This is a genomic window from Pseudomonas sp. G5(2012) (assembly GCF_000408945.1).
In the GTDB taxonomy this organism is placed as follows: Bacteria; Pseudomonadota; Gammaproteobacteria; order Pseudomonadales; family Pseudomonadaceae; genus Aquipseudomonas; species Aquipseudomonas umsongensis.
The window spans coordinates 1-41,432 of sequence record NZ_APIO01000011.1; the positions used below are offsets into that span (position 1 = coordinate 1).

A 41,432-nucleotide genomic window follows, 5' to 3' on the forward strand; every position below is an offset into this window, starting at 1 on the left:
CGGCAGCTCCTACAGTGGATTTATGTGAAGTGATCGATCTCTATGAATCCTTTCAATATCGATCTATCTGCCAGGCTCCTGCTGAATCTGAAACCCTGGCGCAATGCCCCAGCTTGGCACATCGCATTCTCTGGTGGCCTCGACTCCACCGTCCTGCTGCACCTGCTCGCACAGCTCGCCAAAACCGAATCCCTGCCGGCGCTCAGTGCCATCCATGTCCATCACGGCCTTCAGGCTGTGGCCGACGCATGGCCGGATCACTGTCAGTCGGTCTGTGGTGCGTTGGGCGTGCCGCTGCACGTCGTCCGCGTGCAAGTGCAACCCGGCGCCAGCCTCGAGCGAGCCGCCCGCGATGCACGATATGCGGCGTTCAGTGAGGTCACTCAAGCCGATGAAGTGCTGCTGACGGCCCAGCACCGTGACGATCAGGCGGAAACCTTGCTGTTTCGCTTGTTGCGCGGCGCCGGGGTAAGGGGTCTGTCGGGGATGCCGCGCCAGCGTCCTCTGGGAAAAGGGCATCTGTTGCGACCCATGCTCGATGTTACGCGCGCTGAGCTGGAAGCCTATGCATCGGAACACAAGCTGAGCTGGATCGAGGATCCTTCCAATCAAGACCGGCAGTTCTCGCGCAATTACCTGCGTCATCAGGTGTTCCCGGCATTGACTGCGCGGTGGCCACAGGCACTCATGACCATGGCTCGCAGTGCTGCGCATCTCAGTGAGGCGCAGGGATTGCTCGATGATCTTGCGCAAATCGACTTGAGCCAGGCGAACACGCCAAGTGATTTCGATTGGCTGGGTCTGCCGTCGCTCGACCTCGCTCCCTTGGAAAAACTCTCCGCCGCTCGCCAGCGCAATGCGCTCAGCCATTGGCTCGAACCCCTGACCCGACTGCCGGACAGTGACCATTGGTCGGGTTGGGTCGATTTACGCGATGCCACCGGCGATGCCCGGCCGATCTGGCGCCTCGCCGATGGCCAGCTGCACCGGGCGGGTGGGCGTATCTGGTGGTTATCCGGTGCCTGGTTGCGCGCGGTGCCCGCGCCTGGAGCATGGCTTGAACCCGCGCAGCCGCTGGTGTTGCCCGATAACGGCGTACTCACGCTCAGTGGACAAATCCCCGCAGGCATACTGCAGATCCGCTATCGTGAGGGGGGTGAGGTGATGGATCTGCCGGGTCGTGGGCATCGCGATCTCAAGCGCTTGCTCAATGAAACCGCGGTGCCGCAGTTCGTGCGCGGCAGATTGCCGCTGCTGTACAAGGGCGAGCAATTGCTGGCGGTGGCGAACCTGCCGGGGTTGGACGGCAAGGCCCAGGGTGACTGGCATTTACATTGGCAACCACCAGGCGAAGATCAAGGTTTGAGCTGAAAGGGGCTTTCCGGTAGACTACGCTCCCTTCTTGATACAACTTCTGTGGATTCGCCTGAATTGCAGGAGTTGCCGATTACCAAGCAGTCTTTGCTGGGCGATTCCAAAAAATGTGTAGCGAGCAACGAACCGGTGTTTCATTTCCCGGTCTGTCCCAACGCGGCGGTTTTTTTGAAAGGTGCACTGTGATTAATGCAGGTGATCGGGGGCTTCGGCCTTCCTTCGCTTTCCCCGGCGGCTCGGACCGCTTTAACGCAGACTTCTAGGGTTTTTCATGACGCGCTACATATTCGTCACGGGCGGTGTTGTTTCTTCATTGGGGAAAGGCATTGCATCGGCATCATTGGCGGCCATCCTGGAGGCGCGGGGACTTAAGGTCACCATGCTGAAGCTGGACCCGTACATCAACGTCGACCCGGGCACCATGAGCCCGTTCCAGCACGGTGAAGTGTTCGTCACCCACGACGGCGCCGAGACCGACCTGGACCTGGGCCACTACGAGCGGTTCATCCGCACGACCATGACCCAGAACAACAACTTCACCACCGGCCGTGTCTACGAACACGTGCTGCGCAAGGAGCGTCGTGGTGACTACCTGGGTGCAACCATCCAGGTGATCCCGCACATCACCGACGAAATCAAGCGCCGCATCATCAAGGGCGCCGGCGATGCCGACGTGGCGATGGTCGAGATCGGTGGCACCGTGGGTGACATCGAGTCGCAACCGTTCCTCGAAGCCATCCGCCAGTTGCGTTTCGAAGTCGGCGCCAAGCGCGCGATGCTGATGCACCTGACGCTGGTGCCGTACATCGCCACTGCCGGCGAAACCAAAACCAAGCCAACCCAGCACTCGGTCAAGGAGCTGCGCTCCATCGGCCTGCAACCAGACGTGCTGGTGTGCCGCTCCGATCACCCGATCGATGTTTCTTCGCGTCGCAAGATCGCGCAGTTCACCAACGTTGAAGAACGTGCGGTGATCGCGCTGGAAGACGCCGACACCATCTACAAGATCCCGGGCATCCTGCACTCCCAGGGCCTGGACGATTTCGTCGTCGAACGTTTCGGCCTGCAATGCGGCGGTGCCGACCTGTCCGAATGGGAAGCCGTGGTCGACGCCAAGCTCAACCCTGAGCACGAAGTCACCATCGCCATGGTCGGCAAGTACATGGAGCTGCTGGATGCGTACAAATCGCTGATCGAAGCGATGAGCCACGCCGGTATCAGCAACCGCACCAAGGTCAACCTGCGCTACATCGATTCCGAAGACATCGAGAACCAGGGCACCGCTCTGCTCGAAGGCGTCGACGCGATCCTGGTGCCTGGCGGCTTCGGCCTGCGTGGCGTGGAAGGCAAGATCACTGCCGTCCAGTACGCTCGCGAAAACAAGGTTCCATACCTGGGCATCTGCCTGGGCATGCAGGTGGCCGTGATCGAGTTCGCTCGTAACGTGTTGGGCTGGAAAGACGCCAACTCCACCGAGTTCGATCGTGCCAGCGGTCACCCGGTCGTGGGCCTGATCACCGAGTGGGAAGATGCCACCGGCGCCGTCGAAACCCGTACCGAAGCCTCGGACCTGGGCGGCACCATGCGCCTCGGCGCGCAGGATTGCCTGCTGGAGCCGGGTTCCCTGGTCCATGACTGCTACGGCAAGGACGTGATCGTCGAGCGTCACCGTCATCGCTACGAAGTGAACAACAACCTGCTGCCGCAGATCATCGAAGCCGGCCTGAAAATCTCCGGCCGTTCCGGCGATGGCGCTCTGGTTGAAGTGGTTGAAGCCCCGGATCATCCATGGTTCGTCGCCTGCCAGTTCCACCCTGAGTTCACCTCGACGCCTCGCGACGGCCACCCGTTGTTCAGCGGTTTCGTTAAAGCAGCTTTGGCTCAACACCAGAAGAAGGCTTGAACCCCATGGCGCAGAAGATCATCCGCGTAGGCGATATCGAGATTGCCAACGACAAGCCAATGGTTTTGTTCGGTGGCATGAACGTGCTGGAAAGCCGCGACATGGCGATGCAGGTCTGTGAAGAGTACGTGAAGGTTACCCAGAAACTGGGTATCCCTTACGTGTTCAAGGCCAGCTTCGACAAGGCTAACCGTTCCTCCGTGACCTCTTACCGTGGTCCCGGCCTGGAAGAGGGCATGCGGATTTTCCAGGACATCAAGCAAGCCTTCGGCGTGCCGATCATCACCGACGTCCACGAGCCGGAGCAGGCCGCGGTCGTCGCTGAAGTCTGTGAGATCATCCAGCTGCCGGCCTTCCTGTCTCGCCAGACCGACCTCGTGGTCGCGATGGCCAAGACCGGCGCGGTGATCAACATCAAGAAAGCCCAGTTCCTCGCACCTCATGAAATGAAACACATCCTGAGTAAGTGCGTGGAAGCGGGTAACGATCAGTTGATCCTCTGCGAGCGTGGTTCGAGCTTCGGCTACAACAACCTGGTCGTCGACATGCTCGGCTTCGGCATCATGAAGCAGTTCGAATACCCGGTGTTCTTCGACGTGACCCACGCGCTGCAAATGCCTGGCGGTCGTTCCGACTCCGCCGGTGGGCGTCGCGCCCAGGTCACCGACCTGGCCAAGGCCGGCATGAGCCAGTCCCTGGCGGGCCTGTTCCTCGAAGCCCACCCGGATCCGGACAACGCCAAGTGCGACGGTCCTTGCGCCTTGCGCCTGGACAAACTGGAGCCATTCCTGGCCCAGCTCAAAGCCCTGGACGAACTGGTGAAGAGTTTTCCGACGGTAGAAACCGCGTAATCCTCAATTCTCCGGTAAAGTACCGCACGATTTAATGCTCAGGCCCTCGGGCCTGATCCTTATCGTCCGCAAGCCTGCCCGCTGCAACTCACTTGCCGACGGTAAAAGATTTCCTCTAGCTGCGTCGTTTTCGTCAACTTTGGAGTGTTTACAACAATGGCTAAAATCGTCGACATCAAAGGTCGTGAAGTTCTCGACTCCCGTGGCAATCCCACCGTGGAAGCGGATGTGCTTCTCGATAACGGCATCATCGGCAGCGCTTGCGCGCCGTCCGGTGCTTCCACTGGCTCGCGTGAAGCGCTCGAGCTGCGTGATGGCGACAAGAGCCGTTACCTGGGCAAGGGTGTACTCAAGGCCGTGGCCAACATCAACGGTCCGATCAAAGACCTGTTGAAAGGCATGGACCCAAGCGACCAGAAAGCCCTCGACCTGGCGATGATCAAGCTCGACGGTACTGAAAACAAAGGTTCCCTGGGCGCCAACGCGATCCTCGCCGTTTCCCTGGCCGCGGCCAAGGCAGCAGCACAGGACCAGGACCTGCCGCTGTACGCGCACATCGCCAACCTGAACGGCACCCCGGGTGTTTACTCGATGCCGGTTCCGATGATGAACATCATCAACGGTGGCGAGCACGCCGATAACAACGTCGACATCCAGGAATTCATGGTGCAGCCGGTTGGCGCCAAGTCTTTCTCGGAAGGCCTGCGCATGGGCACCGAGATTTTCCATCACCTCAAGGCTGTTCTGAAGGCCCGTGGCCTGAGCACTGCAGTGGGCGACGAAGGTGGTTTCGCACCTAACCTGGCTTCCAACGAAGACGCTTTGAAAGTGATCTCCGAAGCTGTGGCCAACGCCGGTTACACCTTGGGCACCGACGTGACCCTGGCCCTGGACTGTGCAGCCAGCGAATTCTACGAAGACGGCAAGTACAACCTGTCCGGCGAAGGCCAGGTGTTCACCGCTGAAGGTTTCGCCGACTACCTGAAAGGCCTGACCGAGCGTTACCCGATCATCTCCATCGAAGATGGCCTGGACGAGTCCGACTGGGCTGGCTGGAAAATCCTCACCGACAAGATCGGCGAGAAGACCCAGCTGGTAGGCGATGACCTGTTCGTAACCAACACCAAGATCCTGAAAGAAGGCATCGACAAGAAGATCGCCAACTCGATCCTGATCAAGTTCAACCAGATCGGCACCCTGACCGAAACCCTGGAAGCCATCCAGATGGCCAAGGCCGCCGGTTACACCGCCGTGATCTCGCACCGTTCGGGCGAAACCGAAGATTCGACCATTGCCGACCTGGCCGTGGGCACTTCGGCTGGCCAGATCAAGACCGGCTCCCTGTGCCGTTCCGACCGCGTTTCCAAGTACAACCAACTGCTGCGTATCGAAGAGCAGTTGAACGGTAAAGCCAAGTACAACGGCCGCAGCGAATTCCGCGGTTGATAGAGTGCCGTGCCTCGCCAATACTGCTCATTTTTGACGGTGCCTGTTGTCGTCATACTGCGTTGCCGCTCCTCGCCATAGCCAGCTATGACTCGTCGCGGCGCCTTGTCTGACAACAACAGTCACTCGTCAAAAAGGAGCGTATTGGTGAGGCACGGCACTGGCTGGTAAAAAAGACACCGGATTGTGTCGGAAAAATCGCAACAGCGACGCTTTTGCCACTAATCTGATGCCTTGAAAGCACAAGCCTGGTTCTTCCAGGCTTCGTGCTATCAGTAGCTTCACGTTTTGGTATGGCTGTCTTTTTTCACTGGATACCTGATATTCGATGCGCAGTCCCAATTGGTTGTTTCTCGTCTTGCTCCTGTTGCTGGCTGGCCTGCAATACCGCCTGTGGGTGGGTAATGGCAGTCTGGCGCAAGTGGCTGAGCTGACGCAGCAGATTGCGGATCAGCAGGCCGAGAACCAGACATTGCTGGAACGTAATCGCGTGATGGACGCGGAAGTCAGTGAGTTGAAAAAGGGCATGGAGACCGTTGAAGAGCGGGCTCGCCATGAGTTGGGCATGGTCAAGGACGGTGAAACCCTTTACCAGTTGGCGCAATGAACCTGTCTCTGCCGGCCTTCTGGGCCGTGATTCCTGCCGCGGGCGTCGGTGCCCGTATGGCCGCGGACCGTCCCAAGCAATACTTGCAACTGGGCGGGCGCACTATTCTCGAACACAGCCTTGGCTGTTTTCTCGATCATCCTTGCCTGAAAGGCCTGGTGGTCAGTCTTGCTGTTGATGATCCTTATTGGTCGAGCCTGACGCTTGCCGGCGATCCGCGTATAACACGGGTCGAGGGTGGCGCCGAGCGTTCCGGATCGGTGCTCAACGCATTGCTGCATTTGCATGCCCAAGGTGCCGATGATGAGGATTGGGTGTTGGTTCACGATGCCGCACGGCCAAACCTGAGTCGGAACGATCTGGACAAGCTGCTGGCAGAGTTGGCGGATGATCCTGTCGGTGGACTGCTGGCGGTTCCGGCGCGGGATACGCTCAAACGGGTCGACAAGCACGGTCGTGTGGTCGAAACCGTGGATCGCAGTGTGATCTGGCAGGCCTACACGCCGCAGATGTTTCGCCTCGGTGCGTTGCATCGGGCATTGGCGGACAGCCTGGTGGCTGATGCCGTGATTACCGATGAGGCTTCCGCCATGGAGTGGGCCGGGCTGGCTCCTCGCTTGATTGAAGGACGGTCGGACAACCTCAAGGTTACTCGCCCTGAAGACCTCGAGTGGTTGAGACAACGTTGGGCCAACCGCCGCTAAAAGATCGCAGCCTGCGGCAGCTCCTACAGTAGACCGCATTCAATGTAGGAGCTGCCGCAGGCTGCGATCTTTTGATCTTAGGTTCGATACTCCGGCCTCTCGGCCAACCCCTCCTTCAAATAATCCACCAGCTTGCGCACCTTCGGCGACAAATGCCGCTGCTGCGGATACAGCGCCCAAACAGCTGTATTCGGCGGTTGATGGGCTTCGAGCAACGAAATCAACGCGCCGCTTTTCAGGTGCTCCAGCACGTAATAGTCCGGCAGCTGACACAACCCCACACCCTGTAGCGCCGCGTCCAACACCGCTTGTCCACTGTTGCACCGCCAGTTTCCCTGGACCCGCTGGGAAAATTCCCGCCCGTTCTGTTCCAGTTGCCAGAGGTCCGAACTGCCAACAAGACAATTGTGCCGGCTCAGTTCCGACAAGCTGTGAGGTCGACCATAGCGTTCCAGGTAGGACGGAGAGGCACAGAGGAACATGCGCCGAGGAGCGAGGCGCGTGGCGACCAGTCGTGAGTCCTGCAAGCGCCCCAGGCGGATCGCCAGGTCCAGGCCTTCATGCACCAGGTCGAGTTGTCGATTGCTCAGTTCGATGTCGATTCGAAGTTGTGGATAAAGCCCCATGAAGCGAGTCACCAGGGGTACTATGAAACGTTCGCCGTACGCCACGGCACAGGTCATGCGCAGCATGCCCTTGGGTTCGCTGGTCAAGTCGCCGACCGCCCGCAGGGCCTCTTCGCGGCCATCCTGCAAGCGCTGGCAATGTTGCAGGAAGGTTTGCCCGGCCTCGGTCAGCGTGACCCGGCGAGTACTGCGATAGAGCAGGCGGGTTTGCAGGCGCTCTTCCAGGCGTACGATTTGTCTACTGATATGCGAGGACGAAACTCCAAGGCGTTCAGCGGCAGCGGTGAACTGGCTGCACTCGGCGACGGCAACGAATTCGTCGATCCCTTCCCAGCGATTTTCAGACATGGAGGATTATCCCTGTACAGCAATAATATTTTGCATTTGCCTCGATTATTCATCGTTGAGGCATGTATTACACTCCCTGTCTCGTTTTTATTCACTGGAGAATCACCATGATCAAGTCGCGCGCCGCCGTTGCCTTCGAGGCCAAGAAACCTCTGGAGATCGTTGAAGTCGATGTCGCCATGCCCAAGGCCGGTGAAGTATTGCTGCGCGTGGTGGCTTCCGGTGTCTGCCATACCGATGCCTACACCCTCTCGGGCGCTGACCCGGAAGGCATTTTCCCGTCCATCCTCGGTCACGAAGGCGGGGCTATCGTCGAAGCGATCGGCGAAGGCGTGACCTCGGTGGCGGTTGGCGATCATGTGATCCCGCTGTACACCCCGGAATGCCGTCAGTGCAAATTCTGCCTGTCGGGCAAAACCAACCTCTGCCAGGCGATTCGCGCAACCCAGGGCAAAGGCCTGATGCCGGACGGCACAACTCGTTTTTCCTACAAGGGCCAGCCGATTTTCCACTACATGGGGACTTCGACTTTCTCCGAGTACACCGTGCTGCCGGAAATTTCCGTGGCCAAGATCGCCAAGGAAGCGCCGCTGGAAAAAGTCTGCCTGTTGGGTTGTGGTGTCACCACCGGCATCGGCGCCGTGTTGAACACGGCCAAGGTGAAACCGGGTGATACCGTGGCCATTTTCGGCCTCGGCGGTATTGGTCTGTCGGCCATCATCGGCGCAGTTAAAGCCAAGGCGGCACGGATCATCGCCATCGACATCAACCCGGCCAAATTCGAGATCGCCAAGCAGCTGGGTGCAACCGATTGTGTAAACCCGAAAGACTTCGACCGTCCGATCCAGGAAGTCATAGTCGACATGACCGACGGCGGCGTCGACTTTTCCTTTGAGTGCATCGGCAATGTGCAACTGATGCGTGCTGCCCTCGAGTGCTGCCACAAGGGTTGGGGCGAGTCGGTAATCATCGGTGTAGCCGGTGCTGGCCAGGAAATTTCCACCCGTCCGTTCCAACTGGTCACCGGTCGCGTCTGGCGCGGTTCGGCGTTCGGCGGCGTGCGCGGCCGTACTGAATTGCCGAGCTACGTGGAAATGGCCGAGACCGGTGAGATCCCGCTGGATACCTTCATCACCCACACCATGGGCCTGGAAGATATCAACAAGGCGTTTGACCTGATGCATGAAGGCAAGAGCATCCGTTCCGTCATTCATTTCTGAGGTCAGTCATGAGCCTGGAAAATATCTCCTGCCAGAAAAGCTTCGGTGGTTGGCACAAGCGTTATCGCCATCGCTCGGAAACGCTCGGTTGCGACATGGTGTTTGCCGTGTACCTGCCGCCGCAAGCCGAGCAGGGCGGCAAGTTGCCAGTGCTGTACTGGTTGTCCGGCCTGACCTGCACCGACGAGAACTTCATGCAAAAGGCCGGCGCCATGCGCATGGCCGCCGAATTGGGACTGATCATCGTCGCACCGGACACCAGCCCTCGCGGTCCCGACGTGCCGGGCGATCCGGACGGTGCCTGGGACTTTGGCCTCGGCGCCGGGTTTTATCTGAACGCCACCCAGGAACCCTGGTCGCGCCACTATCGCATGCATGACTATGTCGTGCAGGAACTGCCGGCATTGGTCGAAGCGCATTTCCCGGCGTCAGACAAGCGCGGCATCAGCGGTCACTCCATGGGTGGCCACGGTGCGCTGGTTTGTGCCTTGCGCAATCCGGGGCGTTATCTGTCGGTATCGGCATTCTCGCCGATCAACAATCCGATGGATTGCCCGTGGGGGCAGAAAGCCTTTTCCCGCTATCTGGGAGAAGACCGTTCAAAATGGCGTGAATGGGATGCCTGTGCATTAATCGCCGAGGCCGATGAAAAGCTGCCGCTGTTGGTTGACCAAGGCGATCGCGACGATTTCCTCGCCAATCAGTTGAAGCCTGAAGCCTTGCAACAGGCGGCCAAACTGGCCGGTCACCCGCTGACGTTGCGCCTGCAACCGGGCTATGACCACAGCTATTTCTTCATCGCCAGTTTCATCGATGAACACTTGCGGCATCACGCGCATGCTCTAGGTGCCTAATGCAGGTAGAATCACGCCCTGACAAAATTCGGGGCGTTTTTTTATGCGTATTGGCCACGGCTATGATGTGCACCGTTTCGCTGAAGGCGATTTCATCACTCTGGGCGGCGTGCGCATTGCACACGGCTTCGGGCTGCTCGCTCACTCCGACGGTGACGTCCTGCTGCACGCCTTGAGCGATGCCTTGCTCGGCGCGGCTGCGCTGGGTGACATCGGCAAGCATTTCCCGGACACCGACCCGCAATTCAAGGGCGCCGACAGCCGAGCGCTGTTGCGTCATGTCGTCGCATTGATCCACGCCAAAGGCTGGAAGGTCGGTAACGTCGATAACACCATCGTTGCCCAGGCGCCAAAAATGGCCCCACATATCGAATCGATGCGCGCGCTGATTGCCGCGGATCTCCAAGTTGAGTTGGATCAAGTGAACGTGAAAGCTACCACCACCGAGAAGCTCGGCTTCGTCGGTCGCGAAGAGGGCATTGCCGTGCATTCCGTTGCCTTGTTGCTGCGCGCATGAACGAACTGCAATTGCTCGGCCCGCGGGCCTATGGGGAACCGCTCGGCAGCGCCGTACTGAAAGCCATCGCGGAAGATTTCCAGGTCGATGAAGTCCTTGATATTCCCTTGAGCGGTGATGGCGAACACCTGTGGATCTGGGTGGAAAAACGCGGCCTGAATACTGAAGAGGCGGCACGTCGAATCGCCAAGGCCGCCGGGGTGTCATTGCGCACCGTCAGCTACGCCGGACTCAAGGATCGCCAGGCGCTGACACGCCAGTGGTTCAGCGTACAACTGCCGGGCAAAGCCGATCCGGATCTGTCCGCGGCAGAAAACGACACGCTTAGAATCCTCAAGACCAGCCGGCATAAACGCAAGCTGCAACGCGGTGCCCACTCGGCCAACGGCTTCACCTTGCGCCTGACACAGTTCGCTGGTGACAAGGCTGCCATCGAAGCGCGGCTGCAGCTGATTGCCAAGCAAGGCATCCCCAATTATTTCGGTGCCCAGCGCTTTGGGCATGACGGCGGCAACGTGGTCGACGCCCGCGCCTGGGCTGCGCGCAAGGCCTTGCCGGAGCAGCGCAACGTGCGTTCGCGCCTGCTTTCCACAGCTCGCAGTTTTCTGTTCAACCAGGTGTTGGCGGCGCGTGTCGCCGACGGTACCTGGCAGCAAGCGCAGGTCGGCGATCTGTTGGCATTCACCGACAGCCGCAGCTTCTTTGCGGCCGGCGAAGCTGAATGCAGTGACCCGCGACTGGCGATTCTCGATCTGCACCCGACCGGTCCACAGTGGGGCGAAGGTGACTCGCCGGCCATGGGCGCTGTCCATGAACTGGAGCAGGCGATAGCCGCGCGCGAAGTGGAACTTCGCGATTGGTTGGTCAACGCCGGAATGAGCCATGAACGTCGCATCCTGCGGCTGCCCATTGCCGGGTTGACGTGGCATTATCCCTCGCCTGACATTCTGCAACTGGAATTCGTCCTGCCGGCCGGATGCTTCGCCACCGTATTGGTGCGCGAGCTTGTCGATCTGGTGCCGGTGGGGCAGACGGACAGCCCATGCGTATTCTGATTTCTAACGACGACGGGGTAACCGCACCCGGACTCGCCGCGCTTTATGCTGCGCTGGCGGATTACACCGAGTGCGTGGTGGTTGCCCCGGACCAGGACAAAAGCGGCGCGAGCAGTTCGCTCACGCTGGACCGTCCGTTACATCCACACACGCTTGCCAACGGCTTTATCAGCGTCAATGGCACGCCGACCGATTGTGTGCACCTGGGCCTCAACGGCTTGTTGGAGCGTGAAGCGGACATGGTGGTGTCCGGCATCAACCTGGGCGCCAACCTGGGGGACGACGTGCTCTACTCGGGTACGGTTGCGGCGGCGCTCGAAGGTCGATTCCTGACGCGGCCTGCGTTTGCCTTTTCGCTGGTCTCGCGACAGGTCGACAACCTGGCCACGGCGGCCCACTTTGCGCGCAAACTGGTCGAGGCCCATGCGGATCTCGAGCTGCCACCGCGTACGGTACTGAACGTGAACATTCCCAATTTGCCGCTGGAGCACATCCGCGGTATCCAGTTGACCCGCCTCGGGCATCGTGCCCGCGCGGCAGCGCCGATGAAGGTGGTCGACCCGCGAGGCAAGTCCGGGTACTGGATTGCTGCGGCGGGGGACGCTGAGGATGGCGGCCCCGGCACCGATTTCCATGCCGTGATGCAAGGCTATGTTTCCATCACCCCTTTGCAGCTTGATCGCACCTTCAATGATGCCTTCAGGAGCCTCGACGGATGGTTGGAGGGCCTGCGACCATGACGCGTGGACAAGACGACATGATGCGTCGCGGCATCGGCATGACCTCGCAACGGACCCGTGAGCGCCTGATCCAGCGCCTGTATGAGGAGGGGATTTGCAACGCCAAGGTGTTGGAAGTCATTCGGCGTACTCCGCGTCATCTGTTCGTCGACGAGGCATTGGCGCACCGAGCCTACGAAGACACGGCGCTACCCATCGGCCATAACCAGACCATCTCCCAGCCCTACATGGTGGCTCGCATGAGCGAGTTACTGCTCGAAGCCGGGCCATTGGACAAGGTCATGGAAATTGGTACGGGGTCGGGGTATCAGACGGCGGTGCTGTCGCAACTGGTCGAACGGGTCTTTTCCGTGGAACGTATCAAGGTGCTGCAAGACCGGGCCAAGGAACGCCTGGTCGAGCTGAACTTGCGTAACGTGGTATTTCGCTGGGGCGATGGCTGGGAGGGCTGGCCAGCACTGGCGCCCTACAACGGCATTATCGTTACGGCGGTGGCAACAGACGTTCCTCAGGCGCTGCTCGATCAACTGGCCCCGGGTGGGCGCCTGGTGATCCCGGTGGGCTCCGGTGAGGTGCAACAATTGATGCTGATCATCCGGGAAGAACATGGCTTTTCCAGGCGTGTCCTGGGGTCGGTGCGCTTCGTCCCGTTACTCAATGGTCCACTGGCCTGAGCATTTATTTAAACGCGCTGAATTCTCTTCGATTGCCTCTGTCTTACAGCGGGGTCGATTGGTTAAACGGGTTGTTTCGGCGGACAGCAAACGTGTGCGCCAAGCGAGTTCGCTTCATTAAGGGTAAAGCCGGCACGGCCCGTTATACTTGCGACACTTCGTGCCGGAACACGGCAAATTACATTTTCAGCCACCACAAAGGGAGCGGCGGGTGAGTCTCACAGTCATAGCGCAGCGTATGGGTACAACGAGCTTTCAGCGCCTGGTGACTGGCCTTGTCATGAGCACCCTGCTGGTCGGTTGCTCCAGTAACAAATCCAGCGACGTACGCGTTGTCGACCGCAACAATGCCGCCGCCCAGCGTCCGGCCGTGACCACCGGGCAATACGTCGTTCGCCCCAAGGACACGCTGTTTTCCATCGCCTTTCGCTACGGCTGGGATTACAAGGCACTGGCGGCGCGCAATAACATAGCGCCGCCGTACACCATCCATCCGGGTCAGACGATTCGCTTCGATGGACGCAGCGGTTCAACGCCGACAACGGTGGTCAGCTCCTCCAGTTCTTCGCCTTCATCGTCAAGTAAGACCACGGTCATCCGTCGCTCTGCAGACGGTACGACCACGACGACACCGGTGGTTGTACCGTCCGTCGCGAACAAGCCGGCACCCACTCCACTGCCTCCACCGGGTCCAGCCCCGACCGGCTGGGGGTGGCCATCTAATGGCATTTTAATCGGCAAATTCTCCTCAAACGGTAGTTTGAATAAAGGAATTGATATCGCAGGGGATTTGGGACAGCCTGTTTTAGCTGCGTCTGATGGGACGGTGGTATACGCCGGGAGTGGCTTAAGGGGCTACGGCGAATTAGTCATCATCAAGCACAGTGAAACCTACGTCAGTGCCTACGGACATAACCGCAGGCTGTTGGTTCGGGAGGGGCAGCAGGTCAAGGTCGGACAGACAATTGCCGAAATGGGGTCAACGGGTACAGACCGGGTGAAACTGCATTTTGAGATTCGCCGCCAAGGTAAACCTGTAGATCCGCTGCAATTCCTGCCGCGTCGTTGATCGCTTTCCAGCCTGTTCCGTCACGTAGAGGGGACAGGCTCCAGCGTTGCCAGGGATAAAGGCGCCGCTTGAGCTTGAGGTCGAACTCACCAAAGGACTATAACAATGGCTCTCAGTAAAGAAGTGCCGGAGTTTGACATCGACGATGAGGTTCTCCTGATGGAGGCCGACGTCGGCACGGATTCGATGTCGAATGATGAAGGGGCGGCTCCACCTTCCGTTCGTGCCAAATCCAAACACTCCGCGACATTGAAGCAACACAAGTACATCGATTACACGCGGGCACTCGATGCCACGCAGCTGTACCTCAATGAAATCGGCTTTTCCCCTCTACTGTCCCCCGAAGAAGAAGTGCATTTTGCGCGCCTGTCGCAAAGTGGTGATCCGGCCGGGCGCAAACGCATGATCGAAAGTAACCTGCGCCTGGTGGTGAAAATCGCCCGACGTTACGTCAATCGGGGCCTTTCGCTGCTCGATCTGATCGAAGAGGGCAACCTCGGATTGATCAGGGCGGTGGAGAAATTCGACCCTGAGCGCGGCTTCCGCTTCTCAACCTACGCAACCTGGTGGATTCGTCAGACCATCGAGCGCGCAATCATGAATCAGACCCGGACCATCCGGTTGCCGATCCATGTGGTCAAGGAGCTCAACGTGTACCTGCGGGCCGCACGGGAGTTGACGCAAAAACTCGATCATGAACCCTCACCCGAGGAGATCGCCAACCTGCTGGAAAAACCGGTAGCGGAGGTCAAGCGCATGCTGGGCCTCAACGAGCGGGTTTCTTCGGTCGACGTCTCGCTGGGTCCGGATTCGGATAAGACCCTGCTGGACACCCTTACCGACGATCGCCCAACCGATCCATGCGAGCTACTGCAGGATGACGACCTGTCTCAAAGCATCGACCAATGGCTCTCGGAGTTGACCGACAAGCAGCGCGAGGTGGTTGTACGCCGCTTCGGCCTGCGCGGTCACGAGAGCAGCACCCTTGAAGATGTGGGCCTGGAAATTGGCCTGACCAGGGAGCGGGTTAGACAGATTCAGGTAGAAGGCCTGAAGCGTCTGCGGGAGATCCTGGAGAAAAACGGGCTATCGAGCGAGTCGCTATTTCAATAAGCCATTCGTTTGCTGGATAACAAGAAGCCCCGACTGGTTCGGGGCTTTTTGTTATCTGCAATTCTGGTTTTGATCTCGGGGACGCCAGCGCGGCTTTGTAGCTTCAGGGTGTAAGTCTTCGCTTACTCTTTGCGTAAGTGTTCACTATTTTTACAGGTTGGCAGTAGACCATATTTTTCGCAGGTCTTTTTTATCCGACTGATAAACAAGCAGATTTTCTAACATGAACGGGATGTGACAAGCCATCAGGGCCTGATCGGACGATTGCTCTTGGCGGTAAAAACTCTAGTATCGGTGTTGTGTCAACGGATAGACACGCCCTTCAAGGATGAGGGGAAAGGACATCGCAGGAAGCGATTCATCAGGATGATGAAAAGGAACACAGGGAATAGGGAAAAAATGTGGGCGGGTCATACCGCCCCTTTTTTTGCCTGCACCTGTAGGAGCTGCCGAAGGCTGCGATCTTTTGATCTTAAAAAAAGGCCCTTGTGGGGCCTTTTTCAGGAACGTGGGGATAATCAGCGTTCGAGGTATTCGATCTTGCCTGGCTTGCCATCCCACTCAGCGGCATCGGGCAACGGATCCTTGCGTTCGGTAACGTTCGGCCAGACCTCGGCTAATTCGAGGTTCAGCGCGATAAAGTTTTCCATGCCGGCAGGGACTTCATCTTCGGAGAAGATGGCCACTGCAGGGCATTCAGGTTCGCACAGTGCGCAGTCGATGCACTCATCCGGGTGAATCACCAGGAAATTCGGGCCTTCGTAAAAGCAGTCCACCGGACAGACTTCTACGCAGTCGGTGTACTTGCACTTGATGCAGTTGTCGGTGACGACGAAGGTCATTTCTAATTTTCTCCTCAGGCGCGGCTTGCAGCGCCCCTTCACGTAGGGGTCGCAAGGTTTGGGAGCGATAGTCTGCAAGCCAGGCTAATAGCCCGCAGCATCCCAAACCGCGCGAGATTCTAACAGCTTGCAAGCCTGTGCGTTAGACCCGTGTCTTTAGTGTATAGAGCATTTCGAGTGCGCGACGTGGCGTCATGTTGTCCAGATCAAGTTTGACCAGTTCATCCAGCACCGGATGCGGCAAGCTCGCGAACATGTCGCTCTGCTGCGGCGTGGCCGGTTTGCCTTTGGCTGGCGCAGGCGCCTCATGGGGCAGGGCGGTGTCTTCCAGCCGGCTCAAGTGCTCACGGGCGCGTACGATCACTTCGTTCGGAACACCAGCCAACTGCGCGACTGCCAGGCCATAGCTCTGGCTGGCCGGCCCTGGCAGTACATGGTGCAGGAACACGATGCGTTCGTTGTGCTCGGTGGCATTGAGGTGCACGTTGGCCACCAATGGCTGGGCTTCCGGCAGTACCGTCAGCTCAAAGTAGTGGGTGGCGAACAACGTGTAGGCCCGCAGGTGTGCCAGGCGTTCCGCCGCCGCCCACGCCAGGGACAGGCCGTCGAAGGTGCTGGTGCCGCGCCCGACTTCGTCCATCAGCACCAGGCTGCGTTCGGTGGCGTTGTGCAGGATGTTGGCGGTTTCGCTCATCTCGACCATGAAGGTCGAGCGCCCGCCGGCCAGGTCATCGCTGGAGCCGATTCGGGTGAAGATGCGGTCGACCAGGGACAATTCACAACTGGCCGCCGGCACGAAGCTGCCGATGTGTGCCAGGAGTACAATCAAGGCGGTCTGGCGCATGTAGGTGGACTTACCGCCCATGTTCGGACCGGTGATCACCAGCATGCGGGTGTTGTCGTCGAGACTCAGGTCGTTGGCCACGAAAGGCGTGGTCAATACTTGTTCAACCACAGGGTGACGACCCTGGGTGATCCGCATGCACGGCTCGCTGACAAAACGCGGGCAGTTCAGGTCGAGGTTCAGCGCCCGTTCGGCCAGGTTACTCAGTACGTCGAGCTCGGCCAGCGCTGCAGCAGTGTCCTGCAAGGGTGGCAGTTGGGCGATCAGGTCTTCGAGCAGCGCTTCGTACAGCATCTTCTCACGTGCCAGGGCACGGCTCTTGGCAGAAAGAGCCTTGTCTTCGAAGGCCTTCAGTTCCGGCGTAATGAAGCGCTCGGCGCCTTTGAGGGTCTGGCGGCGAATGTAGTCGGCGGGTGCGGATTCAGCCTGCTTGCTCGGCAGTTCGATGAAGTAGCCGTGGATGCGGTTGTAGCCGACTTTCAGGTGAGACAGGCCGGTGCGGGCTTTTTCGCGGGCTTCGAGGTCGATCAGGAATTGCCCGGCGTTTTCGCTGAGTGATTGCAGTTCATCGAGTTCGCTGTCGTAACCGGTTTTCAACACCCCGCCGTCACGGATCACCGCGGGCGGGTTGTCGATGATGGCTTTTTCCAGCAAGGCCGCCAGCTCCGGGTAGGTGCTGGTAGTGTCTGCCAGTTGGTTGAGGTGCGGCGCTTCAAGTTCGGTCATTGCCGCTTGCAGTTGCGGCAGCGCGCCGAGGGCATCGCGCAGGCGCGCGAGGTCGCGCGGACGGGCATTGCGCAGGCCGATCCGGGCGAGAATGCGCTCGATGTCGCCGATTTCCTTGAGCTGCGGCTGCAGCTTTTCGAAACGGTAGCCGTCCAGCAGGCAGGTGATCGAGGTCTGCCGCGCCAGCAACACGTTCAGGTCACGCAGCGGGCGGTTCAGCCAGCGAGTCAGCAGGCGGCTGCCCATGGCGGTCTGGCAACGATCGACCACCGACTGCAGGGTGTTGTCACGACCGCCGGCCAGGTTGGTGTCCAGTTCCAGGTTGCGGCGACTCGCCCCATCCAGCACCACGGTATCGTCCAGGCGTTCGTGGCGCAGGCTGCGCAAGTGCGGCAGGGCGGTGCGCTGGGTTTCTTTCGCGTAGGCCAGCAGGCAACCGGCGGCGCCGATGGCCAGGGTCAGGTTTTCACAACCGAAACCCTTGAGGTCCTGGGTCGAGAATTGCTGGCAAAGACTCTTGAAGGCCGAATCACGCTCGAAATCCCACGGCGCACGGCGACGAACGCCACGACGTTTCTCGGCAGGCAGATCCTTGGGCCAGTCATCCGGGATCAGCAATTCCACCGGATTGACGCGCTCCAGTTCCGCCAGCAGGTTTTCCCAGCCCTTGATTTCCAGCACGCTGAAGTTGCCACTGGTGATATCCAGCACCGCCAGGCCGAACAGGCGCTCGTCGCCCAGGACGGCGGCGATCAGGTTGTCCCGGCGCTCATCGAGCAGCGCTTCGTCGCTCACCGTGCCCGGGGTGATGATCCGCACTACCTGGCGATCCACCGGGCCTTTGCTGGTGGCCGGGTCGCCGACCTGCTCGCAGATCACCACCGACTCGCCGAGCTTTACCAGTTTCGCCAGATAACCTTCCGCCGCATGGTAAGGAATGCCGCACATCGGAATCGCCTGGCCGGCTGACTGCCCGCGAGCGGTCAGGGTGATGTCGAGGAGCTTGGCGGCCTTCTTCGCGTCTTCATAGAAGATCTCGTAGAAGTCGCCCATGCGATAGAACATAAGCTGGTCAGGGTGCTGGTTCTTTAGCCGCCAGTATTGCTGCATCATCGGCGTGTGCGAGGACAGGTCGGAGAGGGCTTTATTCATCGGATTGCCAGGAAAACTCATTCAAAAGGTGTGGGGCAAAAGCGAGCATGGGCACGGCTTTTCCGCGATGGGCGCAAGGTTACCATGGGCAGTCTGGTTGACGCAGGCATCACGGCCGGGTGACGTCTTCATTGATCAATCATGCATCGTTTATGCAATTAAGCATTTGTCGTGGCAAAAAACTTCGAGCATTATGCGCATTATGCAAAAACGCAATGTTTCGACCGTTTTAAGAGCGCTGCTCGATCAGCACGGTATCTCCCCAACGGAGCTTCACCGTCGCACCGGCGTGCCTCAATCCACACTTTCGCGCATCCTCGGCGGGAAGATTGTCGACCCCTCTGATAAGCACATTTCGAAGATCGCCGAATACTTCGCCGTCAGTACCGATCAATTGCGTGGCCGGGTGCTTATCGCGCAGGCGTTGGGTGCCCGGCGTGAAGCCGCGCACTCGCAACTTACCGACATCAGTCTGTGGGACGACGATACCCCTATTGATGACGACGAGGTCTCGGTACCCTTTCTTCGCGAGGTTGAATTGGCTGCAGGATCAGGAAGATTCGTCATCGAAGAGAGCGAGCGCGCCAGCCTGCGCTTCGGCAAGCGTAGCTTGCGCCATAACGGCGTGCAGTTCGACCAGGCCAAATGCGTGACGGTGCGCGGCAACAGCATGCTGCCGGTGTTGCGCGACGGTGCCACGGTGGGCGTCAACGCCGGCAAGTGTGGGATTGGCGATATTGTCGATGGCGACCTCTATGCCATCAATCATAACGGCCAGTTGCGAGTGAAACAGCTGTATCGGCTGCCGACAGGGATTCGCCTGCGTAGCTTTAACCGCGAAGAGCATCCTGACGAGGACTACACCTTCCTGGAAATGCAGGAGGAGCAGATCCTGATCCTGGGTCATGTGTTCTGGTGGGGCATGTACGCGCGTTGACCTTTGGTTTGCCGCCTCGCAGGAGCCAGGCTTGCCGGCGAACCAGACACCGCGGTTTTTCTACAATACGGCGTTATCGTTGTTCGCCCTTACGAAGCTAAGTATTTTACTCGGCAAATAAATGCATTAATGCATTGACTGTATATGCATACATGCATAATCTTGCGCTTAACCGCTAGCATCACAAGCCAGGCATCCTGGAGGCCCGACATGACAAACGAGCAGCAACTGTTGCTGGACCTGCCTATCTGGCTCGTCGTCGCGCTCGCAGTGGTCAGTGGGGTGTCCGGGGAAATGTGGCGCGCCGACAAGGAGGGCGCCCGTGGCTGGTCATTGCTGAGACGCCTGGCTTTGCGTTCCGGGGCCTGCATGGTGTGCGGCGTCTCGGCGATGATGTTGCTGTACGCCGCCGGGATGTCGATCTGGGCCGCCGGCGCCTTCGGTTGTCTCACCGCGATAGCCGGGGCTGACATGGCCGTAGGATTGTACGGGCGCTGGGTGGCCAGGCGTATCGGTATCGATGATGCACCGCCGCGCGATTCTCGCTCCGACCCATAGTGAATGGCTGGCGCTCTGCGCGCTGCGCTGGCAACACAACACGGTGCAACAATTACCGGCGGGGCTTGCGTGGGAGAGGTGTGTAGTCTGGCGTTCGGGATGCGGCGTTCAATACGCTGCCGGCGTATTTCTCCCGGCGCCATCTTGCGAATTTCATGCATCAATCAAAGGAACGAGCGATGCGCCTCACTGAGCAGCAGTTACTCATGATTTTCCCAGGTGCCCGCACTCGATCGGGCCTGTTCATTCTCGCCCTCAATAACGCCATGGCACGTCGTAACATCAGTACCCCCGGGCGTATCGCCGCCTTCCTGGCGCAAATCGGCCACGAGTCGGGGCAACTGCAATATGTGCGAGAGTTGGGCGGCGAAAAATATCTCGAGAAATACGATACCGGGGACCTGGCCATGCGCCTGGGCAACTCCCCTGAAGCCGACGGCGACGGTCAACGCTATCGGGGGCGTGGGCTGATCCAGATCACCGGTCGCAGTAATTATCTGCAGTGCAGTCGGGCACTTTTTGGTGATGAGCGTTTGTTGCAGCAACCGGAACTGTTGGAGCTGCCACAATGGGCCGCTGAATCCGCGGCCTGGTTCTGGGAGCGAAACGGCCTCAATGAACTGGCCGACGTCGATGAGTTCAACAGTATTACTCGACGTATCAATGGCGGTTTGAACGGGCTGCAGGAACGTTTGCTGCTTTGGAAGCAGGCAAAGACGGTGTTGCTCCCGCCTGCAAGCCTGTGAGATGTGTGTCCGGGCGGCTCGTGCCTGTAACTTGCAAGCACCATTCGCTCGTGTACGTTAAGCCTCATTCCGTTCGATCAGGAGATGACCGTGAAAGAAATCACACAGCTGGCCGCTGAACTCGGCAGGCGCCTGCAGGTTCTCAATGCCCATGTCACCGCCGCCGAATCCTGTACGGGCGGCGGCATCAGCGAGGCGATTACCCGGATACCGGGTAGCTCGGCGTGGTTCGAGGCCGGTTATGTCACCTATTCCAACCGACAGAAGACGCTCCAGCTGAATGTGCCGCCCGAGCTGTTTTCAACGGTAGGGGCGGTCAGTCGGGAAGTGGTCGAGGCCATGGTCCGTGGTGCGCAGGAAAAAAGCCATGCGCGTTTTGCCGTGGCGGTCAGTGGGGTGGCGGGGCCGGACGGTGGTTCACCGAAGAAGCCGGTGGGCACCGTATGGCTGGCCTGGGGCGTCGACGATCAGGTGTTCAGCGAGGTGCAGCACTTTGCCGGTAACCGTGACGAGGTTCGCCGACAAACGGTGAAGGCCGCGCTAGAGGGGCTGCTGCGCCATGCTGCGGGAGAAATCTCAAATCAGGGGTAGGCGATCCGCAAACGCTGTGGAATAATACTGGCTACTTATACAGGTGTTGGCCGTCAGGCCTTATTGATTACGTGAGGACTTTAATGGACGACAACAAGAAGAAAGCCTTGGCTGCGGCCCTGGGTCAGATCGAACGTCAATTCGGCAAGGGTGCCGTAATGCGTATGGGCGATCAGGACCGTCAGGCGATTCCGGCCATCTCCACTGGCTCTCTGGGTCTGGACATCGCTTTGGGCATTGGCGGTCTGCCAAAAGGTCGCATTGTTGAAATCTACGGTCCTGAATCTTCCGGTAAAACCACACTGACATTGTCCGTGATCGCCCAGGCTCAGAAAGCCGGCGCGACCTGCGCATTCGTCGATGCCGAACACGCCCTGGACCCTGAGTACGCCGGCAAGCTGGGCGTCAACGTCGACGACCTGCTGGTGTCCCAGCCTGACACCGGTGAGCAAGCCCTGGAAATCACCGACATGCTGGTGCGTTCCAATGCGGTCGACGTGATCATCGTCGACTCCGTGGCGGCGTTGGTGCCGAAAGCTGAAATCGAAGGCGAAATGGGTGACATGCACGTGGGCCTGCAAGCCCGTCTGATGTCCCAGGCTTTGCGTAAAATCACCGGTAACATCAAGAACGCCAACTGCCTGGTGATCTTCATCAACCAGATCCGCATGAAAATCGGCGTGATGTTCGGTAGCCCGGAAACGACTACCGGTGGTAACGCTCTGAAGTTCTACGCGTCGGTTCGTCTGGATATCCGCCGCACGGGTGCGGTGAAAGAAGGTGATGAAGTCGTCGGTAGCGAGACCCGCGTCAAGGTTGTAAAGAACAAGGTGGCTTCGCCGTTCCGTCAGGCCGAGTTCCAGATTCTTTACGGCAAGGGCATCTACCTCAACGGCGAGATGATCGACCTGGGTGTTCTGCACGGTTTCGTCGAGAAGTCCGGCGCCTGGTATGCCTATAACGGCACCAAGATCGGTCAGGGTAAGGCCAACTCGGCCAAGTACCTGGCGGATAACCCGGATATTGCCGCAACGCTTGAGAAGCAACTGCGCGACAAACTGCTGTCTCCGGCTTCGGTAGCGGATGCCAAGGCTTCTGCGGTCAAAGAGACCGAAGACGATCTGGCTGATGCTGATATCTGATTGATCCGATGACCGCTGTACTCGATACCCTCGTCGCGGTGCGGCGAACCGCAATGGACCTGCTCGCGCGACGCGAGCATGGTCGAGTCGAGCTGACGCGTAAACTGCGTCAGCGCGGGGCTCTCCCCGAAATGATTGAAACAGCACTCGACCGATTGACGGAAGAGGGCTTGTTGTCCGAATCCCGCTACCTTGAAAGCTTCGTGTCCTACCGTGCCCGTAGCGGCTATGGCCCTTTACGCATTCGTGAGGAGTTAAGTCAGCGTGGCCTGCAGCGCAGTGATATCGAGCTCGCCCTGCGCGAGAGCGGCATCGACTGGCAGGAACAATTGCAGGACGCCTGGCGACGCAAGTTTTCCGGGCAATTACCGATAGATGCCCGGGAGCGCGCCAAACAAGGCAGGTTCCTGGCGTATCGGGGATTCTCCATGGAAATGATCAGCCGCTTGTTCAGCGGCCGAGGGATGGACGATTGACTGAAACGGCTCACTATTTCGATAGCGGGCCGTTTTTTTGTCTCACGTAACCTTTAATGGCTCTCGCGTACGCTGCTGTGCCGGTGGCTGGGTTTGGGCCCAGTTTTCCGCCAGGTTGATGTAATCCACCAACTCGCGAAGCCGGCCGTGGTCACGAGCGGTAAAGTTAAAGGCCAGCCGCGCCAGGTGGCTGAACCGTGCTTCGTCCTGCTCCTCGCCGTTATAGGCATGTTGATGAAATTGATCGCTCAGGCACAAGTCTGCGAATGATTCCTGCATGTGTTCGAGTGCCCTGTCACTGAGCTTGTGGTTCATGCGAATCACGAACTGATGTTTGAGCCAGCGGCTGGAGTGGTAATTGCTGTAGAACTGGTTGATCTGCTCCACCGCTTCTTCGGCGCTGTAGACCAGTTTCACCAGCTTCATGTCGGTAGGCAGGATGTAACGATTCTCCTCCAGTTGATGGTGAATGAAGTCCAGTGCGCCCTGCCAGAATTTGCCGCCCGGCGCGTCCAGCAGCACTACGGGCACCAATGGGCTTTTGCCCGTCTGGATCAGCGTCAGTACTTCCAGCGCTTCGTCCAGGGTGCCGAAACCGCCTGGGCACAACACCAGTGCATCCGCTTCCTTGACGAAGAACAGCTTGCGCGTGAAGAAAAAATGGAAGGGCAGCAGGTTGGTAGTGCCCTGGACGGTGGGGTTGGCATGTTGCTCGAAGGGCAGGGTGATGTTGAATCCCAGGCTGTTTTCCAGGCCTGCACCTTCGTGGGCTGCAGCCATGATGCCGCCGCCCGCACCCGTGATGACCATCATGTCGGAGCGAGCCAGGGCGGCGCCGAGTTCGCGAGCGAGACCATATAAGGGATGTTCCACTGGCGTGCGCGCGGAGCCGAAGACTGTGACTTTGCGTCGCCCCTTGAACTGCTCAAGCACTCGGAAAGCGTGCTCCAGTTCGCGCAGGGTTTGCAGGGTTATCTTGGCATTCCAGCGATTGTGGTCTTCCTGCGCCATGCGCAGCACGGTCAGGATCATGTCGCGGTAGATCGGGGTATTCGGGCTGTTGGGTGAAACCAGGTTGAGTTGCTCTTCGACCTTGCTGATGAGGTCGTGGCCGCTTTGTTCAAAATGGCGGCTTAGGAGGTCATTCGGTTGGTAAGGCATTCAACTTCTCCTTCTGGACAGAACCGTCGGCTTCGACCATTGACGCGTCGGCGCCACGACACTTCATGTGTCGCTGTTTGCCCAGGCCCATGCCTGGGCGATTCACTTGACCCTGGTCGGGTCACCATACCGGCTCTGTTTTTCCCTTGGATGAAAGAAACGTTCGCACAGCGCAAGACGAAACGGGCGGCGCCTTTTCCAGTCCTGACACAATGAACGTAGATACCTGAAATCTAGACCGTCGCGATGATTGTTGCCTTGATCATTGCGCCGCAAAGTCTTTCCTGGCAACCGGTTATTGACGATTTGCAAGGTGATTTCACCGCCCGTCTGAACCCGCCCCGAGTGTTCAGTACTCTGATTTACTTAGGTACAGGTATTACACGACAACTTGGCGTCAAGGGCAGGGCGCAGGATACAAGCGGTTCAAGGATTTGCCGCTCATCACGAGTGAGGTGCAGGGAGCCGGAAAGCCATGGCCAGGGTCATTCTGGAGATCGATACGCAACTGTATCGATTGCTGAAGTCATCAGCCGAGATCAATCATTTGAGTCTCGAGGAGGAGTGCTGCCGGCGTCTTATGGACGCGCATCAGCGTTCACGTTATTTGCAGGCGCTGGTGGCGGAACTGCGCGCCGAGGATGAGCAGCGGCGCGCAAAATCCCACTGACTTACTTTTTCTTCTGGGTCGCTTTCGGGCAATCCGATTCCTGGTAGCTTGCAGAACCGACCGCGCGGTTGGTCTTTACCTCGGTGAAGTCATAACGCATGACCGCCCCCTTTGCCATCAGCTTACGGAAGGACGGGTTGTTGCATACCGAGGCACCAAGCTGGAAGTACACAGCCTTGGGGTCGGCACGCATCTTGTTGGCGTGGCTGCTTTGCACACTCAGGTGGTTGATCAGCACATTGCCTTCGACCGTGTAGCCCTGATCGAGAATGTCTTCATTGATCGCCCGCGGAGTGCCGACGCTGCTTTGGGTGGCGACGTTTCGCAGCTCTCTGTTCAGATTCTGCTCACTCAAGGACGCCGCCTGGGCGTTGAAGGTCGACGCCAGCAGAATGGCAGCGGTGGGAACGATAAGGCGCAGCATGAAACTCTCCTGGGGCAGTGATGGGTGTTTGACCCATCACATGACTGTGCGTTCAGTGGCGGCGAATTATAGGGGAGCAGGCCTGCACGGTACAGGTTTGCACCGGCGGGTCTGGTAAACTGCCGGCACTTTCACCCATCCGAGTGCTTTTCGTGTCGATCTCTTTTGTCTGCCGGCGTGGCCTGCGATGAACCATGCCCCCAACGCCGTAGCCCGCCTGCGCGACCAGCGCGAAGAGGAAGGTATCAAGCCGATTCAGGCCCGTGGATGGCGGGCAACAAGGTGCCGCGCTTGCCGCGTGATCGAGAGTCACTGCCTGTGCGCCTGGCGTCCGCAGGTTGAGACTCGCTCCGGGGTATGCCTGATCATGACAGGCAAGGAAGTGTTCAAGCCCAGCAACACCGGTTGGTTGATTGCCGATGTGGTGCGTGACAACCATGCCTTCATCTGGTCGCGTACCGAAGTCGATCAGCAGTTGCTGGCCTTGCTGTCCGACCCACAATGGCAGCCTTATCTGGTGTTCCCGGGTGAATATGTCGCGCCCGAGCGGGTGACTCATAGCGTGGCGGTCGATCAAGGCAGGAGGCCGCTGTTCATCTTGCTCGACGCGACGTGGACTGAAGCCCGGAAGATTTTCCGTAAAAGCCCCTATTTCGACGCGCTTCCGATCCTCAGTTTGTTGCCCGAGAAGCTTTCACGCTATCAATTGCGCCGCTCCACCCGTAGCGAACACTTGTGTACTGCGGAAGTCGCGGCGTTATGTCTCGATCTTGCAGGCGATGTAGAGGCGGCCTCGGCGCTCGACGCTTATTTCGATGTGTTCAGCCAGCATTACCTCGATGCCAAGCGTCAGCTGGAAATGGATGTTTCGACCCCGGCGCACACCGAGTTGATGGCCTATCTTCAACCAGCAGTGGCAGTGACGGCCTGATTGTCTCCGATGCTGCAATAAAGTGTACCGGCCATGTCGCTTGACCACCCCGGTTTGGCTGGGCATGCTTGGCGCCCATTAGGGTGCGGCCAGAGTTTGAAACGCCGTTTTTTGCGTTGAACGTGCCCCGTTGGAGCGGCTGCGTGGCTGTTACCTCGAGTTGTTTGGCGATACCCGAATGCATCGGGCATCCCATGAAAAACAGGATCATTTGAAAAATGGCCACATACGAAATCCTGATTGCCGATGACCACCCTCTTTTTCGTTCCGCCCTGCATCAAGCGCTGACCCTGGGCCTGGGCCCGGATGTCCGGTTGGTGGAAGTGGCGAGCATTGCCGAGCTGGAGGCACGCCTGAGCGAAAAGGCCGACTGGGATCTGGTGCTGCTGGACCTGAACATGCCGGGCGCGTATGGTTTTTCCGGGTTGGTACTGTTGCGCGGCCAGTATCCGCAAATTCCTGTGGTCATGGTCTCGGCCCAGGAAGAAGCGACGATCATGGTCAAGTCCCGTGAATTTGGTGCAAGCGGTTTCATACCCAAGTCCAGCGATTTGAGTGTTATCCAGAAAGCCGTGCGCGCGGTGCTCGATGGCGATGTTTTCTGGCCACCGCAAGCATTCGAAGCCGTCAGCGTTTCCGATGAGGCCAAGGCGGCCAGTGAAGGCCTTGCGAGCTTGACTCCGCAACAGTTCCGGGTGCTGACGATGGTTTGCGAAGGGTTGCTGAACAAGCAGATTGCCTACGAACTGAGCGTTTCCGAAGCGACCATCAAGGCCCACGTCACCGCGATTTTTCGTAAACTGAATGTGCGGACCCGCACCCAGGCGGCGTTGCTGCTGCAACAACTCGAGTCAATTTCAAGCCATTAAGCGCTGGCGCCTTCACGTTTTTTTGACTTTGGTTAATCTAGCTTTCCCACTCCTTTTTTGGTCAGTTCCTACTCTATGTCACCTTTCAAAGGCCAGACCGGCCTGAAACGTATCCTCAATGCTTCCGGCTACTCGCTGGACGGCCTACGCGCAGCATTCACCGGCGAAGCGGCTTTTCGGCAATTGGTGTTGCTCAACGTCATTCTGATCCCGCTGTCGTTCTTCCTGAACGTGAATCGTGTCGAGCAGGCGTTGTTGATTGCGGTCTGCCTGTTGGCGCTGATCGTCGAGCTGCTCAATTCGGCCGTGGAAGCGGCCATCGACCGCATTTCCCTTGAATTGCACCCGTTGTCGAAAAACGCCAAGGACATGGGCAGTGCCGCGCAATTGGTGGCCTTGACCATGATCGCGCTGGTCTGGGCGGTGATTCTGCTTTAAGCGATCGCCGGCAGGACGATCTCGTCGCTGCGCTGCACCCCGGCGGTGAATGCGCGGCACAGTTCGAGGAATTCACGCATCGCCGAGGTCTGGTACTTCTGCTTGTGCCAGATGAAATAGAACTGTCGCGCCAGGTCCAGGTCCGGAGTCTCCACTGCTACCAGGCTGCCGCGACGGAACGCGTCCCGTAGCGCCAGCCGCGAGATACAGCCGATCCCCAGGCCGGACTCTACGGCGCGCTTGATGGCTTCGGTGTGTTCCAGCTCCAGGCGGATGTTCAGCGCGCTCCGGTGATGGCGCATGGCTTGATCGAACGTCAGGCGTGTGCCTGAGCCTTGTTCACGCAAGATCCAGGCTTCCTGGCTCAGTTCCTCCATGCTCGCTGTGCCCCGCTGGGCCAGCGGATGCTGTGGCGCACAGAAGACCACCAACTCATCTTCGACCCAACTTTGCACTTCGATGTCAGGGTGGTTGCAATCGCCTTCGATCAGACCCAGGTCAATTTCGTAGTGGGCGACCTGTTGCACAATATTGGCGGTGTTCTGCACATGCAGCTTTACCTGGCTTTCCGGGTGGCGCTGCATGAAACCGCCGATCAGCAGGGTCGCAAGATAGTTGCCAATGGTCAGGGTCGCGCCCACTGCCAATGAGCCGAATCCGGACTTGCCATTGAGCAGGTCTTCGATTTCCTTGGCCTGGTCGAGCAAGGCAACGGCTTGGGGCAGCAACTGTTTACCCAGGGCGTTGAGGCTCAATCGCTTGCCGGCGCGGTCGAACAGTTGGCAGCTGCACTGGCGCTCCAGCTCGGTAATCGATGTACTCGCCGCCGACTGTGAGAGGTTGAGCAGACCCGCAGCACGGGACACGCTTTCCTGCTGGGCGACGGCAACGAACACTTGAAGTTGACGGAGAGTAAATCGCATATCGATATAACCGATAACCCTTATCTTAATAATCCAGTTAACAGATATTGTCGTCGCTATTAGAATGCGATGCAATTGCGCACCGCAGGTCTGTTCCTGAAAGAGCTAGCGCAGATCCAATCTCCAGGAGTCCCCGTACATGAGCAACATGAACCACGAGCGTGTCCTCAGTGTTCATCACTGGAACGACACTCTGTTCAGCTTCAAGTGCACCCGTGATCCGGGCCTGCGCTTCGAGAACGGTCAGTTCGTGATGATCGGCCTGCAACAGCCCAACGGCCGCCCGCTTATGCGCGCTTACTCGATTGCCAGCCCGAACTGGGAAGAGCATCTCGAGTTCTTCAGCATCAAGGTGCCTGATGGTCCGCTGACTTCCCAGTTGCAGCATCTGAAGGAAGGCGACGAGATCATCATCAGCAAGAAGCCCACCGGCACGCTGGTGCTGGATGACTTGAAGCCTGGCAAACATTTGTACCTGCTCAGCACCGGTACTGGTCTGGCGCCGTTCATGAGCGTCATCCAGGACCCGGAAACCTACGAGCGTTTCGAAAAAGTGATCCTGTGCCACGGCGTGCGTTACGTCAACGAAGTCGCCTACCGCGAGTTCATCACCGAGCACCTGCCGCAGAACGAGTTCTTTGGCGATGCATTGCGTGACAAGTTGATCTACTACCCAACCGTGACCCGCGAGCCGTTCGAAAACGAAGGTCGCCTGACCGACCTGATGCGCAGCGGCAAGCTGTTCAGCGACATCGGCCTGCCACCGATCAACCCGCAGGACGACCGCGCCATGCTGTGCGGCAGCCCGAGCATGCTCGACGAGACCAGCGAAGTGCTGAACAGCTTCGGCCTGAAAGTGTCGCCGCGCATGCGCGAGCCAGGTGATTACCTGATCGAGCGTGCGTTCGTAGAGAAATAAGCACCGCCTCAAAAAAAGCCCGCATTGCCTATACAGGTAATGCGGGCTTTTTTATGCCGGACGCGTTCTCTGTAGGAGCTGCCGCAGGCTGCGATCTTTTGATCTTGATCTTCTATCGCGATTTCAAGATCAGAAGATCGCAGCCTGCGGCAGCTCCTACATGTTGGATGCGGGAATGACCTCAAGCACGCGGATCATCTGCGGCGTTGGATAATGCCAGCGCACATCCACGTCCCAGAATTGCGCACCATATTCGCGTTCCGGGGTAGGCGTCTGGTACGCCGGGCGCGGATCCTGCGCCAAGCATTGCTCGATCAACTCAACCAACGGCTCTGCAAGGCGTTCAGCGTGCCCATGAGCCTGTTGCAGGGCGCTATCTGTCCATTGCACGGCAATCAACTGCGGCGCGGCGCTGGCGATGCTATTGATGGCTGTGTCGATGATGTCTGCGTAAGGCACGTAGGGTTTGATGTCGAGGATCGGCGTGCCATCGAGCAGGTCGATGCCGGATATCCACAGGCGATTGGCCTCGACCTTGTCCAGCTTGACCACGGACTGGCCAATGCCATTGGGCCGGTGAGTCGCGCGCGTGGCGAACACGCCCATGGACTTGTTGCCGCCCAGGCGCGGCGGACGAACTTTCAGGCGCGGCTTTTCTTCCAGTGCCTGATGGAACAGGAACAACAGCCAGACATGGCTGACCTGTTCGAGGCCCTGCACGGCATCACCCTGATCGAATGGCGCCACCAGTTCGAGCACGCCGCGCGCGGCGGGGGCCAATTGCGGCTGCCGAGGGATGGCGAACTTTTCCTTGAAGCAGGAACGCACGAAGCCGATGGGGGAAACGCTGTAGGTCATGGTTTGGGGTCGAGTCGGGATGGTGGCGGGCATGATAACCCGATCGACCTGTATTCAGTGGTGGCTGTGCCGGCCCCTTCGCGGGCAAGCCCGCTCCCACAGTGGAGCTCGGCCGGCCACAGATTTTGTGAGCACCAAAGAAACCTGTGGGAGCGTGGCTTGCCCGCGATGGCAGCACCGCCGATTTCAGAGGCTGAACCCACCATCCAGCGGAATGATATTCCCGGTCATGTACGCCCCGGCCGTACTCGCCAGGCTGATCGCCAGCGCCGCCATCTCTTCCTCCCGGCCCCAACGCTTCATCGGAATCAGCGCCGTATCCTGCGCCAATGCCTGCGCATCTCTGTCGATGTGTTGGGTCATCTTGCTCGGAAAGCGACCCGGGGCGATCACATTGACGTTGATGTGCTGGCTCACCAGTTCCCTTGCCAGAATCCGTGAGAGTTGATGCAGGGCGGCTTTGCTCGGCCCGTAGGCATACGCCTGTTCGCCAAAGGAAGAAATCCCGGCGACTGAGCCGATATTGATGATTCGGGCCGGGTTCGCGGGGGAACCGGCTTTGCGCAGCAGTGGCAGAAATTGCTGGATGCAGTTGAATACTGACGTCACATTCAGTTGCATGACCTTTTCCCAACCCTTGATCGGGTAGCTTTCCAATGGCGCCCCCCAAGTGGTGCCGGCGTTGTTCACCAGGATATCGAGATGGGTCATCTGCTCACCCAGGCGTGTTGCCAACTGCTGCACGCCTTCTTCAGTGGCCAGGTTGGCGGCCACCGCGTGACAGCGGCCCAATGCACCGAGCTCATCGGCAGTTTGCCGGCAGGCTTCGACGTCGCGGGCACAGACGTAGACGGTGGCGCCAGCCTCGACATAGGCCTTGGCGATCATTTTGCCGATACCACGGGTGCCGCCGGTCACCAGTGCGGTGCGGCCTTGCAGGGAGAAATAGGGGTGCATGGCGAATCCTGAGCGCTGTAGGTCATTACACCCTAGTCGTCAGGCTCGATCAGTGGAGCCACTATTTTTGCGCGGAATGGGGGGGCATACGGCCTTGTAGGAGCGAGCATGCTCCGGGCGGCGCTCCGACGAAAAACTCCAGAACAACACGGGCATTCAGACAGCCCTCGTCATCGTTGACGTCCATCGCGAGCATGCTCGCTCCTACAGGGTAGATCCGCGTCGCACGTTATTGCGGGCGAACGCGCAGGGTCAGGCCCTTGAGGAAGTTGCGCAGCAACTGGTCGCCGCACGGGCGATAGTTGGTGTGGCCGAATTTGCGGAACAGAGCGCTCAGCTCAGGCTTGGATACCGGGAACTCGGCGGCCTTGAGGATCGCGTGCATATCGTCTTCTTTCAGCTCGAAGGCTACGCGCAGCTTTTTCAGGATGATGTTGTTGGTTACCGGCACTTCGATTGGTTGCGGAGGGCGGCTTTCGTCCTTGCCGCGCTTGAAGATCACCAGGCCGTCGAGGAAATGCGCCATGACTTCGTCCGGGCAGCGTACGAAACCTTCCTCGTCTTCCTCTTTCTTGTCGAGGTAGCTCACCAGGTCGGCCAGGGCCACGTCCATGCCGCCGAGCTTGATGATCTCGATGACTTTCTTGTCGCTGATGTCGAGCATGTAGCGCACGCTGCGCAGTACGTCATTGTGAATCATGGTGTGCAATCCTGATATTCAGCAGTGGGCGCCGCACAAGCAGCGGCACCAGAATGTGTGGCGGCGGGAGAAGCCTCAGAACTTCTCTTTGCCGGACAGGTAGCGCCATTGCCCCAGGGGCACCTTGCCGATGGACACGCCGCCGATACGAATGCGGCGGATGCCCACGACTTTCAGGCCGACGGCCTGGCAGAACAGGGCGATCACGCCCGGTTGCGGGTTCTTCATGGCGAAACGCAGGCGGTTTTCGTTCTGCCAGCTGGCCTTGACCGGAGGCAGTTCCTTGCCCTTGTAGGTCAGGCCGTGTTGCAAGCGATTGAGGCCATGTTCAACCATGTCACCTTCGACTTCGACCACGTATTCCTGCTCGATCTTGCTGGAGTCGGCAGTGAGCTTGCGCAGGATCTTCCAGTCCTGGGTGAACACCAGCAAACCGCTGGCATTGGCTTGCAAGTCAGTGCTGGCGGTCAGGCGCTGGAAGTGGCCCTTGAGCGGACGTTTGCCGTAGCGGTGCTCTTCGCTCAAGGTCTCGGCGCTGATGGTCGCCATGGCGGTGTCCGCGTCCATGCCGGCTGGCACATTGAGCAGGATGGTGACGGGCTCTGGTGCCGTGGCCTTGGCCTCTGGATCCAGCTCGACTTTTTGATTGGCGACCTTGAACTGCGGCTCGTCAACGACTTCGCCGTCGACGGTGACCCAGCCGCCCTCGATGAACAGCTCAGCCTCCCGACGGGAGCAGCCGACGAGTTCGATGAGGCGTTTGGAGAGTCGAATCGGGTCAGTCATGACAGGGCCGTAACAAAAAAGGGGTGGGCATTGTACCTGCCTGGCGCCGGTTAATCCCGGAACCATTTGCCGCATATGTTTTTTTAATGTGGGAGCGAGCCTGCTCGCGAAAGCGTCATCAGCTTCAACACGAATGTCGACTGATAGGTCGCTTTCGCGAGCAGGCTCGCTCCCACAGTAGTTTCATGTTGTGTCAGCCATTGCGTGTCTTTTGTTGAGCCTGGCGCAAACGCATGTGTAACAGCGGATACGGCTGGCCCATGCCGTCGACTTCCGAACGACCGATCACCTCGAAGCCCTGCTTGAAGTAAAACCCCAGGGCTTGCGGGTTCTGTTCGTTGACGTCCAGTTCATCGGCGTTGAGGTTCTCCAGGGCATAGCGCAGTAACCGCTTGCCCAGGCCCTGGCCTCGATGCGCCGGGTCGATGAAGAGCATCTCGATCTTGCCCGCCGCGACACCAGCGAATCCGGTGATTCGCTGCTGCGGGTCTTTGGTGCAAATCAGCATCACGGCGTCGAGGTAACGGGTCAGCACCAGGTTCTTCAACAGTTCGATGTAGCTGTCCGGCAGGAAGTCGTGGGTAGCGCGGACCGAGGCCTCCCAGACCCTGGTCAATTCTTCGTAGTCGCTTTGTTTTGGGGTATGAATGACCGAATGTTGGCGCATGCCAGCCTGCCCTTGGGTTATTGGAGATGAGAATCCGTTCCTCATCAAACGATAGCCGTAAAAAAGCCCCGCATCTCGTCAAGAGAGCGGGGCTTTGCATATTTTTTGCGACTAGATCTGTTCAGCCCACAGGTCGTATTCGTCGGCGTCGGTCACTTTGCACCAGACTTTGTCGCCCGGTTTCAAGTTGCTGCCATTGTCGATGAATACGTTGCCGTCGATTTCCGGGGCATCGAAGAAGCAGCGGCCTACCGCGCCTTGCTCATCGACTTCATCGACCAGCACTTCGATTTCACGGCCGATGCGCATTTGCAGGCGCGCCGAGCTGATGGCCTGCTGGTGCGCCATGAAGCGCTCCCAACGGTCCTGCTTGACGTCGTCCGGCACGACTTCCAGGTCCAGGTCATTGGCCGGAGCCCCTTCAACCGGCGAGTACTGGAAGCAACCGACGCGGTCGAGCTGGGCTTCGGTCAGCCAGTTCAGCAGGTACTGGAAGTCTTCTTCGGTCTCGCCGGGGAAGCCGACGATGAAAGTCGAACGGATGATCAGGTCCGGGCAGATTTCGCGCCAGTTCTTGATTCGCGCCAGGGTCTTGTCTTCGAACGCCGGGCGTTTCATCGCCTTCAGCACTTTCGGGCTGGCGTGCTGGAACGGGATGTCCAGGTACGGCAGGATCTTGCCGGCGGCCATCAGCGGGATCAGCTCGTCAACGTGCGGGTACGGGTAAACGTAGTGCAGGCGTACCCAGACACCGAGGGTGCTCAGGGCTTCGCAGAGTTCGGTCATGCGGGTTTTCACCGGCGCGCCGTTCCAGAAACCGGTGCGGTACTTGACGTCGACACCATAGGCGCTGGTGTCCTGGGAGATCACCAGCAGCTCCTTGACGCCGGACTTGACCAGGCGCTGGGCCTCGTCGAGTACGTCACCGACCGGGCGGCTAACCAGCTTGCCGCGCATCGACGGGATGATGCAGAAGCTGCAGCTGTGGTTGCAGCCTTCGGAAATCTTCAGGTAGGCGTAGTGGCGCGGGGTCAGCTTGATGCCTTGTGGCGGCACCAGGTCGATCAGCGGGTTGTGGTCCTGGCGTGGCGGCACGACTTCGTGCACGGCGTTGACCACCTGCTCGTACTGCTGCGGACCGGTGACGGCCAACACGCTCGGGTGTACGTTGCGGATGTTGCCTTCTTCGACGCCCATGCAGCCGGTCACGATGACCTTGCCGTTTTCCTTGATGGCTTCGCCGATCACTTCCAGGGACTCGGCCTTGGCCGAGTCGATGAAGCCGCAGGTATTGACCACCACGACATCGGCGTCCTGGTAGGTGGACACGACGTCATAGCCTTCCATGCGCAGCTGGGTGAGGATGCGCTCGGAGTCGACCAGTGCTTTGGGGCAACCCAGGGATACGAAGCCAACCTTGGGATTGGCCGGCGCAGGAGTGGTGGACATGTCTAACCTCGGTGTTTTGTGACGCCGCTTGCCGAACTGGGCAAAACCGACGGACGGGCGCTTGAACGGCGCCTCTGATCAAAAAGTGCGCAATTCTAGCGATGAGACGATCACTTGACCAGCTTTATGCAGGGAAATACGACGAGTGCTGCGCTATGCTTCGCGCCGTTGGGCTTTACCGATTTTTTACAGTCAATAAAACGTCTGTAACAACAAGTAAAACGGCGCATGCTGCATGACAAAGCATAGTGCTTCTTCATAGAAGCCCGGGTCTGGGTAGTAGGAGTGGTGGATGGGGCAGGCAAGTAGTCAGACTGCGGGCGCCGCGCATACGTCGGCGAATCCGATTGGCATGTTGGTCGCGGCGGTCGGGGTGGTGTATGGCGATATCGGCACAAGCCCGCTGTACACCCTCAAAGAGGTATTTACCGGTGGTTATGGCGTAGCGGTCAACCACGATGGGGTGCTTGGGATTCTGGCGTTGATCTTCTGGTCGTTGATCTGGGTCGTGTCGATCAAGTACATGATGTTTGTACTGCGTGCCGACAACCAGGGCGAAGGCGGAATCATGGCCTTGACCGCGCTGGCTCGGCGAGCGGCGGCAGGTCATGCGAAATTGCGCACGCTGCTGGTGGTCTGCGGGCTGATCGGCGCGGCGCTGTTCTATGGCGACAGCATGATCACGCCCGCAATTTCGGTGCTGTCGGCCATTGAAGGCCTGGGGCTTGCATTCGAGGGTATCGACCATTGGGTGGTGCCGCTGTCATTGGTGGTGCTGGTCGGGTTGTTTCTGATCCAGCGACACGGTACGGCGCGGATCGGCATTCTGTTCGGGCCGATCATGGTCACCTGGTTTCTGGTGTTGGCGGCTCTGGGCCTGTATGGCATTGCCCAGCATCCGGAGGTGTTACAAGCGGTGAACCCGATGTGGGGTGTTCGTTTCTTCAGGGAGCATCCCGGCATGGGCGTAGCGATCCTTGGCGCCGTGGTGCTTGCACTGACCGGTGCCGAAGCGCTGTATGCCGACATGGGCCACTTCGGCCGCAAGCCGATTGCCCGCGCGTGGTTCATTCTCGTGCTGCCAGCGCTGGTGCTGAACTATTTCGGCCAGGGCGCCTTGCTGCTCGGTGATCCAGAAGCTGCGCGCAACCCGTTCTACCTGCTGGCGCCAAGCTGGGCGTTGATCCCACTGGTCGGGTTGTCGACACTGGCCACGGTCATCGCTTCGCAAGCGGTGATTTCCGGGGCGTTCTCCCTGACCCGCCAAGCCATCCAGCTCGGCTATATCCCGCGTATGCATACCCAGCACACGTCCAGCGCCGAACAGGGCCAAATCTACATTGGTGCCGTCAACTGGGCGCTGATGGTTGGTGTGGTTCTGTTGGTCCTGGGCTTCGAGTCTTCCGGCGCCCTGGCGTCGGCCTACGGCGTGGCGGTGACCGGAACCATGCTCATGACCACTATCCTGGTGTCGGCGGTCATGTTGCTGCTGTGGAAGTGGCCACCGATTCTGGCGGTACCGGTGTTGTTGGGCTTCCTGCTGGTAGACGGTCTGTACTTCGCCGCCAACGTGCCGAAAATCGTCCAGGGTGGTGCCTTCCCGGTGATTGCCGGTATTGCGCTGTTCGTATTGATGACCACCTGGAAGCGAGGCAAGCAACTGTTGGTGGAGCGTCTGGATGAAGGTGGACTGCCGCTGCCGATTTTCATCAGCAGTATCGCCGTACAACCACCGCATCGCGTTCAGGGTACCGCTGTATTCCTCACTGCGCGGCCAGATGCCGTGCCTCACGCCCTGTTACACAACCTGTTGCATAACCAGGTGCTGCACGAGCAAGTCGTGCTGTTGACGGTGGTGTATGAGGATATTCCGCGCGTGCCGCCGTCGCGACGCTTTGAGGTCGACTCCTACGGCGAGGGTTTCTTCCGGGTGATCCTGCACTTTGGCTTCGTCGACGAACCGGACGTGCCGCAAGCGCTGAAGCTGTGTCATCTGGAGGACCTGGATTTCAGTCCGATGCGCACGACCTACTTCCTCAGCCGCGAGACAGTCATCGCCTCCAAGCTCGAAGGCATGGCCCGCTGGCGGGAGGCGCTGTTCGCCTTCATGTTGAAAAACGCCAACAGCAACCTGCGCTTCTTCAACCTGCCGCTGAATCGGGTGATTGAGCTGGGGACGCAAGTGGAGATGTAGGCCCACTGTAGGAGCGAGCATGCTCGCGATGGTCGTCAACGCTCACGCGGGAATCCTGGATAAACGCGGTGTATCTGAGATCATCGCGAGCATGCTCGCTCCTACAGGGGGTGTGGTGTGGAACGAAAAAGCCCCCGGAGCCTTCAGGCTGCGGGGGCTTTTTTGTGCGACTCAGATCACTCCTGGGCTTCAGTTTCCTGCACTTGCCGCTTCTGGATCACATCCACCAACCGCTGCGCGAGTGCCGGGTAGTTCTCGTCGAAGTGGTGGCCGCCAGGCAGCTTGATGGCTTCGCCCACCGCGCTCTTGTCGGTGCAGCCGCTTTCGTCGACTTCTTCTTCGCCGTAGATGCACACCACTTTCGCGGCGGGCAGCTTGGCCATTTCCGGGCCGGTGGCGGCTTCTTTGCCGGCGTTGCCGAGCCAGCCTTCGACTTCGATTTCAAAGCTGCCGGTGCGAGCGAAGGCCAGCAGGATAATGGCGTCGACGCGTTGCTGCTCGGACTCTGCCAGGCGGTTGTAGATGGCTGGCAGCACATCGGCGCCGAACGAGTAGCCGGTCAGGATGAAGCGCTTGGTACCCCATTTCTGCCGGTAGTGCTGCATCAGCTCGGCGAGGTCCAGGGCGCTTTGCTCGGGGCTCTTGTGCTGCCAGTAGTAGCGCAGGGTGTCGATGCCGACCACCGGGTAGCCAATCTTGGCCATTTCACCGGCGACGTCGCGGTCCAGGTCACGCCAGCCGCCGTCACCAGAGAGGAACAAGGTGACGGTGTCCTTGGCCTGGCCGGCGGGCACTTCAACCACTGGTATCTGCAAGCCACCGGCGTCCTTGTCGCCACCGACCAGCAGTTTGCGCAGTTCGTTGTTCAGCACTTGCGGCAGGTTGATGTCGTAGTCGCTGATGCTGGTTTCGGCGTTGGGCTGGTCGCGCACGAAGCCGGCGCTGGTGTCGTCCGGGTTGTCATTCCACGCCACCAGCCAGTGGCCATGGGCGGCGCTCTTTGGCAGCAGGTGGGTGCAACCGGGTTTTTCCAGGGCCAGGTCAACCGACACGGCTTGTGCCTTGTCGTTCTTCTGTTCGGACAACCAGCGCCAGGCCAGCACCGCGCCCGGGCCGATCCCGCTGACCAGGGTCGCCGGGCCGTTGAGTTCCCGCAAGCCCGACTGTAGGGCACGGCTTTGCAGCAGGCAGTCCTTGGGCAGGATCACCTGGACGATCTGCGCAGCGCCGCTGCGGCTCAGGGTCAGCAATTGCTTGTCGCTGAGTTTCTGGTCTTCGTTGACCGCCACCAGTACCTGGGCCTTTGGCGTGGTGCCGGGGATCACGCGGGTCATCGCCGCGCCATCGGTTGGGGTCAGCAGTTCGAGGGTCGGTTCCGGTGCCGGGCGTTTGAGGTACCAGTAGCCACCACCGAGAATCAGGGCCACCACTACCAGGGTGCCCAGTACATAGCGCAGGGAGCGTTGAATCATCAGCGTTTCACCAATCCAGTCAAGCCGCCCGCGATCAGGGCGGCAGTGTCGGCCAAGGCCACCAGCGGATCGAGTCCGGCGGGCACGGCCATATAACGGGGTTCCCAGTCAGGCTGGAACTTGTCTTTGAAGCGGCGCAAGCCTTGGAAGTTGTAGAGCTGCTCACCACGGCGGAAGACCATCGAGCCCAGGCGCTGGGTCAAGGGTGCACCCCGACGGGGTTGCAACCCCGACAACGGCACCATGCCCAGGCTGAAACGCGCGTATCCGTGACTCTTATAATGTTGGATCAGGCCGACCATCATGAACTCCATGGTCAGCTTGGGGGCGTCCGGGTGCGCGCGCATCAGGTCGAGGCTGGCCAGGTCATGGCTGTAGGTCTCGAGCAGGTTGGCGAACGCCACCGGGCGCCCTTCGAAACGGATCACGGCAATGCGAAAGTGCTTGAGGTAATCGTCGCTGAAGCGGCCGAGGGAGAAGCCTTTCTCGCGCACGTTCTTGCCGGTCAGCCAGGCATCTGAAATCACCTTGAGCTCATCCATGGGCGCCTGGCCTGGTTCATGGATTTCCAGCGACAGGCCATCGCGGGTGCCACGGTTCCAGGTGTAGCGCAGGTCCTTCATCTCTTTGCCCTTGGCCTCGAGGTCAAAGCGCTTGAGGTCGACCCTGGCTTCTTCGCCGAGCTTGATCGCGGTCAGGCCGATGTCCATGTAGTACGGCAGGTTCTCCGCACGCACTTGATAGAACACGGGGCGGGCGTGATGGATGTCGCACAGGTCGCGGAACTGCCAGATCATTTCCGCTCGTTGCTGGCCGGGACCGATCGGGTCATACAGTGCTACAAGGCTGCGGCCGCGGCGGGCGTACATCAGGAACGCTTCGTCGTTGGGGTGGAACAGCAGTGCCTTGTCGCCGGTCAAGGCCAGGCCGCCATCCGGTTGCGCGGATGCCATGAGGATCTTGCTTGCGCGCTCCAGTTCATCGGCTGTCGGCAGGTGGATGACCGGGCGAGCGGTGCGTAGCAACCAGGTCAGGGATACCACCACCAGCAGGACCGCCGCGCCGAGCAGCGAGCGCAAGCCGCGGGGGGCATCGGCATCGAGGGTGAACTGCCACCAGAGTTGATGGCTGTATGGCACGTCCTGGTACGCGAATAACAGCAGCCACATCGAGGCGCCGAGTACGCACACGCTGGCCACCAGGTATAACGGGGAGAACGGCACTTCGGTCAGGCGACTGGGGCGATAGAACGAACGCCGGAACACCCCCAGCAGGCTCGCCGTCAGCACCATCAGGCTGGCCTCCTCCCAGTCGAAACCCTTGAGCAGGGAGAGCAGGGCGCCAACCAGCAGCAAAATGGTGGTCAGCATCCAGGCAGCCGACAGTCGACGACGCAGGCCCTGGGCCAGCAACAGGCACAACACGCCGATCAGGCTGGCGCCAAAGTGCGAAGCATCGACCAGGCGGTGCGGGATCAGAAAGCCGATATGTTCAAGGCGCGTGTCGATTTCCGGGGTCGCGCCGGAGAACAGCAGTACAACGCCGGACAGGAACACCAGCACCGCCAATATCGGCGCGGCCAGGCCTGAGGCAGCGCGCAAGGTCTGGCGCGTCTGAAACAGGCGCTGGCCTTCGCTGATCAACAGAAACAGGCAGGCCACCAGCATCGGCAGCACCACATAGATCAAGCGGTAGAGCAGCAGGGCGGCGGCCAGCGGCGCGGCACCGAGTTTGTCGGAGAAGGCCGCGAGCAAGATCGCTTCGAACACGCCGACCCCGCCCGGAACATGGCTGAGCACGCCAGCGGCCAGGGCCAGCAGGTAAACCAGGAGAAACGCGCCGAACGGCGGCGCTTCGGGCAACAACAAATAGAGCACCGTGGCGGCGGCGGCCACGTCGAGTGCGGTAATGACCAGTTGCAGGAACGTCAGGCGGCGCCCGGGCAGGCGCAAGGTGCGGCGGCCGATCTGCACCAGGAGGTTGTCGGCGTACGGTTGTTCCGGCAGGCGCCGACGGTAGATGCCGATGGCCAGTACCGAGAACAGCAACAACACAGCCGTCGCGATGCTGCCCAGCAGAACCGGCGAAAGCCTTAGGGCGGCGGAGGCTTCGGACAGGTCACTGAGTGTCGCCAGCGCGGCGAGCGGTGGCAGGGCGCAGCCGAGCGAGAGGCTGGCGAACAGCGTCATGCGTGCGACTTCAGTGGCCCCCAGGCCATGGCGCGCATACAGGCGGTAGCGGACCGAGCCGCCGGACAGCATCGAAAGACCGATGGCATTGCCGATCGCGAAGGCGGTGAAACCGCCCAGCGCCAAGGTTTGCGGTGCCAGATTGACGCCTGCGTAACGGCTGGCCGACCATTCGTATCCCAGCAGAATGATGAAGCCCGCGACGGTAGCGCCCAGCGCACCCAGCAGTGCCGGTTGCGGAACCTCGAGGATCGAGTCGTGCAAAGCGTCCAGGTCGAGTTCGCTCAACAAGTGACGGCAGGCTATCAGCGCAATGGTGAACAGCAGCAGGGTGACCGCCAGGCCGATGGGTTGGCGGTATTTGCTGATCAAGTCAAGCAAACGCAGCCGCTGCGCCTTGATCGGTTGGGTAGCTGTGACGGTGTCTTGTGGATCAGACGAGTTGGCGCGCATCAATCACCTCTTGGATTGTGCGCGACAGGATGGGGGTATCCAGCCAAGTTACCAATCCCTGTAGAAAAAAATAATCACGAATATTAACGCCTGGCACCGGGTGCCGGTGGCAGTTCGTCTTCAGTCGTAGGGTGTGGAATGTGCGATTGAGCATAGTCGGAACCCAGCGCATCGGTGGGCCGCAAGGCTCACCACACAGTGACAGATCATTGTTGCGAAAGGACTTTTTCTACAGATACAAAAAAGGCCACTCTTTC

The 41,432-nt window shown here is 59.4% G+C and carries 40 protein-coding genes; 26 read left to right on the forward strand and 14 right to left on the reverse strand.

What is annotated here, in order from left to right:
• Nucleotides 1-42: 42 nt before the first annotated feature.
• From tilS to ispD, 6 genes are all read left to right on the forward strand, one after another.
• Nucleotides 43-1,371 (forward strand): tRNA lysidine(34) synthetase TilS, encoded by a 1,329-nt coding sequence (tilS, locus tag PG5_RS04880; RefSeq protein WP_020795981.1) that lies wholly within the window; start codon nucleotides 43-45, stop codon nucleotides 1,369-1,371.
• 274 nt (nucleotides 1,372-1,645) lie between these two features.
• Nucleotides 1,646-3,277 carry a CTP synthase gene (locus PG5_RS04885; protein ID WP_020795983.1) on the forward strand — a complete coding sequence of 544 codons (1,632 nt, stop codon included), beginning with the start codon at nucleotides 1,646-1,648 and terminating at the stop codon, nucleotides 3,275-3,277.
• 5 nt (nucleotides 3,278-3,282) lie between these two features.
• Nucleotides 3,283-4,128 carry a 3-deoxy-8-phosphooctulonate synthase gene (gene kdsA, locus PG5_RS04890; protein WP_020795984.1) on the forward strand — a complete coding sequence of 282 codons (846 nt, stop codon included), beginning with the start codon at nucleotides 3,283-3,285 and terminating at the stop codon, nucleotides 4,126-4,128.
• A 156-nt stretch (nucleotides 4,129-4,284) separates the two neighbouring features.
• A complete protein-coding gene (eno, locus tag PG5_RS04895) occupies nucleotides 4,285-5,574 on the forward strand; it encodes a phosphopyruvate hydratase (RefSeq protein WP_008057334.1) in 1,290 nt (429 codons plus the stop codon).
• Nucleotides 5,575-5,902: 328 nt separating this feature from the next.
• A complete protein-coding gene (gene ftsB, locus PG5_RS04900; protein WP_008057335.1) occupies nucleotides 5,903-6,181 on the forward strand; it encodes a cell division protein FtsB in 279 nt (92 codons plus the stop codon).
• Nucleotides 6,178-6,885: a 2-C-methyl-D-erythritol 4-phosphate cytidylyltransferase gene (ispD, locus tag PG5_RS04905; RefSeq protein WP_020795985.1), complete on the forward strand. Its 708-nt coding sequence runs from the start codon at nucleotides 6,178-6,180 to the stop codon at nucleotides 6,883-6,885. The genes ftsB and ispD overlap by 4 nt, the downstream gene beginning before the upstream one ends.
• Before the next feature lie 77 nt (nucleotides 6,886-6,962).
• Here the strand turns inward: ispD and PG5_RS04910 are convergent, their stop codons facing one another.
• A complete protein-coding gene (locus tag PG5_RS04910) occupies nucleotides 6,963-7,859 on the reverse strand; it encodes a LysR substrate-binding domain-containing protein (protein WP_020795986.1) in 897 nt (298 codons plus the stop codon).
• Between the two features lie 107 nt (nucleotides 7,860-7,966).
• Between PG5_RS04910 and PG5_RS04915 the strand changes: the two genes are divergently transcribed.
• The 8 genes from PG5_RS04915 to rpoS all read left to right on the forward strand — a co-directional run bounded on the left by PG5_RS04915 (nucleotide 7,967) and on the right by rpoS (nucleotide 15,101).
• Nucleotides 7,967-9,079, forward strand: coding sequence for an S-(hydroxymethyl)glutathione dehydrogenase/class III alcohol dehydrogenase (locus PG5_RS04915; RefSeq protein WP_020795987.1), 1,113 nt, complete (start codon nucleotides 7,967-7,969; stop codon nucleotides 9,077-9,079).
• 8 nt (nucleotides 9,080-9,087) lie between these two features.
• A complete protein-coding gene (gene fghA, locus PG5_RS04920) occupies nucleotides 9,088-9,933 on the forward strand; it encodes an S-formylglutathione hydrolase (RefSeq protein WP_020795988.1) in 846 nt (281 codons plus the stop codon).
• A gap of 43 nt (nucleotides 9,934-9,976) precedes the next feature.
• Nucleotides 9,977-10,450: a 2-C-methyl-D-erythritol 2,4-cyclodiphosphate synthase gene (gene ispF, locus PG5_RS04925; protein WP_020795989.1), complete on the forward strand. Its 474-nt coding sequence runs from the start codon at nucleotides 9,977-9,979 to the stop codon at nucleotides 10,448-10,450.
• A complete protein-coding gene (truD, locus tag PG5_RS04930; RefSeq protein WP_020795990.1) occupies nucleotides 10,447-11,505 on the forward strand; it encodes a tRNA pseudouridine(13) synthase TruD in 1,059 nt (352 codons plus the stop codon). The genes ispF and truD overlap by 4 nt, the downstream gene beginning before the upstream one ends.
• Nucleotides 11,493-12,245: a 5'/3'-nucleotidase SurE gene (surE, locus tag PG5_RS04935; RefSeq protein WP_020795991.1), complete on the forward strand. Its 753-nt coding sequence runs from the start codon at nucleotides 11,493-11,495 to the stop codon at nucleotides 12,243-12,245. Before truD ends, surE begins: the two co-directional genes overlap by 13 nt.
• A gap of 38 nt (nucleotides 12,246-12,283) precedes the next feature.
• On the forward strand, nucleotides 12,284-12,919 hold the full coding sequence (locus PG5_RS04940; protein WP_173667175.1) for a protein-L-isoaspartate(D-aspartate) O-methyltransferase: 636 nt from the start codon (nucleotides 12,284-12,286) through the stop codon (nucleotides 12,917-12,919).
• A 211-nt stretch (nucleotides 12,920-13,130) separates the two neighbouring features.
• Nucleotides 13,131-13,988 carry a peptidoglycan DD-metalloendopeptidase family protein gene (locus tag PG5_RS04945; RefSeq protein ID WP_033040739.1) on the forward strand — a complete coding sequence of 286 codons (858 nt, stop codon included), beginning with the start codon at nucleotides 13,131-13,133 and terminating at the stop codon, nucleotides 13,986-13,988.
• Between the two features lie 105 nt (nucleotides 13,989-14,093).
• Nucleotides 14,094-15,101 carry an RNA polymerase sigma factor RpoS gene (rpoS, locus tag PG5_RS04950; protein WP_020795994.1) on the forward strand — a complete coding sequence of 336 codons (1,008 nt, stop codon included), beginning with the start codon at nucleotides 14,094-14,096 and terminating at the stop codon, nucleotides 15,099-15,101.
• Nucleotides 15,102-15,619: 518 nt separating this feature from the next.
• Here rpoS and fdxA read toward each other — a convergent pair.
• Complete coding sequence (fdxA, locus tag PG5_RS04955) at nucleotides 15,620-15,943, reverse strand: ferredoxin FdxA (RefSeq protein WP_020795995.1); 324 nt, start codon at nucleotides 15,941-15,943, stop codon at nucleotides 15,620-15,622.
• A gap of 142 nt (nucleotides 15,944-16,085) precedes the next feature.
• Entirely contained in the window at nucleotides 16,086-18,665 is a 2,580-nt protein-coding gene (gene mutS, locus PG5_RS04960) for a DNA mismatch repair protein MutS (protein WP_020795996.1), read from the reverse strand.
• Nucleotides 18,666-18,867: 202 nt separating this feature from the next.
• On the opposite strand from mutS, the gene PG5_RS04965 reads away from it, so the two are divergent.
• The 6 genes from PG5_RS04965 to recX all read left to right on the forward strand — a co-directional run bounded on the left by PG5_RS04965 (nucleotide 18,868) and on the right by recX (nucleotide 23,115).
• Nucleotides 18,868-19,602 (forward strand): XRE family transcriptional regulator, encoded by a 735-nt coding sequence (locus PG5_RS04965; RefSeq protein WP_033045313.1) that lies wholly within the window; start codon nucleotides 18,868-18,870, stop codon nucleotides 19,600-19,602.
• 210 nt (nucleotides 19,603-19,812) lie between these two features.
• Nucleotides 19,813-20,160: a phage holin family protein gene (locus tag PG5_RS04970; protein ID WP_020795998.1), complete on the forward strand. Its 348-nt coding sequence runs from the start codon at nucleotides 19,813-19,815 to the stop codon at nucleotides 20,158-20,160.
• A gap of 179 nt (nucleotides 20,161-20,339) precedes the next feature.
• A complete protein-coding gene (locus tag PG5_RS04975) occupies nucleotides 20,340-20,906 on the forward strand; it encodes a glycoside hydrolase family 19 protein (protein ID WP_020795999.1) in 567 nt (188 codons plus the stop codon).
• 90 nt (nucleotides 20,907-20,996) lie between these two features.
• Nucleotides 20,997-21,497, forward strand: a complete 501-nt coding sequence (locus PG5_RS04980) for a CinA family protein (RefSeq protein ID WP_020796000.1) — start codon at nucleotides 20,997-20,999, stop codon at nucleotides 21,495-21,497.
• 83 nt (nucleotides 21,498-21,580) lie between these two features.
• Nucleotides 21,581-22,639 carry a recombinase RecA gene (gene recA, locus PG5_RS04985; protein WP_008060630.1) on the forward strand — a complete coding sequence of 353 codons (1,059 nt, stop codon included), beginning with the start codon at nucleotides 21,581-21,583 and terminating at the stop codon, nucleotides 22,637-22,639.
• An 8-nt stretch (nucleotides 22,640-22,647) separates the two neighbouring features.
• The gene (recX, locus tag PG5_RS04990) at nucleotides 22,648-23,115 is read left to right on the forward strand and encodes a recombination regulator RecX (protein ID WP_020796001.1); all 468 of its coding nucleotides are present in this window, start codon (nucleotides 22,648-22,650) and stop codon (nucleotides 23,113-23,115) included.
• Nucleotides 23,116-23,157: 42 nt separating this feature from the next.
• Here recX and PG5_RS04995 read toward each other — a convergent pair whose 3' ends face one another.
• Complete coding sequence (locus PG5_RS04995) at nucleotides 23,158-24,276, reverse strand: TIGR00730 family Rossman fold protein (RefSeq protein WP_020796002.1); 1,119 nt, start codon at nucleotides 24,274-24,276, stop codon at nucleotides 23,158-23,160.
• A gap of 475 nt (nucleotides 24,277-24,751) precedes the next feature.
• Here PG5_RS04995 and PG5_RS05000 point away from each other — a divergent pair, with 475 nt between their 5' ends.
• Nucleotides 24,752-24,946, forward strand: coding sequence for a hypothetical protein (locus PG5_RS05000; RefSeq protein WP_020796003.1), 195 nt, complete (start codon nucleotides 24,752-24,754; stop codon nucleotides 24,944-24,946).
• Between the two features lies 1 nt (nucleotide 24,947).
• Here the strand turns inward: PG5_RS05000 and PG5_RS05005 are convergent, their stop codons facing one another.
• A complete protein-coding gene (locus tag PG5_RS05005) occupies nucleotides 24,948-25,370 on the reverse strand; it encodes a PA3611 family quorum-sensing-regulated virulence factor (protein ID WP_020796004.1) in 423 nt (140 codons plus the stop codon).
• Nucleotides 25,371-25,557: 187 nt separating this feature from the next.
• Between PG5_RS05005 and PG5_RS05010 the strand changes: the two genes are divergently transcribed.
• The 3 genes from PG5_RS05010 to PG5_RS05020 all read left to right on the forward strand — a co-directional run bounded on the left by PG5_RS05010 (nucleotide 25,558) and on the right by PG5_RS05020 (nucleotide 27,608).
• Nucleotides 25,558-26,301 carry a tRNA-uridine aminocarboxypropyltransferase gene (locus PG5_RS05010; protein WP_020796005.1) on the forward strand — a complete coding sequence of 248 codons (744 nt, stop codon included), beginning with the start codon at nucleotides 25,558-25,560 and terminating at the stop codon, nucleotides 26,299-26,301.
• Between the two features lie 218 nt (nucleotides 26,302-26,519).
• Nucleotides 26,520-27,170 (forward strand): response regulator transcription factor ErdR, encoded by a 651-nt coding sequence (gene erdR / locus PG5_RS05015; protein ID WP_020796006.1) that lies wholly within the window; start codon nucleotides 26,520-26,522, stop codon nucleotides 27,168-27,170.
• Nucleotides 27,171-27,245: 75 nt separating this feature from the next.
• The gene (locus PG5_RS05020) at nucleotides 27,246-27,608 is read left to right on the forward strand and encodes a diacylglycerol kinase (RefSeq protein ID WP_020796007.1); all 363 of its coding nucleotides are present in this window, start codon (nucleotides 27,246-27,248) and stop codon (nucleotides 27,606-27,608) included.
• On the opposite strand, the gene PG5_RS05025 is transcribed toward PG5_RS05020, so the two are convergent.
• Entirely contained in the window at nucleotides 27,605-28,531 is a 927-nt protein-coding gene (locus PG5_RS05025) for a LysR family transcriptional regulator (RefSeq protein ID WP_033045309.1), read from the reverse strand. The genes PG5_RS05020 and PG5_RS05025 overlap by 4 nt on opposite strands.
• Before the next feature lie 139 nt (nucleotides 28,532-28,670).
• Between PG5_RS05025 and fpr the strand changes: the two genes are divergently transcribed.
• A complete protein-coding gene (fpr, locus tag PG5_RS05030) occupies nucleotides 28,671-29,450 on the forward strand; it encodes a ferredoxin-NADP reductase (RefSeq protein WP_008054100.1) in 780 nt (259 codons plus the stop codon).
• Between the two features lie 156 nt (nucleotides 29,451-29,606).
• On the opposite strand, the gene tsaA is transcribed toward fpr, so the two are convergent.
• From tsaA to rimO, 6 genes are all read right to left on the reverse strand, one after another.
• A complete protein-coding gene (gene tsaA, locus PG5_RS05035; protein WP_033044229.1) occupies nucleotides 29,607-30,308 on the reverse strand; it encodes a tRNA (N6-threonylcarbamoyladenosine(37)-N6)-methyltransferase TrmO in 702 nt (233 codons plus the stop codon).
• A gap of 186 nt (nucleotides 30,309-30,494) precedes the next feature.
• A complete protein-coding gene (locus PG5_RS05040) occupies nucleotides 30,495-31,265 on the reverse strand; it encodes an SDR family oxidoreductase (protein ID WP_020796010.1) in 771 nt (256 codons plus the stop codon).
• Between the two features lie 229 nt (nucleotides 31,266-31,494).
• A complete protein-coding gene (locus PG5_RS05045) occupies nucleotides 31,495-31,965 on the reverse strand; it encodes a DUF1456 family protein (RefSeq protein WP_020796011.1) in 471 nt (156 codons plus the stop codon).
• A 75-nt stretch (nucleotides 31,966-32,040) separates the two neighbouring features.
• On the reverse strand, nucleotides 32,041-32,751 hold the full coding sequence (locus tag PG5_RS05050; protein WP_020796012.1) for an rRNA pseudouridine synthase: 711 nt from the start codon (nucleotides 32,749-32,751) through the stop codon (nucleotides 32,041-32,043).
• Nucleotides 32,752-32,944: 193 nt separating this feature from the next.
• Nucleotides 32,945-33,418, reverse strand: coding sequence for a GNAT family N-acetyltransferase (locus tag PG5_RS05055; RefSeq protein ID WP_020796013.1), 474 nt, complete (start codon nucleotides 33,416-33,418; stop codon nucleotides 32,945-32,947).
• Nucleotides 33,419-33,529: 111 nt separating this feature from the next.
• Entirely contained in the window at nucleotides 33,530-34,867 is a 1,338-nt protein-coding gene (rimO, locus tag PG5_RS05060; RefSeq protein WP_020796014.1) for a 30S ribosomal protein S12 methylthiotransferase RimO, read from the reverse strand.
• Nucleotides 34,868-35,159: 292 nt separating this feature from the next.
• On the opposite strand from rimO, the gene PG5_RS05065 reads away from it, so the two are divergent.
• Nucleotides 35,160-37,061: a potassium transporter Kup gene (locus PG5_RS05065; protein ID WP_020796015.1), complete on the forward strand. Its 1,902-nt coding sequence runs from the start codon at nucleotides 35,160-35,162 to the stop codon at nucleotides 37,059-37,061.
• Nucleotides 37,062-37,237: 176 nt separating this feature from the next.
• On the opposite strand, the gene PG5_RS05070 is transcribed toward PG5_RS05065, so the two are convergent.
• Together PG5_RS05070 and mprF are read right to left on the reverse strand one after the other, a co-directional pair.
• A complete protein-coding gene (locus PG5_RS05070; RefSeq protein WP_020796016.1) occupies nucleotides 37,238-38,533 on the reverse strand; it encodes a virulence factor family protein in 1,296 nt (431 codons plus the stop codon).
• Nucleotides 38,533-41,175, reverse strand: coding sequence for a bifunctional lysylphosphatidylglycerol flippase/synthetase MprF (mprF, locus tag PG5_RS05075; RefSeq protein ID WP_020796017.1), 2,643 nt, complete (start codon nucleotides 41,173-41,175; stop codon nucleotides 38,533-38,535). Before mprF ends, PG5_RS05070 begins: the two co-directional genes overlap by 1 nt.
• Between the last annotated feature and the right edge of the window lie 257 nt (nucleotides 41,176-41,432).

Excerpts from the sequence above, each read along its gene's own strand:
- PG5_RS04995 (WP_020796002.1), bottom strand. The coding sequence starts at position 24,276 with ATGCCTTACCAACCGAATGACCTCCTAAGCCGCCATTTTGAACAAAGC.
- PG5_RS04970 (WP_020795998.1), top strand. The coding sequence starts at position 19,813 with ATGACAAACGAGCAGCAACTGTTGCTGGACCTGCCTATCTGGCTCGTC.
- tilS (WP_020795981.1), top strand. The coding sequence starts at position 43 with ATGAATCCTTTCAATATCGATCTATCTGCCAGGCTCCTGCTGAATCTG.
- rimO (WP_020796014.1), bottom strand. The coding sequence starts at position 34,867 with ATGTCCACCACTCCTGCGCCGGCCAATCCCAAGGTTGGCTTCGTATCC.
- eno (WP_008057334.1), top strand. The coding sequence starts at position 4,285 with ATGGCTAAAATCGTCGACATCAAAGGTCGTGAAGTTCTCGACTCCCGT.
- recX (WP_020796001.1), top strand. The coding sequence starts at position 22,648 with ATGACCGCTGTACTCGATACCCTCGTCGCGGTGCGGCGAACCGCAATG.
- PG5_RS05050 (WP_020796012.1), bottom strand. The coding sequence starts at position 32,751 with ATGACTGACCCGATTCGACTCTCCAAACGCCTCATCGAACTCGTCGGC.
- PG5_RS04910 (WP_020795986.1), bottom strand. The coding sequence starts at position 7,859 with ATGTCTGAAAATCGCTGGGAAGGGATCGACGAATTCGTTGCCGTCGCC.
- rpoS (WP_020795994.1), top strand. The coding sequence starts at position 14,094 with ATGGCTCTCAGTAAAGAAGTGCCGGAGTTTGACATCGACGATGAGGTT.
- PG5_RS05070 (WP_020796016.1), bottom strand. The coding sequence starts at position 38,533 with ATGATTCAACGCTCCCTGCGCTATGTACTGGGCACCCTGGTAGTGGTG.
- PG5_RS04940 (WP_173667175.1), top strand. The coding sequence starts at position 12,284 with ATGACCTCGCAACGGACCCGTGAGCGCCTGATCCAGCGCCTGTATGAG.
- ftsB (WP_008057335.1), top strand. The coding sequence starts at position 5,903 with ATGCGCAGTCCCAATTGGTTGTTTCTCGTCTTGCTCCTGTTGCTGGCT.
- erdR (WP_020796006.1), top strand. The coding sequence starts at position 26,520 with ATGGCCACATACGAAATCCTGATTGCCGATGACCACCCTCTTTTTCGT.
- fdxA (WP_020795995.1), bottom strand. The coding sequence starts at position 15,943 with ATGACCTTCGTCGTCACCGACAACTGCATCAAGTGCAAGTACACCGAC.
- PG5_RS05040 (WP_020796010.1), bottom strand. The coding sequence starts at position 31,265 with ATGCACCCCTATTTCTCCCTGCAAGGCCGCACCGCACTGGTGACCGGC.
- ispD (WP_020795985.1), top strand. The coding sequence starts at position 6,178 with ATGAACCTGTCTCTGCCGGCCTTCTGGGCCGTGATTCCTGCCGCGGGC.
- tsaA (WP_033044229.1), bottom strand. The coding sequence starts at position 30,308 with ATGACCTACAGCGTTTCCCCCATCGGCTTCGTGCGTTCCTGCTTCAAG.
- PG5_RS04965 (WP_033045313.1), top strand. The coding sequence starts at position 18,868 with ATGCAAAAACGCAATGTTTCGACCGTTTTAAGAGCGCTGCTCGATCAG.
- PG5_RS05055 (WP_020796013.1), bottom strand. The coding sequence starts at position 33,418 with ATGCGCCAACATTCGGTCATTCATACCCCAAAACAAAGCGACTACGAA.
- PG5_RS05005 (WP_020796004.1), bottom strand. The coding sequence starts at position 25,370 with ATGCTGCGCCTTATCGTTCCCACCGCTGCCATTCTGCTGGCGTCGACC.
- truD (WP_020795990.1), top strand. The coding sequence starts at position 10,447 with ATGAACGAACTGCAATTGCTCGGCCCGCGGGCCTATGGGGAACCGCTC.
- PG5_RS04975 (WP_020795999.1), top strand. The coding sequence starts at position 20,340 with ATGCGCCTCACTGAGCAGCAGTTACTCATGATTTTCCCAGGTGCCCGC.
- PG5_RS05010 (WP_020796005.1), top strand. The coding sequence starts at position 25,558 with ATGAACCATGCCCCCAACGCCGTAGCCCGCCTGCGCGACCAGCGCGAA.
- PG5_RS04885 (WP_020795983.1), top strand. The coding sequence starts at position 1,646 with ATGACGCGCTACATATTCGTCACGGGCGGTGTTGTTTCTTCATTGGGG.
- ispF (WP_020795989.1), top strand. The coding sequence starts at position 9,977 with ATGCGTATTGGCCACGGCTATGATGTGCACCGTTTCGCTGAAGGCGAT.
- PG5_RS04915 (WP_020795987.1), top strand. The coding sequence starts at position 7,967 with ATGATCAAGTCGCGCGCCGCCGTTGCCTTCGAGGCCAAGAAACCTCTG.
- recA (WP_008060630.1), top strand. The coding sequence starts at position 21,581 with ATGGACGACAACAAGAAGAAAGCCTTGGCTGCGGCCCTGGGTCAGATC.
- PG5_RS05020 (WP_020796007.1), top strand. The coding sequence starts at position 27,246 with ATGTCACCTTTCAAAGGCCAGACCGGCCTGAAACGTATCCTCAATGCT.
- fpr (WP_008054100.1), top strand. The coding sequence starts at position 28,671 with ATGAGCAACATGAACCACGAGCGTGTCCTCAGTGTTCATCACTGGAAC.
- PG5_RS05045 (WP_020796011.1), bottom strand. The coding sequence starts at position 31,965 with ATGATTCACAATGACGTACTGCGCAGCGTGCGCTACATGCTCGACATC.
- fghA (WP_020795988.1), top strand. The coding sequence starts at position 9,088 with ATGAGCCTGGAAAATATCTCCTGCCAGAAAAGCTTCGGTGGTTGGCAC.
- kdsA (WP_020795984.1), top strand. The coding sequence starts at position 3,283 with ATGGCGCAGAAGATCATCCGCGTAGGCGATATCGAGATTGCCAACGAC.
- PG5_RS05000 (WP_020796003.1), top strand. The coding sequence starts at position 24,752 with ATGGCCAGGGTCATTCTGGAGATCGATACGCAACTGTATCGATTGCTG.
- PG5_RS05025 (WP_033045309.1), bottom strand. The coding sequence starts at position 28,531 with ATGCGATTTACTCTCCGTCAACTTCAAGTGTTCGTTGCCGTCGCCCAG.
- PG5_RS05065 (WP_020796015.1), top strand. The coding sequence starts at position 35,160 with ATGGGGCAGGCAAGTAGTCAGACTGCGGGCGCCGCGCATACGTCGGCG.
- mprF (WP_020796017.1), bottom strand. The coding sequence starts at position 41,175 with ATGCGCGCCAACTCGTCTGATCCACAAGACACCGTCACAGCTACCCAA.
- surE (WP_020795991.1), top strand. The coding sequence starts at position 11,493 with ATGCGTATTCTGATTTCTAACGACGACGGGGTAACCGCACCCGGACTC.
- mutS (WP_020795996.1), bottom strand. The coding sequence starts at position 18,665 with ATGAATAAAGCCCTCTCCGACCTGTCCTCGCACACGCCGATGATGCAG.